This is a genomic window from Croceitalea dokdonensis DOKDO 023 (assembly GCF_001306415.1).
GTDB lineage: Bacteria > Bacteroidota > Bacteroidia > Flavobacteriales > Flavobacteriaceae > Croceitalea > Croceitalea dokdonensis.
On sequence record NZ_LDJX01000003.1, the window covers coordinates 57,672 to 114,390 of the forward strand.

Sequence of the window (56,719 nt, forward strand, 5' to 3'; positions counted from 1 at the left end):
TACTGTATGCATTAGGCTACAATGTCTTTGATGATGATTTGCTCAATTTGTGTGATAAGCCCATCCACATCCGGAGTGATCTCTAGGGGTTGATGTACCTTAAATTTCACATAGGCTCCTAAGCCCATCGGGAATTGCCCATACCGAAGCAGTTTCCATGAATTGTTTATGGTAATGGGAACAATAAGTGCGGAAGGAGCCTTGCGCATCAGCATTTTTAGCCCCATAGGTTTAAAAGGTTTGGGATGGCCGTTTCGGCTTCGGGTGCCTTCTGGAAAAATGACCGCGGCCCTTTTGTGTTTTTCAATGTAGGTGCCCAGCTTTCCAATTTCGGTTATAGCTTGGCGCCCATCCTTTCTATCTATAAGGGCAGAACCGCCATGCCTTAGGTTAAAAGATACACTGGGGATGCCTTTGCCCAATTCTTTTTTTGCCACAAATTTTGGGTGGTACTTTCGCATATACCAGATAATAGGCGGAATGTCATACATGCTTTGGTGATTGGTAACTATGATCAAGGGCCTGTTTTCTGGGATATCGTGGATATTTTCAAATTGATACCGTGTTCCCAGGATATTGGTGCAACGCATTAAAAACCAATTAAGGACGCTTACGGTGCGTTTCTGTGGTTGGTACCCAAAAAGGTTGAGTGCTAGCCACTGTATAGGATGAAAAATGACCAAGGTAGCCCCAAAGGCCAAGAAGAACAACAAGGTGATGGGGTAGGAAAGGATTTTTACCATGCCGCAAAAATAAAAAACCATCCGCTATGGGCAGATGGTCTTGATATAGAATTCCTTTTTTTGATAAGGTTGGGCGTGACCTAACAATGCTCATTATACGCTTCTACCAAATTTTCGGCGATCATTTCAGCAGGCCTTCCCTCAATGTGGTGTCTTTCTATCATGTGCACCAACTCACCATTCTTAAAGAGTGCCATACTTGGTGATGACGGTGGAAAAGGGACCATAGCGGCTCTTGCCGCATTTACGGCTTCTGTATCCACCCCGGCAAAAACGGTGGTGATGTGATCCGGTTTCTTGTCGTTCTGCAAGCTTAATTTTGCAGCGGGACGTGCATTGGCAGCGGCACAGCCACAAACGGAATTCACTACGATCAAAGTGGTGCCTTCTTGTTTTAAGGCATTTTCAACGGCCTCACTGGTATATAATTCTTGGAACCCGGCAGAGGCCAAGTCGTTTCTCATGGGTTTTACTAATTCTTCAGGATACATAGTCTTATTTTTATCGAAGGTAAAGATAGTGCATTTGTACATTTTTCCGGGACTGTTAACAAAGCCTTATTATTCTGCTTTGGCTGCAATCGCCTATCTTTACAGCTTTAATTTTTGGAGCATGATCAAGTGGTTTGCCGCCATACTGGGATATACTTTTTTACGGTTGCCAGGAGCCATTTTAGGTTTTTTGTTGGGTAGTTTTATTGATAATTTCAATACAACGGGGCGTAGCGGCCCCAGAAGCGTTTTTCGCGAATTTACCCAACAGCAGGTTTCACCGGCAGATTTTGAGATCAATCTGCTGTCCCTTTGCTCTATAATTATTAAAGCGGATGGGCAGGTAAGTCAGGGGGAACTGGATTATGTGCGTCAATATTTTTTGAGTACGTATGGCAAAGAAAAGGCCAATGCCATTTTTAGGACGTTTAATGAGGTCATCAAAAAAAGGGAAGTATCTGCCCAACGGATTTGCCAATATTTAAACCAGCGTACCCGGTATGAAGTACGGTTGCAACTCCTACATTTTTTGTTTGGCATAGCCCAAGCAGATGGGCAGATCAGTAGTGCGGAAATTAACAAGTTAAAGGAATTGGCGGGCTATCTGCGCATTGGAAACGTGGATTATGACAGTATCATGGCGATGTTTGTAAAATCTGCGGATAACGCCTATAAAATTCTGGAAATTGAACCGACGGCATCCAATGATGATGTAAAAAAGGCTTACCGTACCATGGCTAAAAAGTACCATCCGGATAAGGTGGTCACAGAGGATCAAGCCATAAAAAAAGGGGCAGAAGAGAAATTTAAAGAAGTTCAGAAAGCTTATGAGTTGATACAGAAAGAACGGGGAATGAGTTAATTTTAGAACCTAAGGGTCAATAAGGCGTGTAAGAATAAAGCGCGAATAAGGCAGTAGGCAAAATACCAAAGTAGCTTCCATATGAAAGGGATAAATTTGCATTAGTTAAAAAAATGAATAGGCAATTGATGCTGTCACCAAGATATGTAGGGAAATGAATGAATTAAATTGCGCACCAAACATCCAGGATTTGTGAGCGTTGGCTGTTAATTCCCAAAGCTGCATTATCCAAAGCCTTCAGTAAATAAAATGGTTCAAGAAGCATGCAAGGACATAGTCAAGTTGATTGATTTTTCCTTTCTCAAAGAATAATGGATGATTTCTGTAGACGGGATAAACTAAAAAGTGATCACGATGGCGCGGTTTGGACGGCAGTAATGAAAATTATAAACCATCAACTTAAAAACGAATCAAATGCAAGACTTTTGGTTATACACAACATTAGGATTGGAGCATGTGCTGGATTTTGGTGCCTATGACCATATCCTATTTTTAGCGGCTCTGGCCGTGCCTTTTACCTTTAAGCGATGGAAACAAGTGGTAGTGTTGGCTACCATTTTTACTATTGCCCACTGCACTTCCTTGGCATTTTCCGTGTACGGGATAGTTTCGGTAGATGTAGGATTGATTGAGTTTTTAATACCCGTGACCATTGCATTTACGGCCTTATTTAATTTTTCAAAGGTCATTAAAAAAGAACATAACACCGGAATTTACTTCCAAGCCTTGGCCACGGCATTTTTTGGATTGATACATGGCTTTGGTTTTTCCAACTATTTTAATATGCTCATGGCAGAGGAAGAGCATAAAGTTACGCCGCTCTTGGGTTTTGCCTCCGGGATAGAAATTTCCCAAGTTGCCGTCATTTTGTTCGCATTGTTGGTGGCCTATGTGCTACAATCCATGGTTGGTATGAAACAGCGCATTTTTATTATGGCCATGTCCGCACTTATCTTTTTTATCACAATACCCATGCTCATAGAGACGTTTCCCTTTTAAGAGAATCGTTAAAATTACCCGAATAGGGTTGTGCGTCGTTTTCAAAGCAGGTATATTTAAATGATTTCCCAGAGCATTCATGAAAGAAAGCAAACAAGAAAAATACGATAAGGCCTATTTGCGCATGGCAAGGGAATGGGGCAGGTTGTCTTATTGTAAGCGCAAACAGGTGGGTGCAATCATTGTAAAAGACCGTATGATCATATCTGATGGATACAACGGAACCCCAACAGGTTTTGAAAACTTTTGTGAGGATGATGAGGGCTATACCAAATGGTATGTTTTACATGCGGAGGCCAATGCCATTTTAAAGGTTGCCGCTTCTACACAGTCCTGTGAAGGTGCTACCTTGTACATCACCTTATCGCCATGCAGGGAATGTAGCAAGCTTGTGCACCAGGCCGGAATAAAACGAGTGGTATATCAACATGCTTACAAAGATGGTTCCGGGTTGCAGTTTTTAAAACGCGCTGGTGTGGCAACGCACCATTTACCTATTTTAGAAGAAATGGTTTAATACATCCTTTAACCCCAAATGAAAAACAAGTACAGTTATATCTTACCTACCATCCTTGCATTGGCATTGGCACTTGGCATCTTTATAGGGGGTAAACTTCATTTTAACGATACCCCAGAACGGCTATTTTCCACCAATAGCAAAAAAGACAAGCTCAATAGGTTAATAGATTATATTGATTACGAATATGTGGATGATATTGACACTGACAGCATAGTGGACATTACCGTAAACAATATTTTAGGTAAGTTAGATCCCCATTCCGTATATATTCCCAAAAGTGAAATGGACGCTGTATCAGAAAATATGAAAGGCGATTTTGTAGGTATTGGGATTCGGTTCAATATGTTTAAAGATACCCTTACCGTGGTGCGCACCATAAGGAACGGGCCATGTGCCAAACGGGGTATTTTGGCCGGGGATAAGATCTTAATGGCGGATAAGGATACCATTTTTGGAAAAAGAATACCCAACAGCGAGATTGTGGATAGGCTTAAAGGGCAGTTGGGCAGCACGGTAAAGTTGCATGTATACCGTAAAAGTGAGGATAGAAGTTTTAATGTTTTGGTAAAGCGGGATGTGGTGCCCATTAAGAGCGTAGAGGCACAATTTATGCTGGATAAAGAAATGGGGTACATTAAAATAAACCGTTTTGCGGAATCTACCTTTAAAGAATTTAAAAAAGCCTTGACCAATCTACAAAAACAGGGTGCTACAAAATTGGTTTTGGATTTACGGGACAACCCTGGAGGGTATCTTGGGGTTGCCGAGAAAATGGCGGACGAGTTTCTAAAAGATGGCAAACTCATTCTTTTTACGAAAAATAAGAAGGGTAAGATCAGTAAAGCCTTTGCCACGAGCAGAGGCACCTTTGAGGACAAGCCCGTGTACGTTTTGATCAATGAACGCTCTGCATCTGCCAGTGAAATCATTGCCGGCGCGCTGCAGGACAATGATATTGGTACCATAGTGGGCAGAAGGTCTTTTGGTAAAGGTTTGGTGCAACGGGAAATGGATTTGGGAGATGGTTCTGCCGTAAGGCTAACGGTGTCTAGGTACTACACCCCAACAGGCCGATCCATTCAAAAATCCTATGAAAAAGGCCATAAGGATTATTACCAAAAATACATGGATCGCTACAACAGCGGGGAGTTGGTCTCCGTGGATAGCATTAAAGTGGCCGATTCCTTAAAATTCACCACCCCAAAAGGTAAAATAGTCTATGGAGGTGGCGGAATTATACCGGACGTTTTTGTGCCCATTGGTTCTTTGGATGAAGAACGCATCAAGAGTTTGGATGCCACCGGGTACTTTTCGGATTTTGTGTTTAAATTTTTAGAGAAGGATAGGACACGGTTTAAGTCCTATCCCCAGAAGGAGTTTATGGAGGAATATCGGGTAGATGATATTATTTTTGAGCGCTTCATTGACTATCTGCTCAATGCCAAACCACCTATAAAATTCGATTATTACGGAAACGAAAGCAGGATAAAATCTTACTTAAAAGCAAATCTAGCAGAGCAGCTGTATTCTCCAAATGCTGCTTTAAAAGTTAAGGCCTCGCAGGATAAAATGCTCAAAAAAGTCTTGGAGATTGATAAAAACGTTCTTGACCTCATGGGTGCAGATGCTGCACTTTTACCCAATTAAGGATTAGTTGATTTTATCGGCTATCCTTTTGGAAGTATGGTAAATCAACAATAGCACCACGGCGCAAAGGGATGCCAAAATCCCGATACAGGCAATTAAACTGTCCCCTTCAAGGATGGCCTCAACGTTTAAAAGGGTAACGTTATATCCCGCCAGTGCCAATGCAACTACAATTAAAATTAGGGTAAATGTCTTGTTCATAACGTTAAATTAAGACCTTAGAATAATTCATTGATATTGGAAGCAAACAACTTCACCGATATTGCCAATAAAATTACGCCAAAAACCTTTCTTATCACACTTAAACCGTTCTTGCTGAGGAGTTTTTCTATTTTTTTGGAGGATTTTAACACCAAATACACAAATAGGCTGTTTACAAGAATGGCAACGATGATATTTTCCACATGATATTCTGCACGTAGGGCAAGAATAGTGGTGAGCGTTCCCGCACCGGCGATAAGTGGAAAAGCAATGGGTACCACTGATGCCGTCTCTGGCTCTTCATCCCTGTAGAGCGTAATGCCCAAAATCATTTCTATGGCCAAGAAAAAGATTACAAAGGCACCGGCCACGGCAAAGGAATGTACATCAATGCCAATAAGGCTTAAGATTCTTTCGCCCACGAACAAAAAGGCAATCATAAGAAGGATGGCTACCAATGAAGCTTTTTCGGACTGGATATGTCCTACCTTTTTTCTTAGCGAGATAATGATTGGTATGCTGCCCAAAATATCGATAACTGCAAAAAGCACCATGCTGGCCGTTGCTATTTCCTTTACACTAAAGTTCATTTTCTGTTTGGTTTAAAAATCTTGCAAATCTACGTGGAATCTTTTGTGTTGGATGACGTAGGAGTTGATTAAATTTGCGTTAAGACAATAGCCGATGTTTCAGATAGACAAAACACTTATTTCCGAGGATATAATTGAGCACAACTTTGTTTGCAATTTAAGTGCCTGCAAGGGGGCTTGCTGTGTGGAAGGGGAATCTGGAGCACCTTTGGAAGAAGAGGAGACGGAAATCTTGGCCAACATTTATCCCAAGCTAAAACCCTTTTTACGCGAAGAAGGTATTGGGGCCATTGAAGCCCAAGGAACATTTGTTAAAGGCTGGGATGGGGAATGGGAAACTCCATTGGTACAAGGTAAGGAATGTGCCTATGTCACTTTTACGGATAATGGAATCGCTAAATGTGGTATAGAAGAAGCGTATAATGAGGGTATTGTGGATTTTAAGAAGCCGGTTTCCTGCCATTTATATCCCGTACGCACCCGTGCATACACGGAATTTACGGCAGTGAATTACCATAAATGGGAAATCTGTGATCCGGCATGTAGTTTGGGAGCGGAACTACAGGTGCCCATTTACAAGTTTGTCAAGGAGGCATTGGTCAGAAAATTTGGAGTGGCCTGGTATGAGGAATTGGAGCAAGTTGCCCAAGATTATCCTACTAAACCATAGGGATTTCTAACAGGATTTTGGTCCCTTTGGCCTCCGAGTTGTTTTGAAATAAATCAATGATTTCTACATTAAAATCATATTGATAGTCTTTTGCGAAATTGGCCAGGCGTTCTTTGGTAATGTCAATACCAACGGATTTTCTTTTTAAGACCCTGTTTTCCTTTAGCTGTTCTGAGACCTTTCTTCCCACCCCGTTATCCACAATACTGATTTGAAGATGGCTGTCGTCCTTTTTTGACACATGGACCTTAAGGTGCTTTTCTCCTTCTTTTGCGGAAAGACCGTGCCAAATGGCATTCTCCAAAAAGGGTTGTAATACCAATGAGGGAATCTTTATGCGTTCTGTTTCCACATTATCCTCTACTTGTATGGTATAATTGATTTCATTGGAAAACCGGATATTCTCAATGTTTAGATAAAGTTCTACCGTTTCCAGTTCCTCGGATAAAGCGGTTTCCTTTAAGCTAGAACCCTCCAGAATGCGCCTTACCAGTTTAGAAAATTTATTGAGGTAATGGACTGCATTTTTCTGGTCATTGTTAATGATGTATAACTTTATGGAATTAAGGGAATTGAATAAAAAGTGTGGGTTCATTTGGCTCCTTAACATATGCTGCTCTAAACCTAATAGCCTTTTTTCATTATTGGATTGGTACTGCCTGTACATAATGAACATTATGGTTGCAAAAAGACCAACCACTAGACCAATGACCAAAATGGTGGTCTGGTTTTTTCTTAGCCGTAGCTTTACCAGTTCGTTCTCTTGGGCCAGGTCAGAAATTTGATTGTTCTTCTTCTCGCTTTCGTATCGTAGTATCAAATCGTTAATATATTGGAGGTTGCGTTCATTCTGGATATTTTTTTCGAACGCGTTGGCTTCCTTAAAATAGGCTAGGGCCACTTTATGGTTTCCCCTTTTGTCTTCCAGCTCAGAAAGCCGCTGGTTGGCATACATGACCAAACTTGGAATATTGCGATCCTCTGCCGCTTTTTTTCCCTCTATCATGAGGTTTCTGGCAATGCCATACTTTTTAAGTTCCATGTTGGCCCAGCCAGAATTGATGAGAATGGAGGAAAGAATGGCCTGATCTCCCAAATTTCTTGCGGGTTCCAATAATTGGTCCAACAATTGTAGTGCGGCCGTTGGCATTTGTTTTTTTAAATACACCTGGGCAATACTGTTCTTACAAATAATGCGGCCATAATCATTGTCAATATCCTCGTTAAGGGCCAAAGATGTTCTGTAAAATTCCAGTGCTTTTTCCAGCTCACCTTTTTTCTCGTAGCATTCACCTATATTTTGATTATTAATGGCGAGGCCAAGTTTATTGTTGAGTTGGGTTTCCAGTTCCAGGGCACGTTTAAATTGGGTAATGGCAAGATCATACTGGCCAAGGGTTAAATAAAGATTGCCAATTCCGTTTAAAGAAATATTAATGTGCCTAAGAATATGATGTGACGGATTTTCAACGGCCTCTGCAAGCTCTAAGGCCTGTTGACTGTAATCTAGCGCAGTTTTAATAGCATCTTTTCTCCTATAAACTACGCCAAGCATGTTTAGGCTCAGTACCTTTAGCTCTATATTCTTTGCAGCGTCTGCAAGCTGTAGCGCTTTGTTATGGAGGGCTATGGAATTTTTAAATTCTGAAAGGTTGCGGTATACCGTACCCAACTGGTTATAGGCATAACTTTGTCCTTCTAGGTAATTTATGGTCTTTGCCCGGGAAATTAATTGCTTAAGAATGATGCTGTCCCTTCTAAAACTTCTAAAAGCACCATCCAACTCTTGATAGGTTAGGGGTTTTGCGGTTATGATTTCTGAGATGATGGCGTCCGCTTTTTTTTGCTGGCCTTTAGCGTTTAGGGAAAATAACAATAAAAGGGCACAGATAATACATTGTAGCGGGGGCCTTTGCCAAAAAGGGGCTGTTAGATTCAATGGATACACCTGGCAGATTGCTTATAAACGCTCTAAAAAATCTGATTTCTTTTGGCGCGAAACCGGAATTTTATGTTTGGATTCCAAGACTACATAGCCATCTGTCTTTAGGAACTCTTTTATTTTACCCAAGTTCACAACATAAGAGTTGTGGATTCTAAAAAAGCTTTCTGAAGGCAGTATTTCATTCACTTCCTTAAGTTTTTTGGTCAGTACTATTTTTTGTCCATCTTGTAGATAAATGGTGGTATAATTTCCATCGGATTCAGCATACAGAATTTCGTTGCTTTCTAAGAACAATAATTTCCCATCTGTGCTTAAGGTTATTTTTTTTTGGACGGAACTTGCATTAAAATTAATCAGGATTTCTTCTAACCGTTCAGCAGTTAGGTTCTTGGCATTATACTTTTTAATTTTTTCAACGGTTTCCGCAAGGTCATCCGTGTCAATGGGTTTTAGCAGATAATCAATAGCTTGGTTTTTAAGGGCCTTTAGTGCGTATTGATTGTAAGCCGTTGTAATCACCACGGGAAAATTTTTGTTTCTCAAGTTTTGGATAAATTGAAAACCATCCATTTTTGGCATTTCAATATCCAAGAAAAGGCAATCTGGGGTGTTCTTGTCCAAATAGTCCAAAGCCTCGTGCGCATCGGTAAAGCTCGCAGTAATCTTAACCTCATCACTAAGATTGCTCAGTTCCCAACTAAGACTTTCCAGCGCTTTGGATTCATCATCAACGATTACGGCATTTATCATAGCTATTTATTTCATTGTAGAAGCATTATCGCCTTTGTGTTGGTAAAAAGGTTTATCCCATACCCCTTAAATTATAAATCTACGATTTATTTGGTTTAGTGCTTGTAAACTTGTGTCGTTGGTGAAGTATAAATTATAGATGGAAAATATTGGACAAATATGGTCAGTTAAGAAAAGTCTTACATCATAATCATAGACAGGCCAAAAGACCACAAACTGCCTAATTCCATTGACACATCATTTCCTGCAAGGTATACATACTTTTATCCTTAAACCTTCATGGTAAGGTATTTTTGATTGCGTAAATGTACTATGATAAGGAAAGCTGGACTTTCTAGAAAAATCAGGGTACGAGATAAAATTACCATCGTACGGCCAACCAACACGTTAATCCGTGATAACAAGTCTGGTTTTTTTTTGGGGAATTTTTGATTTAGGTTTCGGGGGAACTACCTAAACAAAAGCTTAACCAATACGAACCAAGGCCGTACGTTTTTTAACTATGTTAATTAGACCAAAAGGTATTTGTATTTGATACTTTTTGGTCTTTTTTATTTGTGCTTTTTTGTTGATAATCAGCTGATAACAGCCTATATGGCCTAAGCCTAATAAACATCGCTGGCTAACCTACATTTCAACAGTTCGTGTTAAAAACTTTGGACAGTATTCTCTTAAACAGTCTTTAGTTTATTAGGGCATTTTACAATCTTTGTTACTCCCTGCCGTAAGGTATTTTCAAGAAATCAATTACTAATTAAAAAAAAGAACACTATGTCCGCTGCTGTTGAGCCTATTTTGCAAGAAAATGAAGACCGATTTGTTATTTTTCCCATACAACACCATGATTTATGGGAATGGTACAAAAAATGTGAGGCATGCTTCTGGACGGCAGAAGAAATAGACCTTCACCAAGACCCCATAGACTGGAACAACAAATTAACGGAGGATGAGCGTTTCTTTATTAAACACATCCTAGCCTTCTTTGCAGCATCTGACGGTATCGTAAATGAGAATCTGGCGGAGAACTTTGTTAGTGAGGTGCAGTATTCAGAGGCTAAGTTCTTTTATGGGTTTCAAATTATGATGGAAAACATTCACTCAGAAACCTATTCTTTGTTGATTGATACCTATGTAAAGGACGAGAAGGAGAAAAACACCCTGTTCAAGGCCATTGAAAATTTTCCTGCCATCAAGAAAAAGGCGGACTGGGCACTTAAATGGATAGAGTCGCCAAGTTTTGCGGAACGCTTAATTGCCTTCGCCGCGGTTGAAGGGATATTCTTTTCCGGTGCTTTCTGTTCTATTTTTTGGTTAAAGAAAAGAGGGTTAATGCCAGGGTTAACCTTTTCCAATGAGCTAATCTCCAGGGATGAGGGTATGCATTGTGATTATGCCGTACACCTTCATAACAAACACTTGGTCAACAAAGTTCCCAAAGAACGTATCACCGAAATCTTGGTGGATGCGTTAAATATAGAAAGGGAATTTATCACAGAATCGTTACCAGTAAGTTTAATTGGGATGAATGCCAAGTTGATGACACAATACCTTGAATTTGTGACAGACCGTTTGTTGGTGGAGCTGGAGTGTGACAAGGTCTATAATGCTTCCAATCCGTTTGACTTTATGGACATGATCTCCTTACAGGGAAAAACCAACTTCTTTGAAAAACGCGTTTCTGAATATCAAAAAGCAGGGGTGTTAAACAAGGAAAAGGATGGCGAGGCACAAAAAATTAGCTTTGATGCTGATTTCTAATTTGTGGTAAGCCTTAGCTGCCCCATCCAAAAAAAAATAGGGTAATCCATGTGATGGCCAAGGAAACATGGAAACCCGCAGAACAGCGTAAATCTAGAAAATAATGTATGTAGTAAAAAGAAACGGAAGAAAAGAGCCGATGATGTTCGATAAAATCACGGCAAGGGTCAGAAAGTTATGTTATGGCCTCAATGGTTTGGTAGACCCAGTAAAAGTGGCCATGCGGGTCATAGAAGGGCTGTATGATGGTGTTACCACCTCAGAGTTGGATAACCTAGCTGCCGAAATAGCCGCTACCATGACCACCACACATCCAGACTATGCCAAATTAGCCGCCAGGATTTCCGTTTCCAATCTCCATAAGAATACAAAAAAATCCTTCTCTGAAACCATGAAGGATTTGTATGAATATGTTAATCCAAGGACAGGTAAAAAAGCACCCCTCCTTTCTGATGAGGTGTATAAGGTCATTTTAGATAATGCGGATAAGTTAGACTCCACCATTATTTATAACCGTGATTTTGGGTATGATTATTTTGGTTTTAAAACCTTGGAGCGTTCTTACCTCCTAAAAATAAACGGTAAAATTGCAGAGCGCCCTCAGCATATGTTAATGCGTGTCTCCGTAGGTATCCATCTGAATGATTTGGAATCCGTAATGGAGACCTATGAGCTCATGTCCAAGAAATACTTTACCCACGCAACCCCAACCCTGTTTAATTCTGGCACGCCAAAACCACAGATGTCCTCTTGTTTTTTGTTGGCCATGAAGGAGGACAGTATTGATGGAATTTATGACACCTTAAAACAGACCGCCAAAATCAGTCAGTCTGCCGGTGGCATAGGGTTGTCTATCCATAACATTAGGGCAACAGGTTCTTATATTGCCGGTACCAACGGCACCTCCAATGGCGTTGTGCCCATGTTACGGGTATTTAATGATACGGCGCGTTACGTAGATCAAGGCGGTGGAAAGCGTAAAGGTAGTTTTGCCATCTACGTAGAGCCATGGCATGCGGATATTTATGACTTTTTGGATTTAAAAAAGAACCATGGAAAGGAAGAGATGCGTGCGCGCGATCTGTTTTATGCCATGTGGATTCCAGATTTGTTTATGGAAAGGGTACAGGCAGATGGCGATTGGACCTTAATGTGCCCCAATGAATGCCCCAACCTTTTCTCTACCCATGGGGAAGAGTTTGAATCGCTGTATTTAGGCTACGAGTCGCAAGGGAAAGGTAGAAAAACCGTAAAAGCCAGGGATTTGTGGGAGAAAATCTTGGAGTCCCAAATTGAGACGGGCACGCCCTACATGCTCTATAAAGATTCCGCCAATAGAAAAAGCAATCAAAAAAACTTGGGCACCATCCGTTCATCCAACCTATGTACAGAGATTTTGGAGTATACATCCCCAGATGAGGTGGCGGTATGTAACCTGGCATCCATTGCCTTGCCCATGTTTGTGAAAAACGGAAAGTTTGATCACAAAGAACTCTTTAAAGTCACTAAACGTGTGACCAAAAATCTTAATAGGGTTATTGATAGGAATTACTACCCAGTGAAAGAGGCGGAGAATTCCAATCTACGGCACAGGCCTATAGGACTTGGGGTACAAGGTTTGGCAGATGCTTTTATTATGCTTCGCTTGCCTTTTACGAGTGATACGGCCAAACAACTCAACCAAGATATTTTTGAAACCTTATACTACGCCGCATTAACGGCGTCTATGGAGGAGGCCATGGCAGAAGGCACCTATTCTTCCTATGAAGGCTCCCCCATTTCAAAAGGGGAATTTCAGCATAATCTTTGGGGCATCAAAGATGAGGAACTGTCTGGAAGATGGGATTGGGCAAAGTTAAGAAAGCAGGTGGCCAAAAATGGGGTAAGGAACTCCCTTCTAGTGGCGCCCATGCCAACAGCATCAACCTCCCAAATATTGGGCAACAATGAATGCTTTGAGCCTTATACCTCCAATATTTATACAAGACGGGTATTGTCCGGTGAGTTTATTGTTGTGAACAAGCATTTGTTGGAAGACTTGGTAAAGCTGGGCCTATGGAATGAAAATTTGAAACAGGAGCTTATGCGAGCCAACGGATCCATACAGCATATAGATGGTATTCCGGAGGATATTAAAGAGCTTTATAAAACGGTTTGGGAGCTCAGTATGAAAGATATTATAGATATGAGCAGGCAACGTGGCTATTTTATCGATCAGAGCCAATCCTTGAATCTGTTCATGGAAAATGCAAATTATGCCAAGTTAACGTCCATGCACTTCTATGCTTGGAAAAGTGGATTAAAGACCGGAATGTACTATTTAAGAACCAAGGCTGCGGTAGACGCCATTAAGTTTACTTTGGACAATACCAAGAAAAAAGAAGTTCCGGTAGCAGTTGGGACGGATGCTCCGGTAGCCACTACGGTAGCGGCGGAAGGCATGGAGGTGAAGCCTACCCCTGTAAACCAACAAGATTTGGATATTAAGCCGTTGACACCGGCCGAGATGAAAGAAATGATTGCACGTGCCAAGGAAGGCCAAGCAGACGATGATTGTCTGATGTGCGGATCATAGTGTGATAGTGTTTATTTTAAAAAAAGCCCCAAATTATCCTTTATAATTTGGGGCTTTCTTATTGGGGCATCGGTGGGTACTATAGCGACCAAGCCTTGCCTCCGGTAAGCTCTTCTACATCCCCACAGGCAATATATTCGCCGGGTACGGGCAAGTATGCCAGAACTTCCTCTCCAATATATTCAGATGATTTGTATCCCCAAGTAGCTAGCCCGCGAATACTATCGGCAAAGGCAAAACACGCTACTTCCTCATCCAAAGTGGAGGCCTCACCTTTTATTTTAGCTTCCATAAATTGGCCAATGGTCTTTTGATGGGCTTTTTCTTCTTCGTCCGACCGTTTTTTTAGGTATTTGGCCAGCAGTGGTTCAAAATCTACCCCCTCAACATCCAAGAGGGAGTCCTTTTCAGAAGAGGCTAAAACCTTATCAAAAAAAGTATCCATTGCCATTTTCATAAACTCTTGTTGTTCAGCCGGCAACACTTCTTTTGCAAAAGTGTCAATAAAGACATGAACGTTTACGTCCGTTGCGGATGGCGTGTCCGTTCTAGGCAGAATAACGTCAATCATTTGCGCTAGTGCATACCCTTGGTCCTTTGGCAAAAAATTAGGTGTCCAATCCGCATAAGGCATTTTTTCCTTGCAGCTTTGGGCTAGGCTAATTAGGGTTGGGGTCGCAACGGCATAGCCAAAAGCCATACCAATATTTTTAAGTGCAGATCTTCTTTCCATTAGATATTTCCTTTTTTAAGTTCTTCAACAGCATGGTTTGCCGCTCTTGCCGTAAAGGCCATATAAGTGAGAGATGGGTTAACGCAGGCTGCAGAGGTCATAAATGAGCCGTCCGTTACATAGACATTCTTACAGGCGTGCACCTGGTTATACGCATTAAGAACCGATGTTTTTGGGTCCTTGCCCATTCTAGCAGTTCCCATTTCATGTATTCCCAGCCCAAGGGCGTAGGTATCATCATAGGTTTCAATATCCCTAGCACCAGATTTTTCTAACATGGCTGCTGCCTGTTCTTGCATGTCTACACGCATCTTTAATTCATTTTCCCTGATTTCTGCATCAAAGGTTACCGTAGGCAAGCCCCATTGGTCCAATTTTTCATAGTCCAAGGTCATTTTATTGTCGTGGTAAGGCAGTATTTCACCAAAACCGAGCATGTTCATATTCCATCCACCTGGACTTAGAATAGCATCTTTATAGCTTTTGCCAAAGGATGCCTCGGCAACCATATCCTCATAATCACCTCTTCCTGCACCGCCTTGATATCCATAACCTCTGGTGAACTCTTTCATGTTGGTGTTGCCACCAACATTTCTAAACCGTGGGATATAAATACCATTAGGTTTCCTGCCCTTATAGTATTTGTTATCAAAACCATCTATTTTTCCCCGCGCGCCAGCCTTAAAATGGTGATCCATAATGTTATGCCCCAGCTCTCCTGAGTCATTCCCCAATCCGTTTTCAAAACGGTCAGACTTGGATTGCATCAGTATGGAGGTGGAAGCTATTGCAGAAGCACATAGGAAAATCACCTTCGCCTTAAATTCAAACGTCTCCTTGGTTACCCTATCTATCACCTTTACGCCTGTAGCTTTTTTGGTGTCAGGGTCATACATGATTTCGTGGACAATGGAATCTGGCCTTAAGGTCATGTTCCCCGTTCTTTCCGCAGCGGGCAAGGTAGAGGAAACACTGCTGAAGTAAGCTCCAAAAGGACATCCCCTAATACATCGGTTACGGTACATACACTTGGATCTACCATCTCCTTCAAATTTTTTGTCCCCGGTAATGTGTGCAACACGTCCAGCAGTAATTACCCTGCCATCAAAATGCTCGGCAACCTTATTTTTTACGTGTTCTTCAACACAGTTTAAGGGCATCATGGGGGTAAACTGTCCATCGGGCAATTGTGGGAGTCCCAAAAGTTCTCCAGAAATGCCAATATAGGATTCTACCTTGTCATACCATGGGGCAATATCCTTATAGCGAACCGGCCAGTCAATGGCAACCCCTTCATTTTTGTTGGCGGTAAAATCAAGATCGCTCAAACGGTAACTGTGGCGTCCCCACATGATGGATCGCCCACCCACGTGGTAGCCCCGCATCCAATCAAAACGTTTGGTCTCATTATAGGGGTGTTCCAAATCGTTCACAAACCAATGTTTTGAGGCTGCTTTGTTGGTGTATCCGGTCCTGTTTTGTTTCTCTTGCTTGGCAATGTCCTCTTGCGTAGGTTCCCCACCATTGGGAAAATCCCAAGGGTCTAGATTTGCCGTAGGATAGTCCTCTCGGTGTTTCACCATGCGCCCTCGCTCCAGTACCAGTGTCTTTAAACCATTTTCACAAAGCTCTTTTGCGGCCCATCCGCCGCTAATACCAGTACCAACAACAATTGCGTCATAGGATTCCTGTTCCTCGTTGTAATAGAATTTGCTCATGTAGTCCTAACATTGTTTAGTTCTTAAAAGTATTAAATATTAAATTAATTTTCTACATTTATTCCCTAACTATATTGAGAAATCAGTACTATAACGTTATAGTTTTAACTAAGGCACTCAAGGACAAAAGCTAACCAATTATCTTATGAACCGCAGAAAATTCGTAACACATACGGCAAAAGCAGGTGCCGCATTATCAGTAATGGGCACCTTTGCCTGTAAAGAGGACAAGAAACAGAAGGAACCGAAAGATGAAGCAGCAACCTTGGATGCCCCAGTTGACCCCTTCTTTAAACTGTCATTGGCCCAGTGGTCCATTAATAAAATGATTCGTTTTGAGGAGGTAGACCCCTATACCTTTGCACAAAAGGCCAAGTCTTGGGGTTTTGAGGGTTTGGAGTATGTGAGCCAACTCTACAACAAAGAACTAGAAGCTGCTGGCTATTCCGATCAGGCCATGAAAAGCTTTGTGGATAAGTGTAATGCAGCCGCCAAAAAGTATGGACTTAGCAATGTGCTAATCATGGTAGATGGTCAAGGAGATTTGGCAGCAGAAGACACAGACCAACGTAGAGTGGCAGTGGAAACCCATTACAAGTGGGTGGATGCCGCCGCCGCAATGGGTTGCCATGCCATCCGGGTAAACTTAAACGGGGTGCAAGAGCCCCAGCCGTGGAAAACTGCTTCCGTGGATGGCCTTACACAGCTGGCTACCTATGCAGCAGGGAAGAATATCAATATCATCGTGGAGAACCACGGAGGACTTTCGTCCAACGCCGCTCTTTTGTCAGAGGTTATGGCAACAGTGAACATGCCCAATTGTGGCACCCTTCCTGATTTTGGTAATTTTTGCATCAAAAGGGAATCTGGGGATTACTATGAGTCCAAGTGTTTGGAAGAATATGATAAGTATACGGGGGTCAAAGAATTGATGCCCTATGCCAAAGCGGTAAGTGCAAAATCCTACGATTTTGATACTGCAGGGAACGAGACCAAGATTGACTATACCAAAATGCTGGAAATTGTCAAAAATGCTGGGTATACCGGATATATTGGTGTGGAATACGAGGGTGAGGGGCTTTCAGAGGAAGCAGGTATTCTAGCCACAAAAGAATTGTTACTAAACACTGCCAAAAAACTTGGCTAAGGAATAACAACGGATGAAGACCTTTTTTAATCAATTATTTGATTACAATTTTTACTGCAACAAGAAGCTAATTGAACAGGTTTGTACCTTTGACAAGGTGCCAGAAAACACTAAAAGATTGTTCAGCCACTTGTTGAACGCCCACCATATTTGGAACCACAGATTAACAGGCGAGCCCAAAGCCTTTGATGTGTGGCAGCTACATGAGGTAAAAGACTGGGGAGACATCCATTATGAGAACCAACGAACCACTTTTGAGGTCATTAGCAATACTGAGGACTTTCACGTGCGCATTGATTATGAAACCACTGAAGGGCGCTTGTTTGCCAATGATCTTAGGGATGTACTTTTTCATATCATTAACCATTCTACGCACCATAGGGCTCAAATTTTGATGGATTTTAGGACCCATGGTGTTGCCCCAGAACCTCTAGACTATATTCTATACAAAAGATAGTTGGGCCATGACCTTGCAGACCAAGACAAAACTGTGCCTGATGATGTTTCTCGAGTTCTTTATTTGGGGAGGATGGTTTGTTACGCTGGGCACTTTTTTGGGTGATAACCTTGGTGCTTCAGGGAGTGAAATTGCCCAGGCATTTTCTACCCAGTCCTGGGGCGCCATCATTGCACCCTTTATCATTGGCCTTATTGCGGATCGGTATTTTAATGCCGAACGGATTTTGGGGATTTTGCATCTTTCTGGAGCCGTTTTAATGTACCTCATGTATACGTCAGAAAGTTTTGGCGCTTTTTATCCGTATGTGCTACTGTACATGATTTTATATATGCCAACCTTGGCGTTGGTAAATTCAATTTCTTTTAATCAAATGAAAGACCCGGCAAAAGAGTTTTCAGTAGTTCGGGTATTTGGTACCATAGGGTGGATTTTTGCGGGCTTGATCATTAGTTATGTGTTCTTTTGGGATTCTCCAGAAGCACGGGCGGAAGGAATGCTAAAGAATACCTTTTTAATGGTTGGCATTGCCTCTGCCGTATTGGGCGGTTTTAGTTTTTTCTTGCCAAAGACACCTCCCAAGGTTACCAAAGAAGAGGTGACGATTTCGGGAATCTTAGGATTGGATGCCCTAAAACTTTTAAAGGATAAGAATTTTCTAGTTTTCTTTTTATCGTCCATTTTAATCTGTATCCCTTTGGCTTTTTATTATCAGAACGCCAATCCTTTTCTGTCTGAGATTGGAGTTGCAAATCCAACAGGGAAGATGACCATAGGCCAAATTTCCGAAGTTTTGTTCCTTCTGTTACTGCCCTATTTTTTTAAGCGGTACGGATTTAAAAAGACCATTTTGGCAGGCATGCTGGCTTGGACCATTAGATATGTGCTATTTGCTTATGGCAATGCGGATGAACTCACGTTTATGCTATTGTTGGGTATTGGCCTGCATGGAATTTGTTATGATTTCTTTTTTGTTTCTGGCCAAATCTACACGGATACCAAGGCGGGAGAAAAATATAAGAGTGCTGCACAAGGATTGATTACCTTAGCGACGTATGGTGTAGGGATGTTGATGGGTTTTTGGATTGCCGGTAAAATTACCGATACCTATGTCCTGGAGGCAAACATGCATCATTGGGACAGAATATGGTTGTACCCTGCGGGATTTGCTATATTGGTATTTGCCGTTTTTGCACTCACCTTTAAAAATGAAAAAGTAGCGTATAAGCAGTAAGCAACGTAACCAATCAAAAACAATAAAAATGGAAAGTACTATTAATAAGAATAAACTCTTTTTTGCCGCCTGTATTTCTTTAGTGGTCACCTCAATGACCTTTGCAATTAGGGCAGGAATTTTAACGCAGTTGGGGGTAGATTTTGAAATCAACAATACCCAATTGGGCTACATCAACAGTATGGCATTTTTAGGGTTTCCCTTAGCCATGCTCATTGGAGGGTTGTTGTATAACGCCTTGGGTCCAAAGAAGTTGTTGATTACGGCTTTTATTTGCCATTTATTAGGTTTGATTTTAACCATATATGCCGGAGGATTCTGGACTTTGATCATTTCTACCTTCTTTATTGGTTTTGCCAACGGTTCTGTGGAGGCAGCTTGTAACCCAATGATTGCAGATATGTACACCAACAATAGAACGGCAATGCTCAATAAATTCCATGTTTGGTTTCCTGGTGGGCTGGTCATTGGGTCTTTGGTGTCAAAATTTATGACCGATGCGGGGCTGGGCTGGCAATTACAGATAGCCACCATGCTGATACCTACACTGATTTATGGTTTTTTGGTCTTTACCCAAAAATTTCCAGAAAGCGAAAATATAGAGTCCAATACCACTTCAAATATTAAGGCGTTGGGTAATCCTTTGTTCATTTTTATGTTGGTTTGCATGACCTTGACCGCAACCTCTGAATTTATACCCCAACAGTGGGTGGAGACCATATTGGGAAAATCAGGGGCTAGTCCTATGTTGGTTTTGGCCTTGGTAACCGGCATCATGGCATTGGGCAGGTTCTTTGCGGGTCCAATAGTCCATCGTTTAAATCCAATAGGTGTATTGTTTATGTCTGCAATTGTAACGGCCAGTGCCATTTATTTTATGAGCATTTCAGAAGGAGGAATGATTTATGTAGCAGCTGCATTGTTTGCCTTGGGTGTTTGTTACTTTTGGCCTACCATGATTGGTTTTACTTCGGAGTATACTGCAAAAACAGGTGCACTGGGCATGTCTTTAATGGGCGGTGCGGGAATGTTTGCCACTTCTATTTGGAACCCCATCATAGGCTCACGTTTAGACGCAGAAAAAGCCAATGCCATCAGTTCTGGCCTTGTAGGCGAAATGGCCGATATTGAAGCAGGACGTGCCGTTTTGGGTTTTATGGTATATTTTCCGTTGGCTTTAGTGGTGCTTTTTGGGATTTTATTTATACTTCGTAAAAGAATTGAAAAAAGTAGGATAAGCCATACGGCAACAGAAACAGCGTAACATATATTCAACATCAAAATTAGTGTAATGCCAAAAAAAATTAGATTAGGAATTTTAGGGGGAGGAGGAGATTCACTCATCGGGATTTTACACCGGGTGGCTTCCCAAATTAATGATAATTACGAAATTGTTGGTGCGGTCTTTAGTCCGGTATACCAGGAAAGTTTGGATTTTGCCAAGGAAATTGATATCCCCACCAACAGGATTTATAAAGATTTTGATGCGCTCATTGAGGAGGAACTAAAACTGCCAGAAGAAGAGCGCATTCAGGTTTGTTCCGTACAAACACCAAATTTTCTACATTATCCTATGGCTAAAAAGTTGCTGGACAATGGTTTTCACGTTATCTGTGAAAAGCCAATGACCATGAACTATGAAGAGGCCAAAGCATTGGAAGCTTCACACCAAAAATCTGGAAAAGTATTTGCCTTAACACACACGTATACTGGTTACCCCATGGTACGCCAAATGCGTGAAATGATTAAAAACGGCGAATTGGGTAAAATCCATAAGGTGGATGCCCGCTATTATCAAGGCTGGATAAACCCTATTATCCACGACAAAGAAAAACGTTCCTCGGTTTGGCGATTGGACCCCACCAAGGCCGGTATCAGTTCCTGTATGGGGGATATTGGAGTGCATGCCTTTAATATGGTAGAGTTTACCACAGGGCTTCGGGTAAAATCACTATTATGTGACTTTAATTATCTTTACGAGGATAACCAAATGGATGTTGATGGTACGGTATTGATACGTATGGATGACCACGTAAAAGGCGTAATACGTTCCAGTCAAGTGGCCACTGGCGAGGAAAATGGCCTTGCCATCGCCATTTATGGTGAAAAAGGTGCCTTTAGATGGGAGCAAGAACGCCCTAATTTTTTGTATAAAATGAGCGATACCCAACCTACACAAATCTATAAGCCCGGGCACGCCTATAATTCTGAACTATCGTTGGATGGAACTAAGCTTCCTCCTGGACACCCGGAGGGAATTTTTGATTCCATGGCCAATATTTACCTGGGTGCCGCACGGGCCATCAGGGGAGAACATTATAATGATGGGGAATTCCCTACCATGCAAGATGGGGTTCGTGGAATGAACTTTATTGAAAGCACTGTGGCATCGCACAAGCAAGGGAATATTTGGATAGATTTGGATTAACAAATAAGTGTCCCCGTCAGCATTGGGGATTCATGGCCTTTTAAAGTCTATATTTAGATGGTTGCTTATAACCATTGCCGCTGTGGCGTTAGGACACTTTGGGGTTGCCATCAAAGAATTGTAGTTTCCAGAATGCTGGTGCGGTAAAGATTTTTAGGACATCTTTTAAACATCAGCAAAACATCCAAACGGTATTGGATATATCTTGGTGGACGGCTATCAATTGTCGGCCATAAGGTTATCATCCCAGGTAAGCGCCCTTGGCAGGGGTTGTATCCGTTGCTTTACGTTTAGGTACGCTTGCCATTGGTACGATTCCAAAACATCTGCCATTTCAGAAGTTTCACGCACATATAAGCGCTTGTATAAATGGTATTTTTCTCTTGGCGATAATTTTGGGTCTCCTGCCACCGCTCTTTTTTTTACTAGAAATCTGGCTACCGTAGATTTAAATTGTAAGCGCTGATTGGCACCCATGACCAAATAAGGTTGGTATTCACCTGTTATTTTTTCCGCTTCCGAACGAATGTTCCTATCTATTTGCAAGGCATAAAAGGTCTGGGATTGCAATGAAGAAGACAACAGGATTATACATAGAAAAATTGTGGAGCGCGCTAGAGTAGTTAGTATGTTTTTCTTAGAATTACCATCGGTCATCATAGCGTTGTATTTTAAGTTGATTCCTAATGTGGAAGAAAAGAGTAAACATTATATCTATTTTCCTTGAATACAGGGCGACGGGTTTTAAACCATATCTTTCTATATGGCTCCATAATATTTGATTTTTCAAGAAGGATGCCAAATGGAATTTTGTCATATATCTGTTAAATAAATTTTAAGGGATTTAGAGGTTGTTTGTCAATTTGACATTCAACAGGAACCCAATCTACGCAAGCCCAAGGGAGTTAAGGAATTGGAACGGTGTTTGCCTTACCCTTTTTAAACAATGGTTAACTTTTTAATTTTTTTGGATTATGAAGAACGGCCCGATCAAAGTAAAACTCATCGAAAAAAAAGGAAACTCCTATTTGATTCAATTTCCCAACTTAAAAATTCCCGTCACCGTAAACGATAATTTATACCAAAAAATGCTCCACAGCACCATGTATGAATTTGGGCACGACAACATTCATTTTAGCACCCAATCAAATTCAGCCTAAGGTTTTGGCTAGGCCTTTTATGATACATCTTAATGACCAAGTTGTTGGGCCACGTTATCGTAATAGGTATGGGTTACCATCTCAGTCCATACCGTTGGGGTTTCACCGCTATAAAGGGCAATATAGGTTACATCACTGTTTTTGGTGGAAGAATGCCAGCGTTCGGTTTCTTTTTTACATCTTACCACATCGCCGGCCTTTAGGATAACAGGCTCTTTTCCCCTTTCTTGATAATAACCTTCTCCTGCTACGTATATGAGGACTTGTGCGGACCCATGTTTGTGCCAATCCAAGGTGGCATTGGCCTTAAAAGTGGCTTTGGTGATATGGATATCTAGCTCACTGTCCGCCTCAACCAAGCGGTTTAACCAAGCCTCACCAATATAATGGGTGTTAGGTGCCTTAAAGCCCTCTTCTAGGTAAGAAGAGACTTCGTACAATTTTTGGGCGGAAACCATTAGGGGTAAAACCAATAGGATAACGATGGGTTGAATTTTCATCTATAGTTGTTTTAGTACAGAAAGTAATGGTAAGGTATGCTTTTTCATCACATAAGGAATCGTTCCCAACTTATTAAACAATGCATCCAGCTGTGGTTGCCTGTTGGTACGGCTCAATACTAGGGCATAGTCCATATGCGCCTAAAGTTAGAATACCTTCTGGAACCTTTCAAAAACAACGATCATACTTTCTAGGGGCCTCCTATTGAATTCTGCCAGTTCTCGCGTATAATAGTCCCAGTGGACTTTTTTCCAATAGGCTAGGCTCTTATCACCCTCTCCCTCTAAACGGGCGTGTTCCTCATGGATGGAAAAGTAAGGAAGCATTTTCACCGAGGTGGTCCTAACAAGGCACTTGGCGTTGCCATCCCAATCCGTGACCACAAAAAAATCGCCAATTTTAGGAAGTATTTCACCTCTTAATTGCAAGCCTAAAAGGGAATGGGAGGTCGCTTTTTTTATGTCATTGACGGTAAGTTCTGCAAGTAAGTTGGCATCCTTTTCATTATCCCCAAAATATCCAACTTCTGGGGTCTTTTCAGTTGCAAATTCTGGGTGTTTGTCCAAAAAATCTCCCCAAAGCTTTTTTGCAGAGCTATTATCCATGTGGTTATCTTTTTTATTAAGCGAATTTACCTAATTTGAATTGTTCTGCCGCATGGTTGGCAGCTCTGGCCGTAAACGCCATATAGGTCAAGGAAGGATTGACACAACTTGCCGAGGTCATAAAAGCACCATCCGTTACATACACATTGGGTACATCATGTAGTTGATTGTTTTTATTGACCACCGATGTTCTTGGGTTCCAGCCCATACGTGCCCCGCCCATTTCGTGAATGCCTAGGCCGGGGCCTGTTTCGGTGTCATACGCCTGGACGTTCTTAAAACCTGCTGCCTTTAGCATGGCAACGGCCTCTTCTTTGATGGCCTCGCGCATCTGCAGTTCGTTTTCTTTGAATTCCACATTAAAATCCAATTGTGGAAGTCCCCATTGGTCTTTTTTGTCCCTGCTTAAAGTAACCCTATTGTCATGGTAGGGTAACATCTCACCAAAACCGGTCATCCCAATTTGCCAGCCACCGGGTTCCAACATGGCTTTTTTATAAGCGGCGCCATAGCCCAGTTCTGCAACCATTTCCCCCCAGTTCTCCCTGCTTGCACCGCCCTGATACCCAAAGCCCCTTAAGAACCCATCACGTTTGGTTTTTTGGTCCAGATTGGCAAACCGTGGAATATAAAATCCGTTTGGCCTACGGCCTTTGTAGTACTTGTCCAAATGGCCGTCAATCTTTGCAGAGGCTCCCAATTGGTAGTGGTGGTCCATAATGTTGCGTCCCAATTCATCATAATTATTGCCCATTCCATTTGGGAAACTTGGAGATTTTGATTGTAACAAGACCCCTACGGATGCCATTGCAGAGGCACATAAGAAAACAATTTTACCTTTGAACTCTAGTTTTTCCCCAGTAGCTGCATCTATTACTTTTACACCGCTCGCGTGTTTAGTGGTTTGGTCGTAAACTACTTCATGGACAATGGAGTTGGCCCTTAAGGTCATATTCCCTGTTCGTTCCGCGGCGGGAAGGGTTGAGGAATTACTGCTAAAATAGCCACCAAAAGGGCAGCCCCGCCAGCAGCGGTTGCGGTACTGGCATGGTCCACGACCTTCAAAATCAATGGTGTTTTCCGTAATGTGGGCAACGCGGCCAATGGTCAGTAACCTCCCGTCATCAAACGTACTGCGCAGGATTTTTTGTAGGTCTTGCTCCACACAATTAAGTTCCATGGGCGCTAAAAACTGCCCGTCTGGCAAGTGGGGCAAGCCTAATTTTTCTCCACTCACCCCTATGTAAGATTCTACTTTATCGTACCAAGGTGCAATATCTTGGTACCTCACGGGCCAATCTACCGCAACATCCTCTTTAAGGTTGGCCTCAAAATCAATATCGCTCCACCGGTAACTTTGTCTTCCCCAGGTAAGTGACCTGCCCCCGACTTGATACCCACGAATCCAGTCAAAACGCTTGGTTTCTTGGTACGGATGTTCCAAATCGTTCACAAAAAAGTGTTTGGTGGCATCCGTTGGGGCCCAACCGACCCTTTTTTGTTTATGGTATTTTTTTTGGTCCTCTTCAGATAATTTGTTGCGAAAAGGCAAGTCCCATGTATCCTTGTTCATGGTTTTATAGTCTTCCACATGCTTTACCATGGGACCACGTTCCAAAACCAAGGTCTTTAAGCCATTTTCACAAAGTTCTTTGGCTGCCCAGCCTCCTGTAATTCCCGTGCCAACCACTATGGCATCATAAACTGTTGTTTGATTCACATTCATCATTTTCATTATCGGCTAAATCCCTATATTTATGATTTCTCAGATGTTATCTTGAAAAATTAGGAATATAGTTTTTAAATATAGACGATTCTCCTAAAATGCTAAGGAAAAAATCGTTTTAAAAATCCAAATTACAATGAAGACAATTAAAGGACCTGCAGTTTTTTTGGCGCAGTTCGTAGATAGTAAAGCGCCCTTTAATACCTTGGAAGGGATGTGCCAATGGGCATCCGATTTAGGATATAAGGGTATACAGATTCCTACTTGGGAATCTTTTTTGATCGACCTTGACAAAGCGGCAGAAAGCCAAGATTATTGTGATGAACTCAAGGGCAAAATAAATTCCTATGGATTGGAAATTACTGAGCTCTCTACCCATCTTCAAGGGCAGTTGGTCGCGGTGCACCCTGCATACGACATTATGTTCGATAATTTTGCTCCCGATGCCTTAAAAGGAAATCCAAAAGAGCGCACCGCCTGGGCCGTGGAAACGGTTAAAAAAGCCGCAACGGCCAGTCGTAGACTAGGGATTAAGGCCCACGCAACTTTTTCAGGGGCATTGCTTTGGCATACCATGCACCCCTGGCCCCAACGCCCCGCAGGTTTGGTAGAAATGGGCTTTGAAGAGTTGGCCAAACGCTGGATGCCCATCCTCAACCATTTTGATGAAGAAGGGGTAGATGTCTGTTATGAAATACATCCAGGGGAAGACCTTCATGATGGGGATACGTTTGAGCGTTTTTTAGAAGCGACAGGAAACCACAAAAGGGTGAACATTTTATATGACCCCAGCCACTTTGTGTTGCAGCAATTGGATTATATCACTTACATAGACCATTATCACGAATTCATCAAATCATTTCATGTAAAGGATTCTGAGTTTAATCCAACAGGAAAAAAAGGGGCTTTTGGAGGTTATAATGATTGGGGCAACAGGGCTGGTAGGTACCGTTCCCTGGGCGATGGACAAATTGATTTTAAAACTATTTTCTCCAAGCTTACCCAATATGGATGTGACGTTTGGGCCGTGATGGAATGGGAATGTTGTATTAAAAGTCCGGAACAAGGTGCCCGGGAGGGAGCAAGATTTATTCAGGACCATATCATTGAAGCCACGCAAAAGACCTTTGACGATTTTGCTGGAGCCGAAATTGATAAGGAGGAGTTAAAACGAATTTTAGGATTATAGAATGCAGTTAAATATGAAAAAATTAATCATTTTAGCGTTGGTTACCTGTGCCCTTGGTTGTAAGCAAAAAGACCAAAAAGCGGAGGCAGGGGAGGCAAAAAAAGAACCGGTAATGGAAACGCTGCCCAAGGACTGGGTCACCCTTTTTGATGGCACTTCCTTTGACGGTTGGCATGAGTATTTGGCCCAAGGCGTTTCTGAACATTGGAAGTTGGAAGACGGTGCCATGGTGTTTTATCCGCCGGCTGAAAGACATGGTAAAAGCTTTAATCTGGTAACGGATAAGGAATATACCAATTTTGTACTCTCCCTAGAGTGGAAGGTTAGCGAAGCAAGTAATAGTGGGATTTTCTGGGGAGTTTTTGAAGATGCAAAGTATGGGCAGCCCTATGAAACGGGTCCGGAAATACAGGTATTGGACAATATAGCCCATCCTGATGCCAAGGCCGGAACAACACACCAAGCAGGGGCCTTGTACGATATGATAGCTCCTAGCAAGGAGGTAGTTAAACCTGTTGGGCAGTGGAACCTTTGCATTATTACTATCGATCATGAAAGAAACATTGGCAGTGTTCGCCTTAATGGGCAAAATATTGTTGAATTTCCCGTTCATGGTGAGGAGTGGGATGCCATGGTGGCCAAATCTAAATTTGCAGATTGGGAAGGTTTTGGCAAATACCAAACGGGAAAAATTGGCTTGCAAGACCACGGAGACGTGGTGGCCTACAGAAATATTAAAATAAAAGAGCTATAAGGATGAGGCAGTACCTTCTTTGTTTTTTAGTATGTGCGGCGATAGGATGCCAAGAAAGCACCAAGAACATGCCCAACGGCCAAAATGCCGCTAAATCTTCACAAAATGATGTGATAGACCAAGGGGTAGAGCCTACGGAGCCGGAACAAACAGAAATTTATGAACCTGTTCCCCCAAAAGTGGACCTTGGTGAACATGGTGTGCCCAGTGATGCCATAGTCTTGTTCAATGGTTCAGATTTTTCGGAATGGGTTCATGTAGCGGATAGCGCTGCCGTAAAATGGCTTTTGAACGCAGATGGGAGCATGACGGTAAAGGACAAGACTGGCAGCATACAGACCAAACGTAATTTTGGTAGCGTGCAACTTCACCTAGAGTGGAAATCTCCAGGAGATATCCAGGGGGATGGACAGAACAGGGCCAATAGTGGCGTTTTTCTGCAAAACAGGTATGAAGTACAAATCTTGGACAATAATGATAACAACACGTATACCAATGGACAGGTAGCTTCTATTTATAAGCAATCCGTGCCCTTGGCCATGGCCTCCAGACCCAGTGGGCAATGGAATGCTTATGACATCATCTTTCACGCTCCAGAGTTCAATGAGGTAGGTGAACGTACAAAAGCGGGAACCATTACGGTCTTGCACAATGGGGTACTGGTACAGGACCATTATGAGCTAAAGGGCACTACCGAATATATCGGCTGGCCCAAAAATGTGGCCCATGGCAAGGCTCCCATTCAGCTTCAGGACCATAAAGACAACAGCCGCGTAAGCTACCGGAATATTTGGGTCCGGGAACTATAATGGACTGGGAGCTGTTTTTTGGAACCCTGCTTACCCCACTTTTGCTCTTGGGGTTTGGATGGTACTGGAAAATAAATCCACCTAAAAAAATTAACCATTTATATGGGTACAGGACCCGGCGGAGTATGGCCAACCAACAGATTTGGGACCACGCCAACCGTATTGGGGCCAAAATGTTGCTCTGGCTTGGTTGGGTGACATTGGCCATTAGCGTGCTACTGTTTTTACTGGTGCCAACCTACGCGATACTGATCGCCACTTTTATTTTGCTCATCGGGATAGGTATGGGTATGTACTGGTGCGAGACCCAACTCAACCGACATTATGATCGCAACGGCAACCCAAAACCTTGATTTAACTACCTTTGCCAAAATTTTGAGTAATATGATCCAATCCATGACGGGCTATGGCAAACATGTGTTACAACTGCCATCAAAAAAGATTACCATTGAACTAAAATCCCTCAACAGCAAAAATTTAGATCTTAATGCCCGTATTCCCCAGAGCTATCGGGAAAAAGAGCTTGAGCTTAGAAAAAAAATCGCGGCCGTCCTCCTAAGGGGCAAAGTGGATTTTTCCCTTAATTTGGAAATTACAGGACAAGATACCACGGTGGAGGTAAATGCCGGAGTGGTCAAAAAATACATGTCCCAACTGCGGGAGATTGCAAGCGGTGACGAAACTAAGTTGTTGGAGATGGCGCTGCGTATGCCAGACACCTTAAAGACGGACAAGGATGACATTGACCCGGAGGAATATAGGGCGATAGAAACCGCATTGGAAGAAGCCTTAAAAGCCATCAGTGCCTTTAGAACAGAGGAGGGCAAGGTGTTGGAGGTAGATTTTAACCAACGTTTATCCAGCTTGGAAAGCTTATTGGAGAGTGTTAAGGTCATGGATCAGGAACGCTTGGAAACCATCCGTGAACGGTTGGAAAAGGCTGTGGCCGATTTAAAGGTAGAGCTGGATGAAAACCGCTTTGAGCAGGAGCTGATATACTATTTGGAGAAGTATGATATTACCGAGGAGAAGGTACGTCTGGCCAATCATTTGGATTATTTTAGAACCACCATGAACTCAGCCGATTCCAACGGAAAAAAATTAGGGTTTATCTCACAGGAAATCGGAAGGGAAATCAATACCATAGGATCCAAGGCCAATTATGCGCCCATGCAACAACTGGTGGTACAGATGAAGGATGAACTGGAAAAGATCAAAGAACAAATGCTCAATGTGTTATGACAACTGCTGGTAAGCTACTTATTTTCTCGGCGCCATCGGGAAGCGGTAAAACAACGATAGTAAGGCACCTTTTGGCGAAACCAGAGCTTAATTTGGCATTTTCGGTATCTGCAACCTCAAGACCAAGAAGGGGCAAGGAAAAAAATGGGGAACATTACTATTTTATGTCCATCTCCCAGTTTAAGCAGCATATCAAAAACGATGATTTTTTAGAGTGGGAAGAGGTTTATCGGGATAATTTTTATGGTACCCTAAAAAGCGAGGTAGAGCGCCTCTGGGCAGAAGGTAAACATGTGATTTTTGATATTGATGTCGCCGGTGGGTTACGCATCAAAAAGAAATTCCCAAAACAGACCTTGGCCGTTTTTGTAAAACCACCTAGCGTGGATGAACTTAAGATTCGGCTTAAAAAAAGAAGCACGGAAAGTGACGATAAAATCAATATGCGTATCGCTAAAGCCTCTGTAGAGCTGGCAACGGCACCACAGTTTGATGTTATTATCAAAAATTACGACCTTGAGGTTGCCTTGAGGGAAGCCTATGCTTTGGTGGCAGATTTTGTGGAAGCACCCAAAAATAATGGCTAGGGATGAAAAAAGTGGGATTGTATTTTGGCACCTTTAACCCCATTCATGTAGGGCATTTGGCCATTGCCAACCACATGGTGGAGTTTTCTGACCTGGATGAGGTATGGCTGGTGATTACTCCCCAAAGCCCTTTTAAGCAAAAGAAAAGCCTGTTGGATAACCATCATCGGTATCAAATGGTGTTTGAGGCTACGGCAGATTACCCAAGATTAAAGCCCAGTAAAATAGAGTTTAACCTTCCACAGCCCAACTACACGATTAACACCTTGGTACATTTGGAAGAGCAATACCCAAAAGGATTTGCCTTTTCCTTGCTGATGGGTGAGGATAACCTAAAAAGCTTTCACAAGTGGAAGAATTACGGGGTTATTTTAGAGCGATATGATATGTACGTATACCCAAGAATTTCTAAAGGAACCGTGGAGCACCAATTTCAAGGGCATCTTAAAATACACAAGGTAAACGCCCCTATCATGGAAATTTCATCCACCTTTATCAGAAAACAGCACGCTCTTGGTAAGAATGTGCGTCCGCTCTTGCCAGCTCCTGTCTGGAATTATATGGATGAGATGAATTTTTACAGGTAGCAATTATTCCTAGTGCTTTTCTTTTTGGTATGCCTCTACGTACTTCTTTAGGTCCATTCCATCTATAAACACATTGTCCAACACGCCAATGCCGTCTTTGAGGTAAACCAGTCCATAACAGTTTTTAAGGCTGTCCCGTTGTGCCCTCATTACAGAGATTTCAGCGTCATAAGCCTTATTTTCGTTCATGTAGAACCGGTTAAAAGGCAGTTCAAAATATATCGTACAATTATAAATATAATTGCTTTGTGCAATAATGTAATCTTCAGGGATGTCCAAAGGTGTTTTACTTACCGTTTTTACCTGTGCAAAACCAGCCTCATTTTGGAAGAGATAGACATACACCATCCCAGAATAGTTTTCCCAGCCGTTTTCGTTGGTCTTAAAGGAATTGGCCTCATAGTTTAAGGTGATGTATTTGCCCCTAAAAGGATCATTAGGGTCAATGGGCCGCGTCTTAAACTTGTAGGGCACTCCAGTTTTTAAGGTGTTTTCTTGCCGGAATATCATCCTAGCTGGAACAAATAACTGTAGGCAAAAAACCAAGACTATTAAGGTTGTGGGCGCAGTTTTATACATTATCTTCTTTTTTTGGATTTAAGGTAAGTTTGTTGCGTTGTTGCTTTTTAAGCAATAAGAAATTAGTGAAAAAGAACCCCATGCCAATGGCAATAAATAGGGTGCCACGTAGGATAAAGTCAATATTTGTATCAAAAAATCGACATATTATAATGGTGCTAATAATTAATAAACCATAGTTTAAAATGGCGTAGTTAGCTTTGTTAATTCCTTTGTATACAGTCTTTAGGCCTATGGCGGCCACCAAAATATTGGTCAGAATCATTTGAAGCACATCTCCTAGGATTGCGGTTAGGTATAGCACTCCAATAATTAAAAAGGCATATTGTAAAAGTTGGTAGCGTTGGGCATAGTGGTTACGTAAGTTGTATGCCAAGATTCCCAAAGCCGTTGTATGTATTACAAGGGTGATGATGATGGTTTGGCCATGTTCCGTTTCAAGTTTTGCTTCTTTCCAATACCATTCAAACGTCATCAAAATTAGCAGAAGAACAGTGCCTAAAGAGCCAAGGGCGGCATAACCGTTTCTTCTTAATTTTTGTTTTTTAAAGTGTGGCAATTGACCAATATTATAAAACAACCCAAATAAGCCTAAGTACAGTAGTATGGAGAGACCGGTTTCTTTGGCAAATGCTCCTAAAACAAGGGTGAGGCTTAACGGAAGTAGCCAGTTGAGCACCCCAATGAGGTGAGCTTGTCCCCCTTTTTTCAGGGAGTTGATGTAAAATGGGACCATCCATGCCAGGAACACCCAATACCACCATGGACTTATCCCTTTAAAATCGTAGCCAATTTCACAGGCATAATATGTGCTTAGGACAAGATGAAAAATCACCGCTGCATTGGAACGGAACAGATACATCACCGGGGCTGTGACAAAAATCCAGACCAGTAAAAAGTCGCTTATATCACCTGGAATATGATATATCTGGCTTACAAGGGAAATGGTGGCACCTACGGACAATAGAAGGAAAATGGAGGATGATTCCTTCCAAGTGTTCCCCTTGTTCTTTATGGTAGCGTAGGCGCATAGCGCTTGCCCAAGGAGCAAGGGCATAAAAGCCAAAACACATTTTAAGGTCTTGCCCATCCCGTCCCAATTGTGGGCTATGATCAAAATAATGCCCAGCCCACTTAGTAATGCGCCTAAAACACCAAAAACGGTAAACAACCTGTTGGGCTTTTCGGCATGTTTGGCCGTGTAGTAGGCTTCAATGTCATTGGCCGTGGCTTGCTGGATAACGGAGGCGTCTACAAGTTCGTTAAGCTGCCTTTTAAGATGTTGGTTCATGCTTGTAATTTAGGTGATGCTTTAGCGGGGTTGTTTGGAAATGATGATAACAACCGTATCACATCCTGCCAATGGGTATCTGTTGCACCATGGCAACAGATACCCTTAGGGCAAGAAGATAGGTGTTGGTATGCCCATAGGCACCTAGGCATCACTTTCTTTGGCTTCCAAGAATTTAACATCCCGGGTATTTTTTTGAACCGCTACCGCGGCAAAGAGGCTTAAGGTATAGGACATGGCATAGAACCCTTTTTCACTCAGTTCCATGTCTGCATTCCACAGGCCAATGGTCAATAAAAGTACGGATGCAATGGTGGTGAACCAGCTGATGCCATAGTAGGTATCCGTAACGGGAAGCCCTTCTTGCCGGTCCCGGACACTCTTTTGTACGGAAACTACCGAGAACAAGCCAAATAGCAACAAGGTAAAATAGTACCCTTTTTCATTGAGCCACATATCGGCGTTCCACAGGCCAACGCAATAGGAAACCATGCCTATCAAAAGGGCGGTCCAAGATGCTGAGATAAACGCAGCGGTAGGTTTTAGGCCGTTCTCCCCTTTGCTATCTTTTTTAGTTAAAATCGTTTTCTCTTTTTCTGAAAATGATTGATTTTCCATAATACTCGATTTTGAATTATGGAGCAAAGATGTGGGTGCCTCGTCAGTTCAGCAAAACAATTTCCATTAAAAACTAATGATTAAAATCAAAAAAAATATAATTAAACAATTGTATATTAGATTTTTATATTATAAATATATAATGATTAAATGTTAGAGATTACCACGATATACAACGCTCTTTCCAATACCGAGAGAAAAGAGTTCGAATCTTTTTTGGCATCACGTAATAGAAGGAGTGACGTGAAGAACCTACGTTTTCTAAAGTTGTTGGCTGCAGGAAGGACAAAGGAAATTTCCACCAGACTCTATGGGAAACCTTCTACTGCAGCCTTTCATGCCCTGTGTAAACGTATTTATGATGCCCTAATCGATTTTGTGGCCAGCAAAAGCTTTGCCGAAGAGACACAGGGCGAATTGGAGGTGTTAAAATTGTTATTGGCGAGCCGTTTGTTCCTAGAGCAAAAATTGTACAAGACCGCGTTTAAAACCCTGTCCAAGGCCGAGGAGAAAGGATTGTTGTTAGACAATTATTCCATTCTAAATGAAATTTACCTCACGCAAATACAACATGCCCATTTGAACACCAAATGGGTATTGGCCGATATCATTAGAAAGTACGAAAGCAATCAGTTAAAAGCACAGGTGGATGTGCGTTTGGGCATGGCCTACGCGGAAATAAAGGCAACATTGGGAAAGACCAATACAAACTCGGTGCAAGAACTAGTGAACAGCGCCTTTGAACGCTATCAGGTTAAAGTATCAAAGGACCTTAATTTTAAATCGTTACAGCAGCTTTTTGAGATTACGGCCACCACGGCCAAGTTGCAACAAGATTTTTACTCGGTAGGGCCTTTTATGCAGTCGTTGTTTGCCATGGTAAAGCAGAAAGGACCGGTAAAAGAGAAGCATCGGTTTAATTATTTGAATATCCTATATTTTATGGCGGTCACGGCCTTTAGAAACAAAAGGTTCAGAGAGTCGGAAGGATATTTGGCAGACATGCAAGAAAACCTGTCACTTGGAAAGAAATCATACCATGATGTATTTTCAGAAAAAATGTTGGAATTAACAGCCCTCAACCAGTTGTACCAGGGTGGTTTGGATAGGGCTGTCCATTTGCTTAAAGAGGCTACAAGGCCAAAACTCAATAGGCTACTTTTGTTGAGCATGTGTTTTTTTCTACAGGAAGATTTTGCAAATGGTTACAAGGTGATGACATCCTTTCAACATTCTGATGGCTGGTACCTTAAAAAGGCAGGTTGGATATGGGTGTTAAAAAAGAATCTCATTGAAATTTTGCTCTTAATGGAGCTGGATAAACCTGATATGGTCATACAACGGCTAGATCGTTTTTTTAGAAACTTTCGTAAACCGCTTTTAGAATTGGGCGAACAGCGCGTTTTGGTATTTATGGATTTGGCCCAAGAAATTTATGAGCATCCAAAAAAGGCCACTACACCAATTTTTATGGACAAAGTAGAACGTTCCTTTACATGGTTGGGGCGCGATCGCGAAGACATTTTTGTAATGACCTTTTACGCATGGCTCAAAGCAAAAATGGAAAATAAGGCGCTTTATGAGGTAGTGCTGGATTTGGTTAACATTGAAGACCAATAACCTTCCACAGCCAAGAATCCCATTTTACTACTGCGAAAAATAGTAAGCTCATGGTTTAGTGCCAATATGATAGGATACACACCAAATCACCGGGTAAAACCTAGTTTTTGGTAGGTTGCCAACTTACTTTGCACACCATACTATCTGCAGTGCCGTAGTAGAGGTGCCACTGGCCTTTAAAGAATACCAAACCCTCTAAAAAAGTAGTTCCATCTGCGTACTGTCCAGATTTTTCAAAAGGTAGCTCAGGCTTTATGAACGGCACATCTGTCCTATCCAACAGTTTCCATGGCTTGCGCTTGTCAAAAAGGGCTTGGCCCCCTGTATAAACACGGTTTCCCAAATTTTGTACCCCTACATTTTTACTGTTGCCCGCATTGTACAGTACAACGATGCCGTCCTCTGTAAGTACTGGCGGGGGTCCCGCTTCTACAAGCCAAGAATCAAAATAGCCTGTTCTAGGACTTAGAACTGGGGCAAGCTTGCCCTCATGGGTTTCCAAAGGCGTCCAATCAATGAGATTTGTAGAACTTGCCAGCCAGATATGCGGCACGCCAAAGTACATCCAGTACTTACCATTGATTTTGGCGGCCACTAATTTTCCGTCCATCAATCTGGTTACGATGGCACCAGATTTGGTTTCTTGGTTGTGATATTTACCTTGGCCATACTCCTCAAAGACGGGTCCGTGTTTGTCCCAATCCTTTAGATTTTTTGAAGTAGCAATGGCCAAGCGGGGAAATTCCCTATTCCATTGGGTGTACGTAAGCACGTAAGTGCCGTCTTCTGTTTCCACAATTCTGGGATCTTCCGTCCCTCCAGGCCATTCGTATTTTTTTTGTGCATCGTTATCTGGATAAAAAATTGGGACGTTTTGTCTTATGTAATTTACTGCGTCTGCGCTTACGGCAAGGCCAATACGGGAACGATGTCCACCAATCTCTTTATCGCCCAATTTTTCCTCAGCACGGTAAAACAGATAAATACTATCATTTTTAACCATGGCAGCGGGGTTAAAGGCGGCCATTGACTCCCAGTGCGCCAAAGCTCCAGTAACGGGGTCTTTGAACACGGAAGCCGCATTTTTTGAAATAATGGGCATTGCATCGGCATCCCTTAGAAAAGGGCCGAGCATCCAAGGTTTTTCATTGGTCTGTGAAAATAGGTTGGCCAATGAAAAACAAAAAATGGCATACATCAAAGGGTGTTTTGCCATGTTTATTTATTTAGGATATCCGTACCAAGATAAGCATCATCTTTATTATAGTACCATGCCCTTGTTTTTGGCATTTTAATTCCGTTGATGGTTTCCAGACCGCTCAGAAGAATGTATTCACCGTCATTCTTGGATTCATCATGAAAAAATTGATATGCCTCCATGGCAAAGGTGTTGGGGTCAAAGTAAAAATACCAGATATCCTTACCTACTTCTGGGTCATAGGTCACTTTTAACCGCAGATATGCCTTGCCCTTAAATTTTGTTAAGGCCACTACTGGGTCTATGTGCGTACCGGGGTCCTTTAATTTCATCGGTAGGCCAAATAAATAGCTGTAATAGTCTTTGTACATGGCCGCACGCTCGCAGCTCAATCTATATTTTTTTGAGTTTTCCTCAGAAATATTCTTGGTTCCATTAAGTGAAATTTCGCAGGAATCCTTGGCTAATGTAAAGCGATATGTAGCGTTGTCCTGTTGTACTTCCAATGAAAAAAACCTGGCAGGAAAGTTAAGTTGGATGTTGCTTTGCCTCCGGGTCTTATCGGCATATTCCATGGTCACCTTAAAACTACCAATAAAATCTTGCCAATTAGCTTTGGGGTCATGGTATTCTATGGTTTTTTTCAACAGTTCCTCTGCTGTGAGCTGTTGTGCCCCGGCAACGGTAAGGCTGAGCACAAACAGAAAAAGTGAGCCAAATTTCACCATGTTTTACGGTTTATTTATGGTAGCAGGTGTTACGGAACTATCATGCTCCGTATAATAAAGCTCCAATAAGTTCATGGCCGCTTTGATCAAATCTTTGCTTTCGGTAAGAATGGAAAAATAAAGGGTGGTGTTTTTGGGACTGGACTCCTCGGTTCTGGTACGGGCCACCTGTTTTTCAATTTTCCCATCTACCAATTCAAAATAAGAATTTTTGGTAGACAACATACTGCCAATACGCTCAAAAGACCTGTTTTCAAAAGTCTGGGCGGTATCGTTCAATAATTCAGAAATGTGGTTGTCCAAATCCTTGAGTTCCTTGATCTGGTTGTATTTTAACTTTCTATGGTTGTTGTTCACGTGCTTATGTCCTACCCGTGAAATATATTCCAAGGATTGATTCAAATCTTGGAGGTTGCCCAAAAGGGAAATGTAAAAGTTACTGGCCCCTCCTACACTATTGTCGTCCAAGTTTTTGATGAAGTAGAAAATATTGTTCTTTAGGTCTTCAATTTCATTGGATATTTTATTGACCTGCTTTTTGTTCTTTTTAAGCGCTTCCACATCGTGCTTTGCCAAACCATTGATGGTGGCCGTATAATGGGATTTGGTCCTTTTGATCATGTTGGCAATAGTGTCCGCACTTTCTTCTATTACCCCTTGGATGGAGCTGCTCTGGGCGCGTCTCAAGCTATCTTCTGCCTTGATCACCTTGGTCTTTTTATTGTGGGCCATGTAGTTTCTGAGCAACAGCATGGCCGCCACTAAAAGCAGTAAGACCAGGGCAATGAAGCCACCCAAATGCAAGAGGTAGGCAATGATTGCCGCAGCGGTAAAGGCACTAAAGGCCGTAAAAAACCAGCCCCCAATAACGTTAAGCACCCCTGCAACGCGGTAAACGGCACTCTCTGCGCCCCAAGCCCTATCAGCCAAGGAGGTTCCCATGGCCACCATAAAGGTGACATAGGTAGTGGACAAGGGTAATTTCATAGACGTGGCAACGGAGATGAGTACACTGGCCACCATCAGGTTAACGGCTGCCCGCACCAAATCAAAAGCCGGCATATCCTGCACCTTGTTTTTGGGGATATACGTGTAGGGCACCTCAAACTGTTGGTCAATTTTAGCTTTTAAGGCGGGTGGTACAATAGCTGAAAAATTATCGAATGTAGCTGCGCTGAACTTTACAATTTGGCGGGAAAGAAAGTTTGGCTGAAAACGTTCGTCGCCTTCATCTTGCCTGGCCAAATCCACACTGGTTTTTACCACGCTTTTGGCCTTGGAGGAAAACCAAAGTGTAATGACCATAATACCCCCAGAAATTAACAATAAGAGGGTTGGGGTTTGTACCGCTGCCGATAGCCCTTGCATATTAAACTCCATTGCCGCTACCCCGGAACCTTGCCAGTCTTGGTAAGATTGCATTGCGGCTATGGGAACCCCTATAAAATTGACCAAGTCATTGCCTGCAAAGGCCATGGCCAACGCAAATGTTCCCAAAATAATCACGACCGTATAAATGTTCCAGCGAAGAAAGGTAGCCGCCAACCAAGATATGACGGTCCAAGCGGCCAGGTTGCCCAACAAAAAGAGTTCTGTGGAGTTGTAGATAAAGTTCAAAATGGCGGCATCAAGAATGGCAGCACTTTTTAGGCCCTTTACCAAGATAAAATAAATGATTGCCGTGATGGCCACACCGCCAAAAACCGCTTCTATATACTTTGGTTTGTTGTTGAATTTAAAGGAGATAAGTACTCTGGATATAAATTGGACCAAGGCCCCAATGGTAAACGCAATAAAAACGGACAGTAAAATCCCAATAATGATTTCAGTGGCCTTTTCCGTGTTGATATAGTTTGCCAAATCTGAAAAACTACCCTCCAAACCAACTATCTTAACCAAGGAAATGGCAACTGCAGCCCCTAAAAGTTCAAACACAATGGATACCGTGGTAGAGGTGGGCATGCCAAGGGTGTTGAAGAAATCCAACAGTAAGATATCCGTAATCATGACCGCCATAAAAATGATCATGATCTCAGCAAACACAAATTCGGAAGGATTAAAAATTCCTTTTCTGGCAACCTCCATCATGCCGCTGGAAGACAGCGCCCCAAAAGCAATGCCCAAACTGGCCACGACCATCACCGTTCTAAAGGAAATGGCCTTGGAACCAATGGCAGAATTCAAAAAATTAACGGCATCATTGCTGACACCTACCACTAAATCCGTGATTGCCAAAACGGAAAGGGCAACCACCATAAAAATGTAAATATTCTCACCCATGTGTGTTTGATGAAGGTATGCAAAAATGCTGCTATAATTTACATTCAAGGTTAAAATAACGTTACGAATTTACATCTGCTTTTGGCTTGCCCATGGGATTGCAGTGAAAATAAAACCCTAGTTTTACGGTCTTAAAATGGTAAACATGAACTGGCAACAACTCCTTTCCTTAAAACGTTTTGGCGATACCCAGCCAAGACTGCGAAAATTACAGGATGAGACCCGACTCGGTTTTGAAGTGGACTATGACCGTATTATTTTCTCCTCTGCCTTTAGAAGTTTGCAAGATAAGACGCAGGTGGTGCCCATGCCCATTACCGTTGGCTCCAGCCGTGAGTTTGTCCACACCCGTTTAACGCATAGTTTGGAGGTTTCCGTGGTAGGGAGAAGTCTGGGGCGTATTGCGGGAAAAAAGATTTTAGGGATGCATCCGGAATTGGAAACGGATTTAGGCTATAAATTCAATGATTTTGGAGCTATTGTTGCCGCCGCCTCTTTGGCGCATGATATTGGTAATCCGCCTTTTGGGCATAGTGGTGAAAAGGCTATTGGAGCCTTTTTTGAGTCGGGGAACGGGGCCAAATATCAAACTGAAATGACCGAAAAACAATTTCGGGACCTTGTGGATTTTGAAGGGAACGCCAATGGGCTTAAATTATTGACCGAATCCAGAAATGGGGTAGAAGGAGGGCTGCGCCTAAGCTATGCCACCTTAGGTGCTTTTATGAAATACCCCAAGGAGTCACTTCCCTTAAAACCTTCGACTCATATTTCGGATAAAAAGTTTGGTTTTTTCCAGTCTGATGTTGGTATTTTTAAGGATTTGGTCCAGGAGTTAGGGCTGCTGCAAAAACAAAGCGCCGACAGCCTACGGTACCATAGGCATCCGTTGACCTATTTGGTGGAGGCTGCAGATGATATTTGTTATACCATTATTGACTTTGAGGATGGCATTAACCTTGGGCTAATTTCTGAGGATTATGCACTTGAGTATTTTATTAAGTTGGTGAAAGACCGAATTAACACCAAAAAATACAACCAATTGGAAACCATGCGGGACCGGTTGAGCTATTTAAGGGCTTTGGCCATTAATACCTTGATCAACGATGCCATTAGGGTTTTTGAAGAAAATGAGAACAACATACTTTCGGGAAATTTTGAGGTTGCCCTGTTGGACAAAAGCAGGTATGAGGCGCAAATCAATGACATTATCGGGTTGAGCGTTTCCAATATTTACCAATCCAATGAGGTGTTGGAGAAAGAGTTGGCGGGCTATAAAATTATTGCAGAAATCCTAGAGGTGGTCACTAGTGCGCTTATGCACCAGAAAAATGGAATGGCCACCAGTTATGATGCCCTTATATTGAAAACCCTGCCCAAGGAATACTGCAACGGAGGGTCTAGCACCTATAGGACCTTGTTAAATGCCGCTTGTTATGTGGCAAGTTTGTCTGATAGTGCCGCTGTGCATTTGCATCAAACTATCATGGGAAGAAAACTGTAGGCATTTAAAAGCTATAACCAAAACCAATACCTAGTATTTGTTTAAACTGCAAGCGCGGTTCACCTTCGTCAACTACGGTGCCATCATCTGCGACCACTTCATCAAACTTAATGTCATCATCATATATCAAATGTGTTCCAATATTGGCTTCCACATTTTTGTTGACCTTAAAGGTGAATTGAAGTTCCCAGTCCAAATCTATATTGCCAAAACTTCGTAGGTAATCCGTATATAAACTGATACGGTGGTTCATTTGAATGTTTTTTGCCACTTGGGTATCCCAGGAATTGGTTACCAAAAACCCTAGTTCAATAAAAGTACGCTTCCCTTTTTCCACCCCAAAAGCTCCCTGTTCGGATAAGGCATCATCCAAAACAAACGTCGCTTTTTGTGTGAAAGGCGAGATGTACAGATTAAATTTTTTGTCTTCTGGTATAAAGGAGGTACCCGCTCCCATAAACAGATAGCCAGGGGCCATAAACCGCGAAATTGGGTTTTCCCGGTTTGGATATTTAAATCCGTTGGAAAATTGGGTGTTGAACTTAAACTTGGCAGAGTAGTACCAATTGGATAGCGTATCCCTGCGGTACCCAAATGTGGAGGCCAAGCGAATAAGGTCTTCGGTCTTACGGAGTTCACGTCCTTCTTGGGCATTGATACCGTACCTAAGCCGTAGCTCGTTTTCCCAACTGATATATCTAAACTTGTAATTTCTGGCAAAACGCACATTGGCCAGGGCGGAAACTGAATTTTCCCCACCAGCGTTCCAGTTAACAAAGGCTACTTCGTTAACATTAAGGCCAAATCTGTTCTCTTTTTCCCAAAATGAAATTGGTGTAAATCTTTTGGGACGTTCTAGCAGAGGTTTTGTGTTTTTAAAGGAAATCCTTGGCCGTCGCAGTTTTACCCCCCTTGGAATAAAGGTGATTTTTTCTTGTGTCCAGCGGATGACAATGGTGTCTGGCGCGGCAGTTTGTGCAGCCAGGGAATCCGTAACCCCTGCTTGCCCAGAAAGCCCCCCCGAAAGGAAAAGGGTAAAAACAAAAAATACGATGTTTCTATAAAATCGATTCAAGATAGGTTGTGATTGCTTGCCGATGTAAACCGCAAATATCATACAATTCTTCTACACTGCCATGCTCTATAAACTCATCCTTTATGGCAAATACCTTTATGCTACCGGTATAGCCCTGCCTGTTGGCGTAGGAGGTGACAGTACTGCCAAAACCGCCCAATTCACAACCATCTTCCAGCGTAATAATATGGTCATAGGTACTAAATACAGTCTCTAGCAATTGGGTGTCCAAGGGTTTTAAAAACCGCATATCATAATGTCCAAAAGCTTCTGAATTTTCAATGGTTCCCAGGAATTCTGCGATGCCGTTACCAATATGGCCCAGGGTTAGAAAAGCCACCCTATTTCCTATATTGAGGGTTCTTCCCTTGCCAAATTTGATGCTCTTAAACGGGGCTTTCCAGTCCAAGTGTACCCCATGTCCACGTGGATAGCGAATGGCCAAAGGACCAGAAATTCCCAACTGTGCGGTGTACATGATATTCCTAAGTTCCATTTCATTCATCGGTGAAAAAATGGTCATGTTTGGGATGCAGTTCAAATATGCCAAATCAAAAACTCCATGATGGGTAGGCCCATCTTGGCCAACAAGTCCCGCTCTGTCCAGGCAAAAAACCACTGGTAGGTTTTGTAAGGCCACATCATGAATCACCTGGTCATAGGCGCGCTGTAAAAAAGTGGAATAGACATTGCAGAACGGTATCAGACCTTGGGTAGCCATGCCGGCTGCCAAGGTTACGGCATGCTGTTCTGCTATCCCTACGTCAAAGGCCCTATCGGGGATGGCTTCCATCATAAACTTTAAGGAGCTCCCAGTGGGCATGGCCGGGGTAATGCCAACAATACGCTCATTTTTGTGGGCGAGCTCTACCAGCGTATGGCCAAAAACATCTTGGTATTTAGGCGGCTGTTCTGTTGCGTTTTTTTTAAGCCTTTGGCCGGTTTTTACATCAAATTTACCTGGGGCGTGGTAGGCGACCTGGTCCTCTTCTGCCTGTTGCAATCCTTTTCCTTTTTTGGTGATGATGTGCAGTAATTTTGGTCCTTGTATATTTTTAAGCCGTCTAAGCTCGCTTAAAAGCTTATCCAAATCGTGTCCATCCATGGGACCCGAGTAATATAGGTTAAGGCATTCAAAGATATTCTCATCTTTTGCGGTACCTTTTTTTACGTTGGTCAAGTATTTTTTTAACGCGCCCACACTGGGGTCTATGCCAATGGCATTGTCATTGAGAACAACCAACACGTTGGCCTTGGTGACCCCTAGATGGTTAAGTCCTTCAAAGGCCATTCCGCTAGCAATGGAAGCATCTCCAATAACGGCGATGTGCTGTCTTGTAACCTCTCCTTGAAGTTGCGCTGCGATGGCCATCCCCAAAATAGCGGAGATAGAGGTAGAACTATGGCCCGTCCCAAAATCGTCATAGATGCTTTCACTGCGTTTGGGAAAGCCGCTAATACCGCCCAATTGTCTATTGCTATCAAAAATATCTTTCCGGCCGGTTAAGATTTTATGTCCGTAGGCTTGGTGGCCAACGTCCCAAATAAGTTTGTCCTTGGGGGCATCAAACACGTAATGCAAAGCAACCGTAAGTTCTACCACACCTAAACTAGCGCCAAGGTGCCCTTCTTTCACCGCAACAATATGGATGATGAATTCACGCAGTTCCTGGCATAGCTTTCGCAATTGTAATGCGGACAGTTGCTTTACATCCTTGGGGCTATTTATTTGGGACAGTATGGACTCCATACGTCAAAATTAGGCAAAATGGCCATGTAGTTTGCTGGGAATGGTGCAAGAGTATACCCTGCGCTAAAAAAACCATATCGCATTTCACGTTATTTCTAGTGTATTTCACGACATATTTTTTTAAAACCACTGATAATCAGCGATGTTTGGACCATAAACATTTTTGGTTAAGGCGCCTTTACCATTTACAAATCAAAACTAAATCATGGTAGAATCAATGAACATTTGTCCAGTGATGGCGATACAAATTACAGCGAATTTAAATATGCTTTGGAAAGATGCCAACCTAGTGGAAGTCCAAAAAAATGAATTTACGGGTAGGGAGTTGGAAATTATTCAACTTATTGCCAAAGGTCTAAATAGTTATGAAATTGCAGATAGGCTTTACATCTCCAAACATACCGTAGATACCCATAGAAAGAACATTTATCGCAAGGGCCGGTTCAGGGGGGTACGGGAAGTTATTCTTTTTTCTTTAATGATTTAGATACGTGCTTCTTACAATCTTTTTAAATTTATAGCTCAACCAATCATTACTTCTTTTATGAAAACCACTATTTTTTTAGTTATTAGCGGCGGCCTATTGCTTTTAGGTGCTTGCCAAAACAATAACCAGTCAGATTCAGCAACGGATACAGCAGAAACAAAAGATTCCACGGCGTTTGATGCCAATTATCAATTTAGGCATACTACAGACCAAGGAAAACTTGAAGTGAAAAAACTAAATGATATTCCGTTAAATGTAGATGTAAGACCCGTACGTTCTAGAGGGCGATTAAGTACTTTAAACCCTTACCAGTTGGTGCACCTAGAAATTTCTGATAGCCTATCTTTTGGCATCCTTGGAAAATTTGAAGGTAAAGTTAGCGGAAACAGGTACAATAATGCCAACGTACACTTTATGAGCCATACTGTTTTTCCGGAAACAACCAACATAAAAATAGACTCTGTGAACACCAAAAGCTATGAGGCCCATCGTTTGGATATTAACCTCTTCATAAGAGCTATTGCTGCGGATACCCAAGCTGTTAGTTTGGGCAGTGACTATAAAATCCCGATACGGGATGTAAAACGGAATACGAAATTAGATTTCCATTTAATGATTTGGGATGGTAAAGACTACGTAGAATATAAACGTAAAGATAAGGATCCGGCGCTCTTTGGAGACCGTGCTTGTACCGTTAACCTTTCCTTCTGATTGAAGACTCCTAGCCTGTTTTTAAAATTATATTGCCAGCTCACATTGGTTGGTTGTGCAACCGTTTGTCTAGGTCAAGATGGAGTTAAGGGCTACCATGAAACCATTGTTGATTTTGTGCAAGCGGTTGCATTACATGATACCTTGGAGGTTAACACGTTCATAAAAGAGGCCCAATTACCTAAAACGTTACGGAGACCCATGCGGTATCACAGTTTTCTGTTTTTGTCAGATTCACTCCCACATGATTTTAGCTTCAAGAATGTAGATTTAAAAAATAAGGGTGCTGCCATCCTTCACCTTCTTAATGGCATGAAGTGGCACGCACTTCAAGAGGAAGATAGTTTGGCTTTTGATTATGGGACAAAAGCATTGTACAAAGCTAAAAATTTTGGTGAACACCGGCTGGTTGCCTATGTTTTTCAAAGGTTGGGAGAACAGCTATTGAATAATCCGGAGCGGACGGAAGATGTTGCCTCCAACTTTTTGGCAGACTATTCAAAGGGCATTTTTAACCAAGAACATCAATTTTGGTTAAGCTATTTTAAGTCGCTCTTTGTATTTCAAAAAGCCAATGGCACCACAGATTCTGTTTTAAAAAGAACAATTAAAGACTATAAAGGCCTACAGGATAATTTGCCCGATAATGATTTTATCAAGGGCCGCTATTTCCAGTCTTTAGGTATTGTTCATGCCAATTTTTTGCAAGACACCCCCGGTGCTATAATACAATATAAAAAAGCAATTGAGCAATATCAAAAAGTCCCGAGCGGTATCGCGGAACAGGCTATCGTTTCCTGTGGGTTTAATATTGCGGTAGAGCATTTTCAGCTTAAAAACTATGTACGGGCCATTCATAGGCTACGGAAACTAGGCAACGCCCCGGCCATTTATAAGGTGCCTTACGTAAGACGCGCCAGATTAAGTTGGTTGTCAAAGGCCTATGATAGTTTACGGCAAAAAGACAGTGCTCTGTTCTTTCTAAAAGCCGCTAACATGGAGGAAAAAAGGCAGCAGCAAATTAAAAAGGCACTAGCCATGAAGAAGATAGATAAGGAGTACCGGCTGCATGATGTGCAACAAAGCCTTAGCACTATCCAGGTCCAGAACGAGGTGTTGGGCATTAGAATGCAGCTTCTTATTTTTATCTTACTGATGCTGTTGGCGGTGTCGTTCATAGCTTTTTGGCTGTACAGACGCTATTTTTCAAAATCCAGAAGCCTTATAGAGGAGCAATCGGAAACCTTACAACGGTTAGATGAGCTAAAACAATTGGTAATCAAAAACCACATTGTATTAAAGGACAAGACCAAGATATACATTTCGGATTTGATGTACATAAAGGCAGAAGACCACTACCTTAAGTTGTTTTTAAATACAGGGAAACAACATTTGGTAAGGGGGAAGTTAAGGGAAATTAAACAAGAATTGCCTCCAAATTTTGTGCAGAGCCATCGTAGTTATATCGTGAATTCCAATTTTATAAAGCAGGTAACGAACAAGGTGGTTATCCTATTAAACGGTGATGATATCCCAATATCCAAGACGTTTAAAAACGGTTTGTCTTAAAATATAAGGTGCTCATTGGTCATCCAGACCAGAAACCTGATTGGATGGAGGATTATTCATACCGAAACCTCCGCCCCGCATACCTGTATCAGGTGCACAATAAGCAACTAAATTATACCTCCCGTTCCCTTTGTTGCCGTTTCTAGCGGTTACCTGAGCAGCAAATAAAACAATGGTTTTAGCTCCCCACAGCAAAGGGAAAACCCGGTTTTTGGTGGGTCTTACCATAAAATTACCTAGTTGTAGGTATGGTCTAGTTACCTAGTACCGTTTAACTTGCAATCTTAAATGAGTTTAAAATGAGAAAATTACCGTTATTTATGTTGTTTTTGTTGGGTTTGGTATTGTTCAATGCCTGTTCTGGGGATGATACCCAGGAGAACCCAGAAGAGGAAATGGAACAAACTGGGGACCCTACGGATGATGACAGCGCTGAGGTTCCTGATGATCCAAGCATTCCATTGCAGAATATTGATTCCGGGATAAGTATTGTTGGCGCTACAAGAATAACGGGCACGCCTCCGGCACCTTGGATTTTGACATAAATGCTACAGACCAGCCTGGTTATTTGGATACGGGTTTTGTTATAGATTTCTCTTCAGAAGACGCTGTTACAGGAGCGTATATTCGGTTTAAAGATGAAACAGGTTCACCGGCCGATGGTTATTTTAATGTTCCATTTACTACCGGTAAGAAAGCTGTAAAGGATAGAAAAAACAAGCTCAATAGGGGAGTGGCCATTAATACGTTGCTGTCCAAACAAGTGGGCGAAGAAGAGATTGAGGTGCTCTTTGGGGAAACGGTACCAACGGGGAGGTTTTGTTATGAAATTTGTTTGTACGATAGTAGCAATAACATTAGCCAAATTGTTGAGCGATGTGTAGATGTGTCTGCATGGGGCGGGAACCCCACATTGGTTGGAGAATGGAAAATGGACCGGGTTTTTGAAAATGATATTGAGGTAGAAGAATTTGATATTGCACAAATTTCCTGTGACAACGGTAGCATGGGTTCTTTTTTGGAAGAACTATACGAAATTAATGATTGGATATTGGTCCTTAGGGAGAATGGCGATTATTTTGAGGAATACATAGAAAGGCTACAGGTACTGGATTTTGACGCTACCGCGGCATCTTGTGAAGCAGTATATGCACCTGATGTTGAGGAATTCTATGATCGCTACCTTGGGAAATGGACCTACACCGCAGATTATGGATTGTCCATTGTTGACTTTGCCTATGAAAATGAGCTCGATGCCTCTGAAAACCAAACCTATGATGGCGGCGAGATTTACTTTGATGGGGTAGAGGCCGTTGTGGTCAACAATGAACTGATTCTAACGGAAACTGAGGTGGTTGAGGGCGAAACCTTTGTGTATAGGGCAATTTTTGTGCCTAACAATTAGCGTTTTTTTAGGTTGTTTTTATCTAAGGAATCCTATTATAAGTGAAGACTTTGGTAATTTTGCCAAAGTCTTAAATTTCTCTTGGTTGAGCGAACTTTTACATCCTTACGACGATACGTACTTTATGAAAAAAGCCTTGGAGGAGGCAGAAATTGCTTTTGACGGCGGTGAGGTGCCTGTGGGCGCGTTGGTGGTGGTCAAAAATCGTATTATCGGTAGGGCGCATAACCTAACGGAGCGATTGAACGATGTGACGGCACATGCCGAAATGCAGGCCATTACCTCCGCTACCAATTTTTTGGGAGGTAAATATTTGACGGGATGTACGCTCTATGTTACATTAGAACCCTGCCAGATGTGTGCAGGTGCCTTGTACTGGAGTCAAATTTCCAAGATTGTGTACGGTGCAGCAGATACAGAGCGGGGTTTTACCGCCATGGGGACCAGCTTGCATCCAAAAACCCAAGTGGTGGGCGGTATCATGGGAAAGGAGTCCGCCACACTTCTAAAACGCTTTTTTATTCAGCGGAGGAATTTGAATTAGCCTTGGGTTACTTTCTGGATTCCTGCTCTTTTTCCCGCTTGTTCATTTTTTCAATATTTTCTTTGGTAAGCATATAGTCTTTCATTTGCTTGCCTTGGCTCTCTTTGATCAAAAATAGGGGCATGGCCACCAAAAAAAGACCTATGGTGCCAGACCCTATATATTTATGGGCCAACGACTCATTCTCCTCTTTTAAGATAAAGCCGTAGATAATGGCTGCAAAGGAAGCTAGCACCACAGCAATCACCACATATTTCATTTTAATTTTCATGGGGTATAATTGATTAGTTTTCTGCGATAGGCCGTTAATAGTTTTGATTTGGACACAAAGCCCATATACTTTCCATTCTGGACCACGGGCAGGTTCCATGCACCGCTGTCCTGAAATTTTTGCATCACCTGTTTCATGGAGTCTTCGGCGTAAAATATATATTCTGGTGCAGCGTGCATGACATCCTTTACAAAAGTAGTATCGTATAGGTCTTTGTTAAACATAAATTCCCTAATATCATCCAACAAAACAATACCAACTATTTTATTCTCACCGTCCAACACCGGATAGATGTTACGTGTAGATTTTGCTACGGATTTCATGAGCATTTCACCGAGGGTCATTTCTGGGGAAACGCTTTTAAAATTGGTTTCTAGTACATCATCTAACTCCATTAAGGTTAGAACGGCCTGATCTTTATTGTGCGTCAACAGTGCGCCCTTCTTTGCCAGTTCCTTGGTATAGATGGTATGGTCCAAGAAGTTTTTGGTAATTAAAAAGGAAATACTGGCGGTAATCATCAAAGGAATAAAGAGCTCATAACCACCGGTAATTTCCGCAATCAAGAAAATGGCGGTCAATGGGGCATGGATAACCCCTGCAATGAGTCCGGCCATCCCAATGAGGGTAAAATTGCTTTCCGAGACCCCTAAGCCCAATCCAAGGTTATTGATGGCCTTGGCCACGGCATTACCCAAGGCACTTCCCATCACCATCGTGGGGATAAAGACCCCACCGGCGCCCCCTGCGGCCAAAGTAGTTGTCATGGCAATGGCCTTAAAAACGGTAATACCAAAAAGTAGGGCAATAACCACCCAAATGTTGTCCAAAAACGCATCAAAAGGAGTTTTTCCCAGTGCCTCAATATGATTGCCGTCCAATAAATTATTGATAAAACCAAAACCTTCACCATATAGTGGCGGAATAAAGTACAGCATAACACCAATGGTCAGTCCGCCCACCAACAATTTGTATTTAGGACTGCGAAACCGCTTAAAGAATTTAAAAATGGCAAAATACATCTTGGTAAAGTAAATGGAGGAAAAACCGGTGCCCACCCCCAGTAAAATATAGAATGGCACATCGCCCAATTGAAAATCTTCGGTCAGCGAAAAATTAAAAAGGGCTTCATTTCCCAAGAAAAAATAGGAGGTAAGCACCCCGGAAATAGATGCCAATAACAGGGGTAAAACGGAAAGCATGGTCAAATCCAGACTAAATACCTCAACCGCAAAAATAATGGCCGCAATGGGCGATTGGAAAATGCTGGAAATGGCACCTGCCGATGCGCAAGCAATCAAGAGGGAGCGCGTTTTAACATCAATATGTAAAAACCGACTTAGGTTGGAACTTATGGCCGCCCCGGATTTTACCGCCGGCCCTAACAACCCCACGGAGCCACCAAAACCAACCGTCAAAGGCGCAGTCAATAAAGGGGTATACGTTTTTCTAATGGATAGCAGTCCTTTGTGTTTGGACAACGAAAGTAGTATGGAAGGTATTGCCTGCGATATGGGGTGCTTGTTGATGAATTTGGTGTAAAGATAAACCAAGGTAAGCCCCACAATGGGCAGGATAAAATACAGTTGGTAGTCAGAGAAGACAATGGCCTTCCCTAAAAGCGACTCTATAAAATACGTGAGGTTCTTTAAGGTTACGGCAGCTAACCCGGCCAATAAGCCTACCACAACGCTCATCAATTGTACAAAGGTCTTGTTGGAGATATGTTTATACCTCCATTTTAAGAATTGTTTTACGTACGTTTTGGTGTTGGGCATTTTGGTACGGCGTTCAAAGCGTTTTTTTAAGATGGAGTTTCGCTAATTGCGGTGTCTTCCTCTAAATATCTAAAACACTGGACCAAAATTAGCGCATTATTTCAGATTTAAGCGCTTCTAGGTCTGATAAGTAGATTTGGTAAGGCATCTCTACATAATCATGGTAAATGGCATATTTGTTTTCAAGGTCTTCCTTGGCCTCCTCCAAAAACCTTAACCCCTGGTCCAAGTCCCCATTTTCCAAAAGAATTTTGGCGTAATAATATGTTGTTTCCGCGGAGGTGCTATAGTAGCCAAGAAGTTTGTCAAAATTTTCCAATGCCTTTTGGGGATGACCAGCTTATTACTGGGCAATGCCCCTATACAGGAAGGCTTCCAATTCTACCCAATCTTCGCCAGAATCCTTGGTTTCTTTGGCGATGTGTTTGTTCCAATAGGCGATGGAATTCTTATAGTCCTTTAAACCCAAATAGGCGATTCCCCTCCAATAATCCACACTGTGCCCCTGGGGATAATCCAGAAAAGGGGTCAAGGTATCAGAGGCATTAAAATCTGCAATGGCCTTGCGGTAATCGCGGTAAAAAAGAAGGTATAGGTAGCCTCTCATGGGAACCCACGTTTGGGGGTCTGCGGCCACGCCTTTAAATATCAGAAGGTGGTGTTCGCTATTCTCTTATGCAGGTTTAGCCAAGCAGGTTTGGGTGGGATTCCTTGCCCGTCTGCAAGCAGGTTCCGTGCGGCCAGAATACACTGTGCTTCACTACAACCCTTAAATTAACGGCACTTTTTTAGGAGGCCAATCGTAAGCATTCTAATTTGCCTAAGACTTATGGTCCAACTTTAAATGTAGTTCTTTTAATTGATCGTTATCGATGGTTGCAGGGGCATCAATCATCACATCCCTACCGCTGTTGTTCTTAGGGAAAGCAATAAAATCCCTAATGGTCTCCTGTCCGCCCAGAATAGCGACCAACCTATCCAAACCAAAAGCGATACCGCCATGTGGTGGGGCACCGTACTGAAAGGCATCCATAAGAAAGCCGAACTGTGCTTTGGCTTCCTCCTCCGTAAAGCCCAGATGTTTGAACATAATGGCTTGGGTCTCTTTATCATGGATACGAATGGAACCACCACCAATTTCGTTCCCGTTCAATACCAAATCATAGGCGTTTGCCTTAACGGCGCCCAGATCAGTGTCCAGGAGTTGTAATTGTCCAGGTTTTGGTGAGGTGAAGGGGTGGTGCATGGCGTGGTAGTGCCCGGTTTCTTCATCCAGTTCCAACAATGGAAAGTCAATTACCCAAAGGGGCGCAAATTCATCAGCTTTGCGCAATCCTAAACGTTCTGCCATTTCCATTCGGAGCGCACTCATTTGCGCTCTAACCTTATTGGTTTCTCCAGAGAGGATACAAATTAAATCACCTGGTTTGGCACCGGTTGCATTGGCCCACTGTGCTAAATCTCCTTGGTCATAAAATTTATCGACAGAGGATTTAAAGGAACCATCGTCATTACAACGGCAATATACCATTCCTTGTGCGCCAACTTGTGGACGTTTGACCCAGTCGATTAACTTATCAATTTCCTTTCTGCTGTATGCGTTACCACCGGGTACGGCTATCCCTACCACCAATTGGGCGGTGTTGAATACCTTAAAATCCTTGTGCTGTGCAACGGCATTCAACTCCCCGAACTCCATACCAAAACGAATGTCTGGCTTGTCATTGCCATAACGGGCCATGGCCTCATCATAGGTGATTCGCGGAAAATCCTGTACCTCTACCCCTTTAATTTCCAGCAGCAAATGTTTGGTAAGCCCCTCAAAGGTGTTTAATATATCCTCTTGTTCCACAAAGGCCATTTCGCAGTCTATTTGGGTGAATTCCGGCTGCCGGTCGGCACGTAGGTCTTCATCCCTAAAACACTTTACGATTTGAAAATACTTGTCCATGCCACCCACCATGAGTAGTTGTTTAAAGGTCTGTGGCGATTGTGGAAGGGCGTAAAACTGACCTTGGTTCATACGGCTGGGAACCAAAAAGTCACGGGCGCCCTCAGGGGTGGATTTAATTAAATATGGTGTTTCAACATCTATAAACCCTTGGTCCGATAGGTATTTGCGTACCTCCATGGATACCTTGTGCCTAAACATCAGGTTGTTCTTAACCGGATTTCGTCTAATATCCAAATACCGGTATTTCATTCTAATGTCCTCACCACCGTCAGTATCATCTTCAATGGTAAACGGGGGGAGTAATGAGGTGTTGAGAACCTTAAGTTCAGAAACCAAAACCTCAATGTCACCGGTGGAAATATTCGGGTTTTTGGAAGCACGCTCAATCACTTGCCCCTTAACTTTAATTACGGTTTCGCGCCCCAAAGACCGGGCTTGTTCCAATAATTCCTTGGAGCTTCGCTCTGCATCAAAGACCAATTGGGTAATTCCGTAGCGGTCCCTAAGATCTATCCAAACCACAAAACCCTTGTCCCGTAGTTTGTGCACCCACCCACTCAATATTACTTCTGTATCAATCGCTGTAGCCCCCAAGGCGCCACATGTCGTAGTTCTGTACATTTCCACATAAATAAGTTGCAAAGGTAATTAGTTCTTATGGTAACTAAAACATCTATTACCAGCCATTTTAAAGGCTTGAATATGACTATTTGTATCGGATTACAAGTAAAATAGAAGGTAACTCATCGAAAAAACAACAACTTTACTAATCTATTAATAAGCTTAAAAACAACTACTTATGGGTTTAATGTAAATTTAATGTTATGTAAATGTTAGTTAAATAAGTATTTGATGTAAAATAAATGCTATATTTGTTACGTTAGTGTAAGGGAATTGTGAATTAAAAATATAATGATGAAGAAGGGAATTTTATTAATAGCGTTGTTGTTTTCAGTGGTGACTTTTGCCCAAAAGATGAAGCCAAATTTTGAAAAAGAAGGTAAAATGGTAAAAGCCACGTATTTCCATGATAATGGAACGGTTGCCCAAACGGGATATTTGTTAGAGGGCAAACTGCATGGACAGTGGTATATGTACAACCAAGAAGGAAAAAAATTAGCTACCGGAAAATATGCCCATGGCATCCGAACTGGGAAATGGTTTTTTTGGAAAGATGCTATTTTAAAAGAAGTTGATTTTGAAGACAATCAAATCGCTTACGTAAAAAACTGGAATCAAGCTGAGGTGGTTGCCGTGAATAAGTAATATACCTGTAGTTTCAGCATATAAAAGCCCTCAAGACATTTGGGGGCTTTTTTATTTTACTATGTAGGGTTTGGTCATCTAGCCCTTAGGAAAATCCTGTTCTTGCCAACGCCCAATAGACGCTTTAAAGTGAAGCATTGTAAGCTGAAACGTCCATGCTATCACCAAGACGGGAATATCCATATATTCACGGTAAATGAAACTAAATATGGGGCCAAAGTATGCACAATAATGAGGTTAACACCTTGGCTTAAAGTCTATTTGAGATACAGGAAGGCTTACTTTGGTCTTTCTACCAAGCTTGGGTCTTTTTCAAAATTGATAAAAAAGTTTATCCAAATGTTCCGAGCCAACCGCATAATAACAGGCATGAGAAGGACCAATATGCCTATAATGGTAAAGAACGAGCCCAATAGGGAAAGTTGAAACACATACTGCGACACTATAAAACCACCAACACCTAAGGCGGTGCCAAGTGCGTAGCTTACGTACATCGCCCCAAAGAAAAATGAAGGCTCCATCTTAAATTTTAGTCCGCATGAGGCACAGTATTCATGCATTTTGTATACCGTGGACAAGTAATAGGGATTCTTATTAATGTACATACTGTCCTTGTGGCATTTGGGACAAGAGCCGGTGCATATGCTGTATAATTTAGTGCCTCTTTTGAACATTTTACCTTTTTTATAAAGTTATTTAAATAGGGTCAACGGTTCTGGTCAAACAGTTACTCACTATCAGGTCTGTTAAACCTTTAATTTTAATGCCTTGTAATTGTTTATATGACGCTGGTACTTGTTTTTCAACATTTGATGGTTCTTTATAAAAAAAGCGTCACAATCAGTGGTGTCGCATTCTATTGCCTTTTCCAATGATGAGCGGTAGATGTTTAAGGAGCGCAATAGTAGTTTATTTTCCCGTTGCAAGCTCATCATTTCTTGATAAAGCCCTTGCACTTCCATATTCCTTGGCGTAGGGGCGAGCAGCTTAATAAAATCGTCTTGGATATACGCAAGGGTTTTCCACCAATTGGCAATATCCTTTTTTTGGTCATTGACCATGGCCCCATTGTGAAAGCTATTTGTTTTTGTAACTTTTGTTTCTTCCATTTTACATTAATCATTGTATGTTCTACAAGTCTTCACTGGTTAAAGTACCATGTCTAGGTTAATGTGTTTTTTTCCCTGAACTACGTTTTCTATCATCAATTGCTGTTTTCCCGATGGAAAGTCCCAAACTATAGTGTCCCCTTTTGCGTATCCTATTACGGCAGAACCCATAGGGGTAATAATGGAAATTTTATCTGCTTTAAAGTCACTGTCTTTGGGCATGACCAATTGAAATGTCTTTTGCCAACCCGTCTTGGAAGTTACGGTAGTCTCTGAATGGAGTCTTACTACATCTATCGGCATTTCCGATTCGTCCAGGATGTGGGCTGTTTCCAGTTCTGCGGATAGTTTTGAGATGGATTTGCGTAGGACATCATCCTTGTAAAAACCAGAAAGGTTCATCAAACGCTTTAACAGTACGTATTCCTTTTTTTCAATGACCAAACTTCCGTATTTCATCTGTTGATTTTAATTTTTATGTATAGCTAATCTTATCCGTTCAAAAACCGGTTTATTTTACCATGAACCATCACGGTTGCGTTGGTATATCATGGCTTTAATTTCTTTGGGTTTAAAGGCTTCCGCTCCAGAGGGCGGAAGCCCCTTATATCAAACGCTCATGGTTTAGGGAAAGATGCCCCTTTGCACATATGCTTGCTCTAAACGTTCAATGGCAATCATAAAAGCTGCTGTTCGCATATCCACGTTTCTTTCCTGTGAGGTCCTAAAGACTTTTACAAAAGATTCGTGCATCTTTTTCTCTAGTTTGGCCATTACCTCCTCTAACTGCCATATTTCACTGTTTTTGTTTTGTAGCCATTCAAAATAACTGCCTATGACCCCTCCTGAGTTGCACGTGATATCTGGAATGATGTCAATACCTTTTTTTAATAATATTTCCTCTGCTTCCACGTCCGTTGGGCCGTTGGCGCCTTCGGCGATGAGATAAGCTTTTATCTTTTTTGCGTTTTTGGCCGTAATTTGGTTTCCTAGTGCAGCCGGGACACAAACATCACAATCAAGACCAAAGAAATCAGAATTGTTTATAGTTCTTGCCCCTGAGAAGCCTTGGATGCTGCCGTTGTTGGCCTTTGAATATTCCAATAGTTTTTCAACGGGAATGCCTTCATCGTTTACGATGCTTCCATAGGCATCCTGTACCGCAGTCATGATGGCCCCTTCCTTTTCTAAAAAGTGGGCGGCCCAATATCCTACGTTTCCAAAACCTTGTACTATAAATTTCTTGTGCTTTAAGGCCACTTTCTTTTGCTCTGCCCAAAATTTGATGGTTAGGAAGACCCCGTACCCCGTGGCCCTATCCCTACCTTCGGAACCGCCAGCACCAATTGGCTTACCGGTTACCACATGCATGTTGGTGGAGCGTTCCGCGGGTGGTTTTGTACTCATATAAGTGTCTAAAATCCAGGCCATGGTCTGGGGATTGGTATTTACGTCCGGTGCCGGGATATCCAGTTCAGGACCAATATTGTCCCCAAGGGCATAGGTGAACCTCCGTGTGATACGCTGTAATTCTTCTTGTGAATATTTTTCCGGATTTAATTGGATACCACCTTTGGCACCGCCATACGGCAGTCCGGCCAAAGAGGTTTTCCATGTCATCCACATTGCTAGGGCGCGCGCCGCGTCAATATCTACCGTGGGGTGGTAGCGAAGACCACCTTTGTATGGCCCCAAGGCATTATTGTGCTGTACCCGGTAGCCCGTGAATATCTCCACGGCACCATTATCCATACGTACGGGAAAATGAACCACTAGCTCATTATTGGTTACCTCCAAAATTTTTCTGATGTTTGGATTCAACCCTACCATATCGGCCGCATGGTCAAATTGGCGCATAACGTTGTCTAGCATACCCTGCTTATGGGCCTTTTTTGGTCTTTGTGTCAATGTTGTCATTATTTCTAGTTTAGTATCAATTCTTTGTTGTCGTTTTTGCGTTCTCGTATACTGAAAATAGTAGTTTCTTCATTGGTGGATACGGGCGGCAATTTTTCTAAAGTATGGACATATTCACTACAAGAGCTCACCTTGGTTTTATCCTTGGATAAGCAACACAGCACTAAGTGTCTGCAAGTAGAACATATACTACGGGCATATTCTCTGGTTTTCATTACAAATATTTTTTTTGACATCGTAGGCTTAGTTTTCCGGTGCAAGCTCAACCTTGGGCTTTGGGTAAAAAATCATAAAAATCATGGCCGCTCCAAAAAGTATTAAAAAGCCCACCTCAAGTTTGGAAAGCATTATATTCATACCCAGTGACTTGTTGGAAAGTTCCGTCAACTGCTCACTTTCCGAAAGTTGTATGGCAGCAAGTGCATCAAGGTTTTTTT

The 56,719-nt window shown here is 42.2% G+C and carries 61 protein-coding genes and 1 pseudogene (2 of these 62 only partly in view); 29 read left to right on the forward strand and 33 right to left on the reverse strand.

Going from position 1 to position 56,719, the window contains the following annotated elements; genetic code table 11:
• The 3 genes from I595_RS07215 to I595_RS07225 form a co-directional block, all read right to left on the reverse strand.
• Window positions 1-12, reverse strand: the beginning of a protein-coding gene (locus I595_RS07215; protein WP_054558765.1) for an HD domain-containing protein. Its footprint begins 654 nt before the window's first position; only the first 12 of its 666 coding nucleotides appear in the window; its start codon is at window positions 10-12; its stop codon lies beyond the left edge, outside the window.
• Complete coding sequence (locus I595_RS07220) at window positions 12-743, reverse strand: lysophospholipid acyltransferase family protein (RefSeq protein WP_054558766.1); 732 nt, start codon at window positions 741-743, stop codon at window positions 12-14. Before I595_RS07220 ends, I595_RS07215 begins: the two co-directional genes overlap by 1 nt.
• A gap of 80 nt (window positions 744-823) precedes the next feature.
• Window positions 824-1,234 (reverse strand): BrxA/BrxB family bacilliredoxin, encoded by a 411-nt coding sequence (locus I595_RS07225; protein WP_054558767.1) that lies wholly within the window; start codon window positions 1,232-1,234, stop codon window positions 824-826.
• A gap of 121 nt (window positions 1,235-1,355) precedes the next feature.
• Between I595_RS07225 and I595_RS07230 the strand changes: the two genes are divergently transcribed.
• From I595_RS07230 to I595_RS07245, 4 genes are all read left to right on the forward strand, one after another.
• On the forward strand, window positions 1,356-2,096 hold the full coding sequence (locus I595_RS07230) for a TerB family tellurite resistance protein (RefSeq protein ID WP_054558768.1): 741 nt from the start codon (window positions 1,356-1,358) through the stop codon (window positions 2,094-2,096).
• 414 nt (window positions 2,097-2,510) lie between these two features.
• The gene (locus tag I595_RS07235; RefSeq protein ID WP_054558769.1) at window positions 2,511-3,095 is read left to right on the forward strand and encodes a HupE/UreJ family protein; all 585 of its coding nucleotides are present in this window, start codon (window positions 2,511-2,513) and stop codon (window positions 3,093-3,095) included.
• A gap of 79 nt (window positions 3,096-3,174) precedes the next feature.
• The gene (locus I595_RS07240; RefSeq protein ID WP_054558770.1) at window positions 3,175-3,612 is read left to right on the forward strand and encodes a deoxycytidylate deaminase; all 438 of its coding nucleotides are present in this window, start codon (window positions 3,175-3,177) and stop codon (window positions 3,610-3,612) included.
• 18 nt (window positions 3,613-3,630) lie between these two features.
• Complete coding sequence (locus I595_RS07245; protein ID WP_054558771.1) at window positions 3,631-5,262, forward strand: S41 family peptidase; 1,632 nt, start codon at window positions 3,631-3,633, stop codon at window positions 5,260-5,262.
• Between the two features lie 3 nt (window positions 5,263-5,265).
• On the opposite strand, the gene I595_RS07250 is transcribed toward I595_RS07245, so the two are convergent.
• Window positions 5,266-5,463 carry a hypothetical protein gene (locus I595_RS07250; protein ID WP_054558772.1) on the reverse strand — a complete coding sequence of 66 codons (198 nt, stop codon included), beginning with the start codon at window positions 5,461-5,463 and terminating at the stop codon, window positions 5,266-5,268.
• Window positions 5,464-5,480: 17 nt separating this feature from the next.
• Window positions 5,481-6,053 (reverse strand): MarC family protein, encoded by a 573-nt coding sequence (locus I595_RS07255; protein ID WP_054558773.1) that lies wholly within the window; start codon window positions 6,051-6,053, stop codon window positions 5,481-5,483.
• A 94-nt stretch (window positions 6,054-6,147) separates the two neighbouring features.
• Between I595_RS07255 and I595_RS07260 the strand changes: the two genes are divergently transcribed.
• Window positions 6,148-6,723, forward strand: a complete 576-nt coding sequence (locus I595_RS07260) for a DUF3109 family protein (protein WP_054558774.1) — start codon at window positions 6,148-6,150, stop codon at window positions 6,721-6,723.
• On the opposite strand, the gene I595_RS07265 is transcribed toward I595_RS07260, so the two are convergent.
• Together I595_RS07265 and I595_RS07270 are read right to left on the reverse strand one after the other, a co-directional pair.
• Window positions 6,713-8,599: a tetratricopeptide repeat-containing sensor histidine kinase gene (locus tag I595_RS07265; protein WP_245628248.1), complete on the reverse strand. Its 1,887-nt coding sequence runs from the start codon at window positions 8,597-8,599 to the stop codon at window positions 6,713-6,715. The two genes, I595_RS07260 and I595_RS07265, sit on opposite strands and share 11 nt — an antisense overlap.
• 84 nt (window positions 8,600-8,683) lie before the next feature.
• Window positions 8,684-9,418 (reverse strand): LytR/AlgR family response regulator transcription factor, encoded by a 735-nt coding sequence (locus I595_RS07270; protein WP_054558776.1) that lies wholly within the window; start codon window positions 9,416-9,418, stop codon window positions 8,684-8,686.
• 771 nt (window positions 9,419-10,189) lie between these two features.
• Between I595_RS07270 and I595_RS07275 the strand changes: the two genes are divergently transcribed.
• Both I595_RS07275 and I595_RS07280 read left to right on the forward strand, forming a co-directional pair.
• Window positions 10,190-11,176 carry a ribonucleotide-diphosphate reductase subunit beta gene (locus I595_RS07275; RefSeq protein ID WP_054558777.1) on the forward strand — a complete coding sequence of 329 codons (987 nt, stop codon included), beginning with the start codon at window positions 10,190-10,192 and terminating at the stop codon, window positions 11,174-11,176.
• Between the two features lie 103 nt (window positions 11,177-11,279).
• Complete coding sequence (locus I595_RS07280) at window positions 11,280-13,751, forward strand: ribonucleoside-diphosphate reductase subunit alpha (RefSeq protein WP_054558778.1); 2,472 nt, start codon at window positions 11,280-11,282, stop codon at window positions 13,749-13,751.
• A gap of 79 nt (window positions 13,752-13,830) precedes the next feature.
• On the opposite strand, the gene I595_RS07285 is transcribed toward I595_RS07280, so the two are convergent.
• Together I595_RS07285 and I595_RS07290 are read right to left on the reverse strand one after the other, a co-directional pair.
• Entirely contained in the window at window positions 13,831-14,484 is a 654-nt protein-coding gene (locus I595_RS07285; RefSeq protein WP_054558779.1) for a gluconate 2-dehydrogenase subunit 3 family protein, read from the reverse strand.
• Window positions 14,484-16,202 carry a GMC oxidoreductase gene (locus tag I595_RS07290; protein ID WP_054558780.1) on the reverse strand — a complete coding sequence of 573 codons (1,719 nt, stop codon included), beginning with the start codon at window positions 16,200-16,202 and terminating at the stop codon, window positions 14,484-14,486. The genes I595_RS07285 and I595_RS07290 overlap by 1 nt, the downstream gene beginning before the upstream one ends.
• 145 nt (window positions 16,203-16,347) lie before the next feature.
• Between I595_RS07290 and I595_RS07295 the strand changes: the two genes are divergently transcribed.
• Genes I595_RS07295 through I595_RS07315 form a run of 5 tightly spaced genes read left to right on the forward strand, consistent with a single transcriptional unit; the run spans window position 16,348 to window position 21,468 of the window.
• Window positions 16,348-17,349: a sugar phosphate isomerase/epimerase family protein gene (locus I595_RS07295; RefSeq protein ID WP_054558781.1), complete on the forward strand. Its 1,002-nt coding sequence runs from the start codon at window positions 16,348-16,350 to the stop codon at window positions 17,347-17,349.
• Window positions 17,350-17,362: 13 nt separating this feature from the next.
• A complete protein-coding gene (locus I595_RS07300; protein ID WP_054558782.1) occupies window positions 17,363-17,806 on the forward strand; it encodes a DinB family protein in 444 nt (147 codons plus the stop codon).
• A 7-nt stretch (window positions 17,807-17,813) separates the two neighbouring features.
• Window positions 17,814-19,040 (forward strand): nucleoside permease, encoded by a 1,227-nt coding sequence (locus tag I595_RS07305; protein WP_054558783.1) that lies wholly within the window; start codon window positions 17,814-17,816, stop codon window positions 19,038-19,040.
• A 28-nt stretch (window positions 19,041-19,068) separates the two neighbouring features.
• Window positions 19,069-20,304 carry an MFS transporter gene (locus I595_RS07310; protein WP_054558784.1) on the forward strand — a complete coding sequence of 412 codons (1,236 nt, stop codon included), beginning with the start codon at window positions 19,069-19,071 and terminating at the stop codon, window positions 20,302-20,304.
• Between the two features lie 27 nt (window positions 20,305-20,331).
• A complete protein-coding gene (locus I595_RS07315; protein ID WP_054558785.1) occupies window positions 20,332-21,468 on the forward strand; it encodes a Gfo/Idh/MocA family protein in 1,137 nt (378 codons plus the stop codon).
• Between the two features lie 219 nt (window positions 21,469-21,687).
• Here I595_RS07315 and I595_RS07320 read toward each other — a convergent pair whose 3' ends face one another.
• Entirely contained in the window at window positions 21,688-22,128 is a 441-nt protein-coding gene (locus tag I595_RS07320) for a hypothetical protein (RefSeq protein ID WP_157449678.1), read from the reverse strand.
• Between the two features lie 314 nt (window positions 22,129-22,442).
• Here I595_RS07320 and I595_RS07325 point away from each other — a divergent pair, with 314 nt between their 5' ends.
• Entirely contained in the window at window positions 22,443-22,628 is a 186-nt protein-coding gene (locus tag I595_RS07325) for a hypothetical protein (protein WP_054558787.1), read from the forward strand.
• A 29-nt stretch (window positions 22,629-22,657) separates the two neighbouring features.
• On the opposite strand, the gene I595_RS07330 is transcribed toward I595_RS07325, so the two are convergent.
• Genes I595_RS07330 through I595_RS07340 form a run of 4 tightly spaced genes read right to left on the reverse strand, consistent with a single transcriptional unit; the run spans window position 22,658 to window position 25,460 of the window.
• Complete coding sequence (locus I595_RS07330; protein ID WP_054558788.1) at window positions 22,658-23,128, reverse strand: cupin domain-containing protein; 471 nt, start codon at window positions 23,126-23,128, stop codon at window positions 22,658-22,660.
• Window positions 23,129-23,263, reverse strand: a complete 135-nt coding sequence (locus I595_RS17720; RefSeq protein ID WP_262485530.1) for a hypothetical protein — start codon at window positions 23,261-23,263, stop codon at window positions 23,129-23,131. It abuts the gene before it with no gap.
• A gap of 12 nt (window positions 23,264-23,275) precedes the next feature.
• Entirely contained in the window at window positions 23,276-23,734 is a 459-nt protein-coding gene (locus I595_RS07335; RefSeq protein ID WP_054558789.1) for an ASCH domain-containing protein, read from the reverse strand.
• A 16-nt stretch (window positions 23,735-23,750) separates the two neighbouring features.
• The gene (locus tag I595_RS07340) at window positions 23,751-25,460 is read right to left on the reverse strand and encodes a GMC oxidoreductase (protein WP_083467522.1); all 1,710 of its coding nucleotides are present in this window, start codon (window positions 25,458-25,460) and stop codon (window positions 23,751-23,753) included.
• A 136-nt stretch (window positions 25,461-25,596) separates the two neighbouring features.
• Here I595_RS07340 and I595_RS07345 point away from each other — a divergent pair, with 136 nt between their 5' ends.
• Genes I595_RS07345 through nadD form a run of 7 tightly spaced genes read left to right on the forward strand, consistent with a single transcriptional unit; the run spans window position 25,597 to window position 30,628 of the window.
• The gene (locus I595_RS07345; protein WP_054558791.1) at window positions 25,597-26,649 is read left to right on the forward strand and encodes a sugar phosphate isomerase/epimerase family protein; all 1,053 of its coding nucleotides are present in this window, start codon (window positions 25,597-25,599) and stop codon (window positions 26,647-26,649) included.
• Window positions 26,650-26,662: 13 nt separating this feature from the next.
• Entirely contained in the window at window positions 26,663-27,403 is a 741-nt protein-coding gene (locus tag I595_RS07350) for a 3-keto-disaccharide hydrolase (RefSeq protein WP_054559096.1), read from the forward strand.
• Between the two features lie 2 nt (window positions 27,404-27,405).
• On the forward strand, window positions 27,406-28,212 hold the full coding sequence (locus I595_RS07355; RefSeq protein ID WP_083467523.1) for a 3-keto-disaccharide hydrolase: 807 nt from the start codon (window positions 27,406-27,408) through the stop codon (window positions 28,210-28,212).
• Complete coding sequence (locus I595_RS17725) at window positions 28,212-28,565, forward strand: SdpI family protein (protein ID WP_054558792.1); 354 nt, start codon at window positions 28,212-28,214, stop codon at window positions 28,563-28,565. Before I595_RS07355 ends, I595_RS17725 begins: the two co-directional genes overlap by 1 nt.
• A 31-nt stretch (window positions 28,566-28,596) precedes the next feature.
• Window positions 28,597-29,454, forward strand: coding sequence for a YicC/YloC family endoribonuclease (locus I595_RS07365; protein WP_054558793.1), 858 nt, complete (start codon window positions 28,597-28,599; stop codon window positions 29,452-29,454).
• Window positions 29,451-30,041, forward strand: a complete 591-nt coding sequence (gene gmk, locus I595_RS07370; protein ID WP_054558794.1) for a guanylate kinase — start codon at window positions 29,451-29,453, stop codon at window positions 30,039-30,041. The genes I595_RS07365 and gmk overlap by 4 nt, the downstream gene beginning before the upstream one ends.
• A gap of 2 nt (window positions 30,042-30,043) precedes the next feature.
• Window positions 30,044-30,628 (forward strand): nicotinate (nicotinamide) nucleotide adenylyltransferase, encoded by a 585-nt coding sequence (gene nadD, locus I595_RS07375; protein ID WP_054558795.1) that lies wholly within the window; start codon window positions 30,044-30,046, stop codon window positions 30,626-30,628.
• A 9-nt stretch (window positions 30,629-30,637) separates the two neighbouring features.
• On the opposite strand, the gene I595_RS07380 is transcribed toward nadD, so the two are convergent.
• The 3 genes from I595_RS07380 to yiaA all read right to left on the reverse strand — a co-directional run bounded on the left by I595_RS07380 (window position 30,638) and on the right by yiaA (window position 33,116).
• A complete protein-coding gene (locus tag I595_RS07380) occupies window positions 30,638-31,207 on the reverse strand; it encodes a GDYXXLXY domain-containing protein (RefSeq protein ID WP_083467524.1) in 570 nt (189 codons plus the stop codon).
• Window positions 31,200-32,498: a DUF2157 domain-containing protein gene (locus tag I595_RS07385; protein ID WP_054558797.1), complete on the reverse strand. Its 1,299-nt coding sequence runs from the start codon at window positions 32,496-32,498 to the stop codon at window positions 31,200-31,202. The genes I595_RS07380 and I595_RS07385 overlap by 8 nt, the downstream gene beginning before the upstream one ends.
• A gap of 144 nt (window positions 32,499-32,642) precedes the next feature.
• A complete protein-coding gene (gene yiaA / locus I595_RS07390) occupies window positions 32,643-33,116 on the reverse strand; it encodes an inner membrane protein YiaA (RefSeq protein WP_083467525.1) in 474 nt (157 codons plus the stop codon).
• A 150-nt stretch (window positions 33,117-33,266) separates the two neighbouring features.
• Between yiaA and I595_RS07395 the strand changes: the two genes are divergently transcribed.
• The gene (locus tag I595_RS07395; protein ID WP_054558798.1) at window positions 33,267-34,736 is read left to right on the forward strand and encodes a hypothetical protein; all 1,470 of its coding nucleotides are present in this window, start codon (window positions 33,267-33,269) and stop codon (window positions 34,734-34,736) included.
• A gap of 100 nt (window positions 34,737-34,836) precedes the next feature.
• On the opposite strand, the gene I595_RS07400 is transcribed toward I595_RS07395, so the two are convergent.
• The 3 genes from I595_RS07400 to I595_RS07410 are packed head-to-tail and all read right to left on the reverse strand — an operon-like array spanning window position 34,837 to window position 38,942.
• Window positions 34,837-35,952: a glycoside hydrolase family 130 protein gene (locus tag I595_RS07400; RefSeq protein WP_083467526.1), complete on the reverse strand. Its 1,116-nt coding sequence runs from the start codon at window positions 35,950-35,952 to the stop codon at window positions 34,837-34,839.
• Window positions 35,953-35,954: 2 nt separating this feature from the next.
• Window positions 35,955-36,662, reverse strand: a complete 708-nt coding sequence (locus I595_RS07405) for a DUF6503 family protein (protein ID WP_054558799.1) — start codon at window positions 36,660-36,662, stop codon at window positions 35,955-35,957.
• A gap of 3 nt (window positions 36,663-36,665) precedes the next feature.
• A complete protein-coding gene (locus I595_RS07410; protein WP_054558800.1) occupies window positions 36,666-38,942 on the reverse strand; it encodes an inorganic phosphate transporter in 2,277 nt (758 codons plus the stop codon).
• A 145-nt stretch (window positions 38,943-39,087) separates the two neighbouring features.
• On the opposite strand from I595_RS07410, the gene dgt reads away from it, so the two are divergent.
• Window positions 39,088-40,446 carry a dGTP triphosphohydrolase gene (gene dgt / locus I595_RS07415; RefSeq protein ID WP_054559100.1) on the forward strand — a complete coding sequence of 453 codons (1,359 nt, stop codon included), beginning with the start codon at window positions 39,088-39,090 and terminating at the stop codon, window positions 40,444-40,446.
• A gap of 4 nt (window positions 40,447-40,450) precedes the next feature.
• Here dgt and I595_RS07420 read toward each other — a convergent pair whose 3' ends face one another.
• The gene (locus tag I595_RS07420; protein WP_316934161.1) at window positions 40,451-41,521 is read right to left on the reverse strand and encodes a DUF3078 domain-containing protein; all 1,071 of its coding nucleotides are present in this window, start codon (window positions 41,519-41,521) and stop codon (window positions 40,451-40,453) included.
• Complete coding sequence (locus I595_RS07425; protein WP_054558801.1) at window positions 41,505-43,271, reverse strand: 1-deoxy-D-xylulose-5-phosphate synthase; 1,767 nt, start codon at window positions 43,269-43,271, stop codon at window positions 41,505-41,507. Before I595_RS07425 ends, I595_RS07420 begins: the two co-directional genes overlap by 17 nt.
• A gap of 205 nt (window positions 43,272-43,476) precedes the next feature.
• Between I595_RS07425 and I595_RS07430 the strand changes: the two genes are divergently transcribed.
• The 6 genes from I595_RS07430 (at window position 43,477) to I595_RS07460 (ending at window position 47,987) form a co-directional block, all read left to right on the forward strand.
• Window positions 43,477-43,758 (forward strand): response regulator transcription factor, encoded by a 282-nt coding sequence (locus I595_RS07430; RefSeq protein ID WP_054558802.1) that lies wholly within the window; start codon window positions 43,477-43,479, stop codon window positions 43,756-43,758.
• A gap of 57 nt (window positions 43,759-43,815) precedes the next feature.
• Window positions 43,816-44,469 carry a hypothetical protein gene (locus tag I595_RS07435; protein WP_054558803.1) on the forward strand — a complete coding sequence of 218 codons (654 nt, stop codon included), beginning with the start codon at window positions 43,816-43,818 and terminating at the stop codon, window positions 44,467-44,469.
• Window positions 44,470-46,038, forward strand: coding sequence for a LytR/AlgR family response regulator transcription factor (locus I595_RS07440; RefSeq protein WP_157449679.1), 1,569 nt, complete (start codon window positions 44,470-44,472; stop codon window positions 46,036-46,038). It begins immediately after the preceding gene.
• A 299-nt stretch (window positions 46,039-46,337) separates the two neighbouring features.
• Window positions 46,338-46,583: a hypothetical protein gene (locus tag I595_RS07450; protein ID WP_157449680.1), complete on the forward strand. Its 246-nt coding sequence runs from the start codon at window positions 46,338-46,340 to the stop codon at window positions 46,581-46,583.
• Window positions 46,568-47,443 carry a hypothetical protein gene (locus I595_RS07455; protein WP_054558807.1) on the forward strand — a complete coding sequence of 292 codons (876 nt, stop codon included), beginning with the start codon at window positions 46,568-46,570 and terminating at the stop codon, window positions 47,441-47,443. Before I595_RS07450 ends, I595_RS07455 begins: the two co-directional genes overlap by 16 nt.
• 85 nt (window positions 47,444-47,528) lie before the next feature.
• Window positions 47,529-47,987, forward strand: coding sequence for a nucleoside deaminase (locus I595_RS07460; RefSeq protein ID WP_262485531.1), 459 nt, complete (start codon window positions 47,529-47,531; stop codon window positions 47,985-47,987).
• A gap of 7 nt (window positions 47,988-47,994) precedes the next feature.
• On the opposite strand, the gene I595_RS07465 is transcribed toward I595_RS07460, so the two are convergent.
• The 5 genes and pseudogenes from I595_RS07465 to aspS all read right to left on the reverse strand — a co-directional run bounded on the left by I595_RS07465 (window position 47,995) and on the right by aspS (window position 52,611).
• Window positions 47,995-48,258 (reverse strand): hypothetical protein, encoded by a 264-nt coding sequence (locus tag I595_RS07465; RefSeq protein ID WP_054558809.1) that lies wholly within the window; start codon window positions 48,256-48,258, stop codon window positions 47,995-47,997.
• Entirely contained in the window at window positions 48,255-50,036 is a 1,782-nt protein-coding gene (locus I595_RS07470; RefSeq protein ID WP_054558810.1) for a chloride channel protein, read from the reverse strand. The genes I595_RS07465 and I595_RS07470 overlap by 4 nt, the downstream gene beginning before the upstream one ends.
• An 88-nt stretch (window positions 50,037-50,124) precedes the next feature.
• A pseudogene (locus tag I595_RS07475) lies at window positions 50,125-50,364 on the reverse strand (tetratricopeptide repeat protein); the annotation flags it as partial.
• 15 nt (window positions 50,365-50,379) lie between these two features.
• Window positions 50,380-50,643, reverse strand: coding sequence for a tol-pal system YbgF family protein (locus tag I595_RS07480; RefSeq protein ID WP_157449681.1), 264 nt, complete (start codon window positions 50,641-50,643; stop codon window positions 50,380-50,382).
• 213 nt (window positions 50,644-50,856) lie between these two features.
• Entirely contained in the window at window positions 50,857-52,611 is a 1,755-nt protein-coding gene (gene aspS, locus I595_RS07485) for an aspartate--tRNA ligase (protein WP_054558813.1), read from the reverse strand.
• 294 nt (window positions 52,612-52,905) lie between these two features.
• Here aspS and I595_RS07490 point away from each other — a divergent pair, with 294 nt between their 5' ends.
• Window positions 52,906-53,256 carry a toxin-antitoxin system YwqK family antitoxin gene (locus tag I595_RS07490; RefSeq protein WP_054559102.1) on the forward strand — a complete coding sequence of 117 codons (351 nt, stop codon included), beginning with the start codon at window positions 52,906-52,908 and terminating at the stop codon, window positions 53,254-53,256.
• 278 nt (window positions 53,257-53,534) lie between these two features.
• Here the strand turns inward: I595_RS07490 and I595_RS07495 are convergent, their stop codons facing one another.
• From I595_RS07495 to I595_RS07515, 6 genes are all read right to left on the reverse strand, one after another.
• Window positions 53,535-53,930: a DUF983 domain-containing protein gene (locus tag I595_RS07495; RefSeq protein ID WP_054558814.1), complete on the reverse strand. Its 396-nt coding sequence runs from the start codon at window positions 53,928-53,930 to the stop codon at window positions 53,535-53,537.
• A gap of 72 nt (window positions 53,931-54,002) precedes the next feature.
• A complete protein-coding gene (locus I595_RS07500; protein ID WP_054558815.1) occupies window positions 54,003-54,365 on the reverse strand; it encodes a hypothetical protein in 363 nt (120 codons plus the stop codon).
• A 39-nt stretch (window positions 54,366-54,404) separates the two neighbouring features.
• Window positions 54,405-54,824: a GreA/GreB family elongation factor gene (locus I595_RS07505; RefSeq protein ID WP_054558816.1), complete on the reverse strand. Its 420-nt coding sequence runs from the start codon at window positions 54,822-54,824 to the stop codon at window positions 54,405-54,407.
• Window positions 54,825-54,989: 165 nt separating this feature from the next.
• The gene (locus I595_RS07510) at window positions 54,990-56,282 is read right to left on the reverse strand and encodes a Glu/Leu/Phe/Val family dehydrogenase (RefSeq protein WP_054558817.1); all 1,293 of its coding nucleotides are present in this window, start codon (window positions 56,280-56,282) and stop codon (window positions 54,990-54,992) included.
• A gap of 5 nt (window positions 56,283-56,287) precedes the next feature.
• Window positions 56,288-56,497: a hypothetical protein gene (locus I595_RS17350; RefSeq protein ID WP_157449682.1), complete on the reverse strand. Its 210-nt coding sequence runs from the start codon at window positions 56,495-56,497 to the stop codon at window positions 56,288-56,290.
• Window positions 56,498-56,525: 28 nt separating this feature from the next.
• Window positions 56,526-56,719: the 3' portion of an MCP four helix bundle domain-containing protein gene (locus tag I595_RS07515; RefSeq protein WP_054558818.1), read on the reverse strand. Its footprint extends 436 nt past the window's final position; the window shows 194 of its 630 coding nt (coding positions 437-630); its start codon lies off the right edge, out of view; the stop codon is at window positions 56,526-56,528.

Bases quoted from the DNA above. Each gene is read 5' to 3' on its own strand.
- I595_RS07220 (WP_054558766.1), bottom strand. From the start codon at position 743: ATGGTAAAAATCCTTTCCTACCCCATCACCTTGTTGTTCTTCTTGGCC.
- I595_RS07225 (WP_054558767.1), bottom strand. From the start codon at position 1,234: ATGTATCCTGAAGAATTAGTAAAACCCATGAGAAACGACTTGGCCTCT.
- I595_RS07230 (WP_054558768.1), top strand. From the start codon at position 1,356: ATGATCAAGTGGTTTGCCGCCATACTGGGATATACTTTTTTACGGTTG.
- I595_RS07235 (WP_054558769.1), top strand. From the start codon at position 2,511: ATGCAAGACTTTTGGTTATACACAACATTAGGATTGGAGCATGTGCTG.
- I595_RS07240 (WP_054558770.1), top strand. From the start codon at position 3,175: ATGAAAGAAAGCAAACAAGAAAAATACGATAAGGCCTATTTGCGCATG.
- I595_RS07245 (WP_054558771.1), top strand. From the start codon at position 3,631: ATGAAAAACAAGTACAGTTATATCTTACCTACCATCCTTGCATTGGCA.
- I595_RS07250 (WP_054558772.1), bottom strand. From the start codon at position 5,463: ATGAACAAGACATTTACCCTAATTTTAATTGTAGTTGCATTGGCACTG.
- I595_RS07255 (WP_054558773.1), bottom strand. From the start codon at position 6,053: ATGAACTTTAGTGTAAAGGAAATAGCAACGGCCAGCATGGTGCTTTTT.
- I595_RS07260 (WP_054558774.1), top strand. From the start codon at position 6,148: ATGTTTCAGATAGACAAAACACTTATTTCCGAGGATATAATTGAGCAC.
- I595_RS07270 (WP_054558776.1), bottom strand. From the start codon at position 9,418: ATGATAAATGCCGTAATCGTTGATGATGAATCCAAAGCGCTGGAAAGT.
- I595_RS07275 (WP_054558777.1), top strand. From the start codon at position 10,190: ATGTCCGCTGCTGTTGAGCCTATTTTGCAAGAAAATGAAGACCGATTT.
- I595_RS07280 (WP_054558778.1), top strand. From the start codon at position 11,280: ATGTATGTAGTAAAAAGAAACGGAAGAAAAGAGCCGATGATGTTCGAT.
- I595_RS07285 (WP_054558779.1), bottom strand. From the start codon at position 14,484: ATGGAAAGAAGATCTGCACTTAAAAATATTGGTATGGCTTTTGGCTAT.
- I595_RS07290 (WP_054558780.1), bottom strand. From the start codon at position 16,202: ATGAGCAAATTCTATTACAACGAGGAACAGGAATCCTATGACGCAATT.
- I595_RS07295 (WP_054558781.1), top strand. From the start codon at position 16,348: ATGAACCGCAGAAAATTCGTAACACATACGGCAAAAGCAGGTGCCGCA.
- I595_RS07300 (WP_054558782.1), top strand. From the start codon at position 17,363: ATGAAGACCTTTTTTAATCAATTATTTGATTACAATTTTTACTGCAAC.
- I595_RS07305 (WP_054558783.1), top strand. From the start codon at position 17,814: ATGACCTTGCAGACCAAGACAAAACTGTGCCTGATGATGTTTCTCGAG.
- I595_RS07310 (WP_054558784.1), top strand. From the start codon at position 19,069: ATGGAAAGTACTATTAATAAGAATAAACTCTTTTTTGCCGCCTGTATT.
- I595_RS07315 (WP_054558785.1), top strand. From the start codon at position 20,332: ATGCCAAAAAAAATTAGATTAGGAATTTTAGGGGGAGGAGGAGATTCA.
- I595_RS07320 (WP_157449678.1), bottom strand. From the start codon at position 22,128: ATGATGACCGATGGTAATTCTAAGAAAAACATACTAACTACTCTAGCG.
- I595_RS07325 (WP_054558787.1), top strand. From the start codon at position 22,443: ATGAAGAACGGCCCGATCAAAGTAAAACTCATCGAAAAAAAAGGAAAC.
- I595_RS07330 (WP_054558788.1), bottom strand. From the start codon at position 23,128: ATGAAAATTCAACCCATCGTTATCCTATTGGTTTTACCCCTAATGGTT.
- I595_RS17720 (WP_262485530.1), bottom strand. From the start codon at position 23,263: ATGGACTATGCCCTAGTATTGAGCCGTACCAACAGGCAACCACAGCTG.
- I595_RS07335 (WP_054558789.1), bottom strand. From the start codon at position 23,734: ATGGATAATAGCTCTGCAAAAAAGCTTTGGGGAGATTTTTTGGACAAA.
- I595_RS07340 (WP_083467522.1), bottom strand. From the start codon at position 25,460: ATGAATGTGAATCAAACAACAGTTTATGATGCCATAGTGGTTGGCACG.
- I595_RS07345 (WP_054558791.1), top strand. From the start codon at position 25,597: ATGAAGACAATTAAAGGACCTGCAGTTTTTTTGGCGCAGTTCGTAGAT.
- I595_RS07350 (WP_054559096.1), top strand. From the start codon at position 26,663: ATGAAAAAATTAATCATTTTAGCGTTGGTTACCTGTGCCCTTGGTTGT.
- I595_RS07355 (WP_083467523.1), top strand. From the start codon at position 27,406: ATGAGGCAGTACCTTCTTTGTTTTTTAGTATGTGCGGCGATAGGATGC.
- I595_RS17725 (WP_054558792.1), top strand. From the start codon at position 28,212: ATGGACTGGGAGCTGTTTTTTGGAACCCTGCTTACCCCACTTTTGCTC.
- I595_RS07365 (WP_054558793.1), top strand. From the start codon at position 28,597: ATGATCCAATCCATGACGGGCTATGGCAAACATGTGTTACAACTGCCA.
- gmk (WP_054558794.1), top strand. From the start codon at position 29,451: ATGACAACTGCTGGTAAGCTACTTATTTTCTCGGCGCCATCGGGAAGC.
- nadD (WP_054558795.1), top strand. From the start codon at position 30,044: ATGAAAAAAGTGGGATTGTATTTTGGCACCTTTAACCCCATTCATGTA.
- I595_RS07380 (WP_083467524.1), bottom strand. From the start codon at position 31,207: ATGTATAAAACTGCGCCCACAACCTTAATAGTCTTGGTTTTTTGCCTA.
- I595_RS07385 (WP_054558797.1), bottom strand. From the start codon at position 32,498: ATGAACCAACATCTTAAAAGGCAGCTTAACGAACTTGTAGACGCCTCC.
- yiaA (WP_083467525.1), bottom strand. From the start codon at position 33,116: ATGGAAAATCAATCATTTTCAGAAAAAGAGAAAACGATTTTAACTAAA.
- I595_RS07395 (WP_054558798.1), top strand. From the start codon at position 33,267: ATGTTAGAGATTACCACGATATACAACGCTCTTTCCAATACCGAGAGA.
- I595_RS07400 (WP_083467526.1), bottom strand. From the start codon at position 35,952: ATGGCAAAACACCCTTTGATGTATGCCATTTTTTGTTTTTCATTGGCC.
- I595_RS07405 (WP_054558799.1), bottom strand. From the start codon at position 36,662: ATGGTGAAATTTGGCTCACTTTTTCTGTTTGTGCTCAGCCTTACCGTT.
- I595_RS07410 (WP_054558800.1), bottom strand. From the start codon at position 38,942: ATGGGTGAGAATATTTACATTTTTATGGTGGTTGCCCTTTCCGTTTTG.
- dgt (WP_054559100.1), top strand. From the start codon at position 39,088: ATGAACTGGCAACAACTCCTTTCCTTAAAACGTTTTGGCGATACCCAG.
- I595_RS07425 (WP_054558801.1), bottom strand. From the start codon at position 43,271: ATGGAGTCCATACTGTCCCAAATAAATAGCCCCAAGGATGTAAAGCAA.
- I595_RS07430 (WP_054558802.1), top strand. From the start codon at position 43,477: ATGGTAGAATCAATGAACATTTGTCCAGTGATGGCGATACAAATTACA.
- I595_RS07435 (WP_054558803.1), top strand. From the start codon at position 43,816: ATGAAAACCACTATTTTTTTAGTTATTAGCGGCGGCCTATTGCTTTTA.
- I595_RS07450 (WP_157449680.1), top strand. From the start codon at position 46,338: ATGAGAAAATTACCGTTATTTATGTTGTTTTTGTTGGGTTTGGTATTG.
- I595_RS07465 (WP_054558809.1), bottom strand. From the start codon at position 48,258: ATGAAAATTAAAATGAAATATGTGGTGATTGCTGTGGTGCTAGCTTCC.
- I595_RS07470 (WP_054558810.1), bottom strand. From the start codon at position 50,036: ATGCCCAACACCAAAACGTACGTAAAACAATTCTTAAAATGGAGGTAT.
- I595_RS07480 (WP_157449681.1), bottom strand. From the start codon at position 50,643: ATGAGAGGCTACCTATACCTTCTTTTTTACCGCGATTACCGCAAGGCC.
- aspS (WP_054558813.1), bottom strand. From the start codon at position 52,611: ATGTACAGAACTACGACATGTGGCGCCTTGGGGGCTACAGCGATTGAT.
- I595_RS07490 (WP_054559102.1), top strand. From the start codon at position 52,906: ATGAAGAAGGGAATTTTATTAATAGCGTTGTTGTTTTCAGTGGTGACT.
- I595_RS07495 (WP_054558814.1), bottom strand. From the start codon at position 53,930: ATGTTCAAAAGAGGCACTAAATTATACAGCATATGCACCGGCTCTTGT.
- I595_RS07500 (WP_054558815.1), bottom strand. From the start codon at position 54,365: ATGGAAGAAACAAAAGTTACAAAAACAAATAGCTTTCACAATGGGGCC.
- I595_RS07505 (WP_054558816.1), bottom strand. From the start codon at position 54,824: ATGAAATACGGAAGTTTGGTCATTGAAAAAAAGGAATACGTACTGTTA.
- I595_RS07510 (WP_054558817.1), bottom strand. From the start codon at position 56,282: ATGACAACATTGACACAAAGACCAAAAAAGGCCCATAAGCAGGGTATG.
- I595_RS17350 (WP_157449682.1), bottom strand. From the start codon at position 56,497: ATGAAAACCAGAGAATATGCCCGTAGTATATGTTCTACTTGCAGACAC.